At 65.6% G+C, this 54,267-nt stretch carries 57 protein-coding genes and 4 tRNA genes (1 of these 61 only partly in view); 12 read left to right on the top strand and 49 right to left on the bottom strand.

The genetic code is table 11. The features are described from left to right. Positions 1–2,918, top strand: the 3' portion of a protein-coding gene (locus ACUVYZ_RS06715; RefSeq protein WP_439933729.1) for an LPD3 domain-containing protein. It extends 10,717 nt beyond the left edge of the window; the window shows 2,918 of its 13,635 coding nt (coding positions 10,718–13,635); its start codon lies off the left edge, out of view; its stop codon occupies positions 2,916–2,918. Here the strand turns inward: ACUVYZ_RS06715 and ACUVYZ_RS06710 are convergent. Then, positions 2,902–3,132, bottom strand: coding sequence for a hypothetical protein (locus tag ACUVYZ_RS06710; protein WP_439933730.1), 231 nt, complete (start codon positions 3,130–3,132; stop codon positions 2,902–2,904). The genes ACUVYZ_RS06715 and ACUVYZ_RS06710 overlap by 17 nt on opposite strands. Positions 3,133–3,589: 457 nt before the next feature. Between ACUVYZ_RS06710 and ACUVYZ_RS06705 the strand changes: the two genes are divergently transcribed. Then, positions 3,590–3,675: transfer RNA gene (locus ACUVYZ_RS06705), tRNA-Leu, on the top strand. Between the two features lie 86 nt (positions 3,676–3,761). Then, entirely contained in the window at positions 3,762–4,196 is a 435-nt protein-coding gene (locus tag ACUVYZ_RS06700) for a DUF1178 family protein (protein ID WP_439933731.1), read from the top strand. Between the two features lie 11 nt (positions 4,197–4,207). Here ACUVYZ_RS06700 and ACUVYZ_RS06695 read toward each other — a convergent pair whose 3' ends face one another. The 15 genes from ACUVYZ_RS06695 to ACUVYZ_RS06625 form a co-directional block, all read right to left on the bottom strand. Then, positions 4,208–5,812 (bottom strand): diguanylate cyclase domain-containing protein, encoded by a 1,605-nt coding sequence (locus tag ACUVYZ_RS06695; protein WP_439933732.1) that lies wholly within the window; start codon positions 5,810–5,812, stop codon positions 4,208–4,210. A 310-nt stretch (positions 5,813–6,122) separates the two neighbouring features. Beyond that, the gene (locus ACUVYZ_RS06690) at positions 6,123–6,761 is read right to left on the bottom strand and encodes an ankyrin repeat domain-containing protein (RefSeq protein WP_439933733.1); all 639 of its coding nucleotides are present in this window, start codon (positions 6,759–6,761) and stop codon (positions 6,123–6,125) included. Then, complete coding sequence (locus ACUVYZ_RS06685) at positions 6,758–7,555, bottom strand: TatD family hydrolase (RefSeq protein WP_439933734.1); 798 nt, start codon at positions 7,553–7,555, stop codon at positions 6,758–6,760. The genes ACUVYZ_RS06690 and ACUVYZ_RS06685 overlap by 4 nt, the downstream gene beginning before the upstream one ends. Before the next feature lies 1 nt (position 7,556). Continuing rightward, complete coding sequence (holB, locus tag ACUVYZ_RS06680; RefSeq protein WP_439933735.1) at positions 7,557–8,585, bottom strand: DNA polymerase III subunit delta'; 1,029 nt, start codon at positions 8,583–8,585, stop codon at positions 7,557–7,559. After that, a complete protein-coding gene (gene tmk / locus ACUVYZ_RS06675; RefSeq protein WP_439933736.1) occupies positions 8,582–9,211 on the bottom strand; it encodes a dTMP kinase in 630 nt (209 codons plus the stop codon). The genes holB and tmk overlap by 4 nt, the downstream gene beginning before the upstream one ends. Positions 9,212–9,243: 32 nt before the next feature. Further along, entirely contained in the window at positions 9,244–10,251 is a 1,008-nt protein-coding gene (mltG, locus tag ACUVYZ_RS06670) for an endolytic transglycosylase MltG (protein ID WP_439933737.1), read from the bottom strand. Beyond that, on the bottom strand, positions 10,244–11,062 hold the full coding sequence (pabC, locus tag ACUVYZ_RS06665) for an aminodeoxychorismate lyase (protein ID WP_439933738.1): 819 nt from the start codon (positions 11,060–11,062) through the stop codon (positions 10,244–10,246). The genes mltG and pabC overlap by 8 nt, the downstream gene beginning before the upstream one ends. A 55-nt stretch (positions 11,063–11,117) precedes the next feature. After that, positions 11,118–12,356, bottom strand: coding sequence for a beta-ketoacyl-ACP synthase II (fabF, locus tag ACUVYZ_RS06660; protein ID WP_439933739.1), 1,239 nt, complete (start codon positions 12,354–12,356; stop codon positions 11,118–11,120). 42 nt (positions 12,357–12,398) lie between these two features. Continuing rightward, positions 12,399–12,635 carry an acyl carrier protein gene (acpP, locus tag ACUVYZ_RS06655; protein ID WP_333839287.1) on the bottom strand — a complete coding sequence of 79 codons (237 nt, stop codon included), beginning with the start codon at positions 12,633–12,635 and terminating at the stop codon, positions 12,399–12,401. Between the two features lie 151 nt (positions 12,636–12,786). Then, a complete protein-coding gene (gene fabG, locus ACUVYZ_RS06650; protein WP_439933740.1) occupies positions 12,787–13,539 on the bottom strand; it encodes a 3-oxoacyl-ACP reductase FabG in 753 nt (250 codons plus the stop codon). Positions 13,540–13,554: 15 nt separating this feature from the next. Continuing rightward, entirely contained in the window at positions 13,555–14,487 is a 933-nt protein-coding gene (gene fabD / locus ACUVYZ_RS06645) for an ACP S-malonyltransferase (protein WP_439933741.1), read from the bottom strand. A 16-nt stretch (positions 14,488–14,503) separates the two neighbouring features. Continuing rightward, on the bottom strand, positions 14,504–15,463 hold the full coding sequence (locus tag ACUVYZ_RS06640; protein WP_439933742.1) for a beta-ketoacyl-ACP synthase III: 960 nt from the start codon (positions 15,461–15,463) through the stop codon (positions 14,504–14,506). After that, entirely contained in the window at positions 15,463–16,494 is a 1,032-nt protein-coding gene (plsX, locus tag ACUVYZ_RS06635; protein WP_439933743.1) for a phosphate acyltransferase PlsX, read from the bottom strand. The genes ACUVYZ_RS06640 and plsX overlap by 1 nt, the downstream gene beginning before the upstream one ends. Before the next feature lie 112 nt (positions 16,495–16,606). After that, complete coding sequence (gene rpmF, locus ACUVYZ_RS06630) at positions 16,607–16,786, bottom strand: 50S ribosomal protein L32 (RefSeq protein ID WP_439933744.1); 180 nt, start codon at positions 16,784–16,786, stop codon at positions 16,607–16,609. A 12-nt stretch (positions 16,787–16,798) separates the two neighbouring features. Beyond that, positions 16,799–17,170, bottom strand: coding sequence for a YceD family protein (locus ACUVYZ_RS06625; protein WP_446033047.1), 372 nt, complete (start codon positions 17,168–17,170; stop codon positions 16,799–16,801). A gap of 259 nt (positions 17,171–17,429) precedes the next feature. Between ACUVYZ_RS06625 and ACUVYZ_RS06620 the strand changes: the two genes are divergently transcribed. After that, positions 17,430–18,020 (top strand): Maf family protein, encoded by a 591-nt coding sequence (locus ACUVYZ_RS06620; RefSeq protein WP_439933746.1) that lies wholly within the window; start codon positions 17,430–17,432, stop codon positions 18,018–18,020. After that, positions 18,007–18,735: an SAM-dependent methyltransferase gene (locus ACUVYZ_RS06615; protein WP_439933747.1), complete on the top strand. Its 729-nt coding sequence runs from the start codon at positions 18,007–18,009 to the stop codon at positions 18,733–18,735. Before ACUVYZ_RS06620 ends, ACUVYZ_RS06615 begins: the two co-directional genes overlap by 14 nt. A 12-nt stretch (positions 18,736–18,747) precedes the next feature. On the opposite strand, the gene ACUVYZ_RS06610 is transcribed toward ACUVYZ_RS06615, so the two are convergent. The 4 genes from ACUVYZ_RS06610 to ACUVYZ_RS06595 are packed head-to-tail and all read right to left on the bottom strand — an operon-like array spanning position 18,748 to position 21,654. Next, on the bottom strand, positions 18,748–19,695 hold the full coding sequence (locus tag ACUVYZ_RS06610) for a S49 family peptidase (RefSeq protein WP_439933748.1): 948 nt from the start codon (positions 19,693–19,695) through the stop codon (positions 18,748–18,750). A gap of 3 nt (positions 19,696–19,698) precedes the next feature. Continuing rightward, entirely contained in the window at positions 19,699–20,055 is a 357-nt protein-coding gene (locus ACUVYZ_RS06605; protein WP_439933749.1) for a Rieske (2Fe-2S) protein, read from the bottom strand. Next, positions 20,034–20,696 (bottom strand): HAD-IA family hydrolase, encoded by a 663-nt coding sequence (locus tag ACUVYZ_RS06600; protein ID WP_439933750.1) that lies wholly within the window; start codon positions 20,694–20,696, stop codon positions 20,034–20,036. Before ACUVYZ_RS06600 ends, ACUVYZ_RS06605 begins: the two co-directional genes overlap by 22 nt. Next, positions 20,689–21,654 (bottom strand): RluA family pseudouridine synthase, encoded by a 966-nt coding sequence (locus tag ACUVYZ_RS06595; protein ID WP_439933751.1) that lies wholly within the window; start codon positions 21,652–21,654, stop codon positions 20,689–20,691. Before ACUVYZ_RS06595 ends, ACUVYZ_RS06600 begins: the two co-directional genes overlap by 8 nt. Positions 21,655–22,083: 429 nt before the next feature. On the opposite strand from ACUVYZ_RS06595, the gene ACUVYZ_RS06590 reads away from it, so the two are divergent. Further along, on the top strand, positions 22,084–24,687 hold the full coding sequence (locus ACUVYZ_RS06590) for an Rne/Rng family ribonuclease (RefSeq protein WP_439933752.1): 2,604 nt from the start codon (positions 22,084–22,086) through the stop codon (positions 24,685–24,687). Here the strand turns inward: ACUVYZ_RS06590 and ACUVYZ_RS06585 are convergent, their stop codons facing one another. Beyond that, positions 24,688–25,197, bottom strand: coding sequence for a low molecular weight protein-tyrosine-phosphatase (locus tag ACUVYZ_RS06585; protein WP_439933753.1), 510 nt, complete (start codon positions 25,195–25,197; stop codon positions 24,688–24,690). 109 nt (positions 25,198–25,306) lie between these two features. Between ACUVYZ_RS06585 and mtnA the strand changes: the two genes are divergently transcribed. Further along, positions 25,307–26,356 carry an S-methyl-5-thioribose-1-phosphate isomerase gene (gene mtnA, locus ACUVYZ_RS06580; protein ID WP_439933754.1) on the top strand — a complete coding sequence of 350 codons (1,050 nt, stop codon included), beginning with the start codon at positions 25,307–25,309 and terminating at the stop codon, positions 26,354–26,356. A 6-nt stretch (positions 26,357–26,362) separates the two neighbouring features. On the opposite strand, the gene fabG (ACUVYZ_RS06575) is transcribed toward mtnA, so the two are convergent. From fabG (ACUVYZ_RS06575) to guaB, 7 genes are all read right to left on the bottom strand, one after another. Then, positions 26,363–27,103 carry a 3-oxoacyl-ACP reductase FabG gene (fabG, locus tag ACUVYZ_RS06575; protein WP_439933755.1) on the bottom strand — a complete coding sequence of 247 codons (741 nt, stop codon included), beginning with the start codon at positions 27,101–27,103 and terminating at the stop codon, positions 26,363–26,365. A gap of 229 nt (positions 27,104–27,332) precedes the next feature. After that, a complete protein-coding gene (locus ACUVYZ_RS06570) occupies positions 27,333–27,812 on the bottom strand; it encodes a L,D-transpeptidase family protein (protein ID WP_439933756.1) in 480 nt (159 codons plus the stop codon). Then, positions 27,793–28,266: a tRNA adenosine(34) deaminase TadA gene (gene tadA, locus ACUVYZ_RS06565; protein ID WP_439933757.1), complete on the bottom strand. Its 474-nt coding sequence runs from the start codon at positions 28,264–28,266 to the stop codon at positions 27,793–27,795. The genes ACUVYZ_RS06570 and tadA overlap by 20 nt, the downstream gene beginning before the upstream one ends. 96 nt (positions 28,267–28,362) lie before the next feature. Beyond that, positions 28,363–28,905, bottom strand: coding sequence for a J domain-containing protein (locus ACUVYZ_RS06560; protein WP_439933758.1), 543 nt, complete (start codon positions 28,903–28,905; stop codon positions 28,363–28,365). 248 nt (positions 28,906–29,153) lie between these two features. Further along, on the bottom strand, positions 29,154–29,453 hold the full coding sequence (locus ACUVYZ_RS06555) for a hypothetical protein (protein ID WP_439933759.1): 300 nt from the start codon (positions 29,451–29,453) through the stop codon (positions 29,154–29,156). Next, a complete protein-coding gene (gene guaA / locus ACUVYZ_RS06550) occupies positions 29,453–31,015 on the bottom strand; it encodes a glutamine-hydrolyzing GMP synthase (RefSeq protein ID WP_439933760.1) in 1,563 nt (520 codons plus the stop codon). The genes ACUVYZ_RS06555 and guaA overlap by 1 nt, the downstream gene beginning before the upstream one ends. 73 nt (positions 31,016–31,088) lie before the next feature. Next, complete coding sequence (gene guaB / locus ACUVYZ_RS06545; RefSeq protein ID WP_439933761.1) at positions 31,089–32,549, bottom strand: IMP dehydrogenase; 1,461 nt, start codon at positions 32,547–32,549, stop codon at positions 31,089–31,091. A gap of 172 nt (positions 32,550–32,721) precedes the next feature. Here guaB and ACUVYZ_RS06540 point away from each other — a divergent pair, with 172 nt between their 5' ends. After that, the gene (locus ACUVYZ_RS06540) at positions 32,722–33,186 is read left to right on the top strand and encodes a DUF4124 domain-containing protein (RefSeq protein ID WP_439933762.1); all 465 of its coding nucleotides are present in this window, start codon (positions 32,722–32,724) and stop codon (positions 33,184–33,186) included. Positions 33,187–33,219: 33 nt separating this feature from the next. On the opposite strand, the gene ACUVYZ_RS06535 is transcribed toward ACUVYZ_RS06540, so the two are convergent. Beyond that, complete coding sequence (locus tag ACUVYZ_RS06535; RefSeq protein WP_439933763.1) at positions 33,220–33,522, bottom strand: RnfH family protein; 303 nt, start codon at positions 33,520–33,522, stop codon at positions 33,220–33,222. Beyond that, positions 33,519–33,956, bottom strand: a complete 438-nt coding sequence (locus tag ACUVYZ_RS06530) for a type II toxin-antitoxin system RatA family toxin (protein ID WP_439933764.1) — start codon at positions 33,954–33,956, stop codon at positions 33,519–33,521. The genes ACUVYZ_RS06535 and ACUVYZ_RS06530 overlap by 4 nt, the downstream gene beginning before the upstream one ends. An 82-nt stretch (positions 33,957–34,038) precedes the next feature. Between ACUVYZ_RS06530 and smpB the strand changes: the two genes are divergently transcribed. Together smpB and ACUVYZ_RS06520 are read left to right on the top strand one after the other, a co-directional pair. After that, positions 34,039–34,482, top strand: a complete 444-nt coding sequence (smpB, locus tag ACUVYZ_RS06525; protein ID WP_439933765.1) for an SsrA-binding protein SmpB — start codon at positions 34,039–34,041, stop codon at positions 34,480–34,482. A 127-nt stretch (positions 34,483–34,609) separates the two neighbouring features. Continuing rightward, the gene (locus tag ACUVYZ_RS06520; RefSeq protein WP_439933766.1) at positions 34,610–35,650 is read left to right on the top strand and encodes a COX15/CtaA family protein; all 1,041 of its coding nucleotides are present in this window, start codon (positions 34,610–34,612) and stop codon (positions 35,648–35,650) included. A gap of 125 nt (positions 35,651–35,775) precedes the next feature. On the opposite strand, the gene ccmI is transcribed toward ACUVYZ_RS06520, so the two are convergent. Genes ccmI through ccmA form a run of 9 tightly spaced genes read right to left on the bottom strand, consistent with a single transcriptional unit; the run spans position 35,776 to position 42,679 of the window. Continuing rightward, the gene (gene ccmI / locus ACUVYZ_RS06515) at positions 35,776–37,008 is read right to left on the bottom strand and encodes a c-type cytochrome biogenesis protein CcmI (RefSeq protein WP_439933767.1); all 1,233 of its coding nucleotides are present in this window, start codon (positions 37,006–37,008) and stop codon (positions 35,776–35,778) included. Next, positions 37,005–37,475: a cytochrome c-type biogenesis protein gene (locus tag ACUVYZ_RS06510; RefSeq protein ID WP_439933768.1), complete on the bottom strand. Its 471-nt coding sequence runs from the start codon at positions 37,473–37,475 to the stop codon at positions 37,005–37,007. The genes ccmI and ACUVYZ_RS06510 overlap by 4 nt, the downstream gene beginning before the upstream one ends. Beyond that, positions 37,472–37,996, bottom strand: coding sequence for a DsbE family thiol:disulfide interchange protein (locus tag ACUVYZ_RS06505; protein WP_439933769.1), 525 nt, complete (start codon positions 37,994–37,996; stop codon positions 37,472–37,474). The genes ACUVYZ_RS06510 and ACUVYZ_RS06505 overlap by 4 nt, the downstream gene beginning before the upstream one ends. Continuing rightward, positions 37,993–40,002, bottom strand: a complete 2,010-nt coding sequence (locus ACUVYZ_RS06500) for a heme lyase CcmF/NrfE family subunit (protein WP_439933770.1) — start codon at positions 40,000–40,002, stop codon at positions 37,993–37,995. Before ACUVYZ_RS06500 ends, ACUVYZ_RS06505 begins: the two co-directional genes overlap by 4 nt. Before the next feature lie 10 nt (positions 40,003–40,012). Then, a complete protein-coding gene (gene ccmE, locus ACUVYZ_RS06495) occupies positions 40,013–40,468 on the bottom strand; it encodes a cytochrome c maturation protein CcmE (protein ID WP_439933771.1) in 456 nt (151 codons plus the stop codon). Next, the gene (gene ccmD / locus ACUVYZ_RS06490) at positions 40,452–40,637 is read right to left on the bottom strand and encodes a heme exporter protein CcmD (RefSeq protein WP_439933772.1); all 186 of its coding nucleotides are present in this window, start codon (positions 40,635–40,637) and stop codon (positions 40,452–40,454) included. The genes ccmE and ccmD overlap by 17 nt, the downstream gene beginning before the upstream one ends. After that, on the bottom strand, positions 40,634–41,383 hold the full coding sequence (locus ACUVYZ_RS06485; RefSeq protein ID WP_439933773.1) for a heme ABC transporter permease: 750 nt from the start codon (positions 41,381–41,383) through the stop codon (positions 40,634–40,636). The genes ccmD and ACUVYZ_RS06485 overlap by 4 nt, the downstream gene beginning before the upstream one ends. A 6-nt stretch (positions 41,384–41,389) precedes the next feature. Continuing rightward, positions 41,390–42,058 carry a heme exporter protein CcmB gene (gene ccmB / locus ACUVYZ_RS06480; protein WP_439933774.1) on the bottom strand — a complete coding sequence of 223 codons (669 nt, stop codon included), beginning with the start codon at positions 42,056–42,058 and terminating at the stop codon, positions 41,390–41,392. A gap of 3 nt (positions 42,059–42,061) precedes the next feature. Then, a complete protein-coding gene (gene ccmA, locus ACUVYZ_RS06475) occupies positions 42,062–42,679 on the bottom strand; it encodes a cytochrome c biogenesis heme-transporting ATPase CcmA (protein WP_439933775.1) in 618 nt (205 codons plus the stop codon). Positions 42,680–42,761: 82 nt separating this feature from the next. On the opposite strand from ccmA, the gene ACUVYZ_RS06470 reads away from it, so the two are divergent. Beyond that, positions 42,762–44,366, top strand: a complete 1,605-nt coding sequence (locus ACUVYZ_RS06470) for a glycine betaine ABC transporter substrate-binding protein (RefSeq protein ID WP_439933776.1) — start codon at positions 42,762–42,764, stop codon at positions 44,364–44,366. 76 nt (positions 44,367–44,442) lie between these two features. Here ACUVYZ_RS06470 and ACUVYZ_RS06465 read toward each other — a convergent pair. From ACUVYZ_RS06465 to ACUVYZ_RS06455, 3 genes are all read right to left on the bottom strand, one after another. Beyond that, positions 44,443–44,517 (bottom strand) — tRNA-His (locus ACUVYZ_RS06465). Between the two features lie 30 nt (positions 44,518–44,547). Beyond that, a tRNA-Arg gene (locus ACUVYZ_RS06460) sits at positions 44,548–44,621 on the bottom strand. A gap of 46 nt (positions 44,622–44,667) precedes the next feature. After that, positions 44,668–44,744: transfer RNA gene (locus tag ACUVYZ_RS06455), tRNA-Pro, on the bottom strand. 130 nt (positions 44,745–44,874) lie between these two features. On the opposite strand from ACUVYZ_RS06455, the gene dksA reads away from it, so the two are divergent. Continuing rightward, positions 44,875–45,297 (top strand): RNA polymerase-binding protein DksA, encoded by a 423-nt coding sequence (gene dksA, locus ACUVYZ_RS06450; protein WP_439933777.1) that lies wholly within the window; start codon positions 44,875–44,877, stop codon positions 45,295–45,297. A 113-nt stretch (positions 45,298–45,410) separates the two neighbouring features. Here the strand turns inward: dksA and pnp are convergent, their stop codons facing one another. From pnp to rimP, 7 genes are all read right to left on the bottom strand, one after another. Next, the gene (pnp, locus tag ACUVYZ_RS06445; protein ID WP_439933778.1) at positions 45,411–47,537 is read right to left on the bottom strand and encodes a polyribonucleotide nucleotidyltransferase; all 2,127 of its coding nucleotides are present in this window, start codon (positions 47,535–47,537) and stop codon (positions 45,411–45,413) included. Positions 47,538–47,679: 142 nt separating this feature from the next. Further along, the gene (rpsO, locus tag ACUVYZ_RS06440) at positions 47,680–47,949 is read right to left on the bottom strand and encodes a 30S ribosomal protein S15 (RefSeq protein ID WP_439933779.1); all 270 of its coding nucleotides are present in this window, start codon (positions 47,947–47,949) and stop codon (positions 47,680–47,682) included. A gap of 42 nt (positions 47,950–47,991) precedes the next feature. Next, positions 47,992–48,948 carry a tRNA pseudouridine(55) synthase TruB gene (gene truB / locus ACUVYZ_RS06435; RefSeq protein WP_439933780.1) on the bottom strand — a complete coding sequence of 319 codons (957 nt, stop codon included), beginning with the start codon at positions 48,946–48,948 and terminating at the stop codon, positions 47,992–47,994. 26 nt (positions 48,949–48,974) lie between these two features. Next, complete coding sequence (gene rbfA / locus ACUVYZ_RS06430; protein WP_439933781.1) at positions 48,975–49,358, bottom strand: 30S ribosome-binding factor RbfA; 384 nt, start codon at positions 49,356–49,358, stop codon at positions 48,975–48,977. Positions 49,359–49,418: 60 nt separating this feature from the next. Then, on the bottom strand, positions 49,419–52,022 hold the full coding sequence (gene infB, locus ACUVYZ_RS06425; protein WP_439933782.1) for a translation initiation factor IF-2: 2,604 nt from the start codon (positions 52,020–52,022) through the stop codon (positions 49,419–49,421). Further along, positions 52,022–53,512, bottom strand: a complete 1,491-nt coding sequence (gene nusA, locus ACUVYZ_RS06420) for a transcription termination factor NusA (protein ID WP_439933783.1) — start codon at positions 53,510–53,512, stop codon at positions 52,022–52,024. Before nusA ends, infB begins: the two co-directional genes overlap by 1 nt. A 58-nt stretch (positions 53,513–53,570) precedes the next feature. After that, the gene (gene rimP / locus ACUVYZ_RS06415; RefSeq protein WP_439933784.1) at positions 53,571–54,011 is read right to left on the bottom strand and encodes a ribosome maturation factor RimP; all 441 of its coding nucleotides are present in this window, start codon (positions 54,009–54,011) and stop codon (positions 53,571–53,573) included. Positions 54,012–54,267: the final 256 nt, after the last annotated feature.

Here is a 54,267-nt window from a genome sequence, read left to right as displayed (position 1 = left end):
ACAAGGCGAGCGGGAACTTCACCGAGCTCTGGAACATCGAGATCCGGCGCGCAGAGCGGGGCAAAGGCTGGGGCGAGAAGACGGTGGCGGCGATCCTTGCCACCAACGAGCCCGGGGCCGAGCTGAGGATCGTGGACATCACCGTGGGCGAAGGGGAGGAAGACGCGCGGCCCTTCTGGCGCAAGCTGGGCACCACGTTCCTCAACTACTCCAGCGACCCGGCCGTGCAGATGGACGGGGTGCTCAGCGCCGACCGGTACTTGGCTGCCCGCGGTGCTAGAATGGAAGCCGACCATGAAGAAGACACGCAAAGAGCGGCTCAAGGAGCGCAACGCCGAGCTGGAGCCGTCCCGCCCGGAGAAGGAGCTTTCGCCGGACGAGAAGCGGGATCTGAAAGCGCTGATCGACAGCTACCGGTTGTTGAGCCACGAGCAGAAGCCGGGCGAAAAGAGTCACTAGGCCCGCGCCTCTCGCGGGTCTCCCGCACCCAGGACGCCTCCGATCAGGCCCCCGGCTATCGTGCCCGGGTACGCCGCCTGATCGGCCGGCTCGACGCGGCCATGGACCCCTTGGGGAAGCTCCCGGATAAGCAGGCGTATCTGCGCAAGCGCTACGAGACGCTGGGCGTGATCGCCCGGGTGGACGAAATCGCCAAGAAGATCGGCCAGGTCTTCGGCTCGGCCTCGGAGGCCGACCGGCAGGCGGTTTACGACTACCTCACGACGCGGGACGCCAGCCCCACCGGCATCCAGGACGAGACCGTGCGGGCGCAGGCGGTGGCGACCAAGCGCTACATCGAGAGCGTGGGCGATGCCCTGGTCGCGCGGGGACTCCTCTCCGAGGAAGCCCGGGAGGCCCACCGGGGCTCGTACCTGCCCCGCGTCTATCTCAAGTATCTGCTCTCGGAGGCCGACTGGAAGGCGCTCGGCAGCGGCAAGAAGCCCTCCGACATGGGGTATCTGAAGCGGCGCAAGGACATCCCGGAGGAGATCCGCCGGGTGCTCCTCGGCGAGATCACGGACCCCGGGTTCCTCTCGGCCACCGCCGTCGCCAAGCCCATGCGCGACATGGCGCTGCTCGATTGGCTGGAGGAGATCTCGCAGAACCAGAACTGGGTCCTGCCGAAGTCGCTGGTCCAATGGCAGGGCCGCACGGTCTCCGCCTACTGGCTCAAGGTGGAGGCGGCGCGGCTGCGCAAGCAGGCGAACTACCAGGACGCGGAGACGGCGCAGAAGGCTAGGGCAGCTGCGGATCGCATGGATCAGGTCGCCGACGAGGCGCTGGGGGAGCTCGCCAGCGCCTACCAGGAGTACAAGCAGATCCCCAACACCGCCCGCTACGGGCGGCTGCGCGGCATGTGGGTGCGGCGCGAGATCTACGACGACATCCTGGGCATCCACGACCTGCTGCCCCAGGACGCGACCTGGTTCCAGAGCGTCTTCGGCTACGGGGGGATCGGCACCAAGCTCACGCAGCTCTGGAAGGCGTCCAAGGTCTCCCTCAACCCGCCGGCCCAGGTGCGCAACTTCGTCTCCAACATGGTGCTGCTCCAGCTCTCCGGGGTGCCGCTGCGGCGGATTCCGGGACTGCTGTTCCGGGTCGTGCGCCAGATCGCCGAAGGGGGGCAGTACTGGCAGATCGCCAAGAAGTACGGGGTGACCGAGAGCACGTTCTCGACCCAGGAGCTCTACCGCATCAAGCGCGACCTGCTCGACCTGGAGCGGCGCGCCAGGGGCTGGAACCCGATCCGGGTCATCCGCCACGCGGCGGCGGTGGTGCTCGATGCGGCGGGTGACGCCTACCAGATGATGGAAGCGCTGGGCAAGACCATGAAGATCATGGACGCCATGGAGCGCCAGGGCATGACCGAGTGGGAGGCGGCGCTGGAGGCCCAGAAGTGGCTGTTCGACTATTCCCTCGTGCCGCAGAGCGTGCGCTACGCCCGGAACGCGCCGATCGGGGTGCCGTTCTTCACCTTCCACTACAAGGTCCTCCCGCGGCTGGTGGAGGTGGCGCTGCTCCATCCCCAGCGCTTCCTGCCGTGGGTGGGGCTCTACTACGCCCTGGCCTACGCGGCGCTGGCGGCCTTCGACGACGATGACGACGACTTCTTGGAGCGGGCCCAGGAGGCGGCGAAGGCGTTGGTGCCGGGCAGGCTCAAGAAGGCATTGGGCATCGAATCGACGCTGCTGGACAAGCTCAAGAAGGCGCTGCCCGACTGGCTCCAGGAGCGGGGTCACGTGGCCGTGCTGCCGTTTCGCGACGATCAGGGGCGGCTCCAGGTGGTGGACCTGGGCTACTTCTTCCCGTGGACCCTGTGGACCGAGGCCCTCGGTCAGGCGTTCGGCGGGGAGTTTGGCAAGCTCCCGCAGACGGTGGGCCTCTTCGGCGGCCCGATCACCGACCTGGTGACCGCCGTGAAAACTGGCCTGGACCCGTTCACCGACCGGCCCATCATTGAGCCGGGCGACCCGCCGGCGCGGCAGGCGGTGGCGCTGGTGAATTACCTCTACGACATGATGATGCCGCCCATCGTGAGCTCGCGGGGCTTCGTCTCGCCCTCGGGGCTGGTGGACAAGCAGTATGGCGGCAAGCTCATCCAGGCGCTGACCGGCACCACCGACAAGTACGGGCAGCCCCGGGCGACCCTGGAGCAGGCGATCCTCGGCACCGTGGGGGTGAACCTCTACGCGCTCGAACCGGAGAAGACCCGGGCGCAGAACCTGCGGCGCATGGCCCACGAGTTGGAACAGGTGAGGATCCGCCTCAGGTTCAGGCTCCAGGACCGCAGCCTCGGCCAGGCGCAGCGGCAAGCGCTGATCGACGAGTACCGGGACGAGATGAAGCGCCGCTACGAGGAGATCGGGCGCTATCTGGAGGAGTCCCGGGTGCCCCGCCGGGTCAGCGGGGGTAACTAGACGGCGCGACCGTGCACTGGTAGTCGTCGGGCGGGCAGGAGATCGAGCGCGGGGCGCCGTTGAGGAAGAGGTTGGCGCCCGCGATCAGCAGAGCGGAGACGATCAGCACCGCGACGAAGTGCACGCCCAGCTTCTCCGCGATCCACAGGGACGCGACGATCCAGAGGGCCAAGATCAGGATCCCGACGAAGGGCGACATCAGCAGGCCGAGCATGCCGGCGACCCACACGGCGCCGGACCAGAGTTTGCGCACGCGGGAAGTATAACAGCGCAGAATAGGGTCATTTCCAGGGCCGGAATGGGCCGGATTCTGCCGAAAACCACTTTCTCAACCCGATTGGAAACCGCGGCAAAAGAATCACTTAGAAGCGCCAAAATCGCGGCAATTGAGAAAGTGAAAACGGCGCAAGCCCTTGAGACATAAGAAAACGTCCGATGCCTGCAAAGCCGTGGACGCCGGTTCGATTCCGACCCCCGCCTCCAAGAACACTCGATGCCCCGGCGCGCTGGCGAGCGAGCGATTGCTGCAGCCAGTGCGCATTCTCCTGCGGTTTTTTTGCATAACGTTTCCCCTCAATCCCTAAGTAGTTACGTTAAAATAAAAAACGCGTGAATCGACAGGGCGCCCATGAGCCTGGAGGTGCCGGTGCGATTCGGCAAGGCTTCCGGCTGCCCGGATGGCGAAACTGGTAGACGCAAGGGACTTAAAATCCCTCGGGCCTCGCCCGTGCCGGTTCGAGTCCGGCTCCGGGCACCAAATGGAAGCAATGGATGGCTGGGTCAAGGACCCCGCGACGCTTGCCGTCAAATTGATCAAGGGCATGTGACCGCAATTTTAAGATCATGATCGTCTACGATTTGGTCTGTGTGCTGGGGCACCGGTTCGAGGGATGGTTTCCCGGTGCGAAAGCCTTCGCTTCCCAGAAAGAAAAGGGATTGATTAGCTGTCCCGTTTGCGGTGACAGCAGCAACATCGAGCGCTTGCCTTCGACCCCCCACATCAACACGAAAACCGGCGACAAGGCGGGTGCGGCCTCGGGGCTTCCGGAAAAGCCGCTCTGTCCTGCGGAGGTTCTTAAGGCGGCGCTGAGCCGGATTCTTGATCAGTGCGAAGACGTAGGAAAACGATTTCCAGAAGAAGCGCGGCGTATTCATTACGGGGAAGCCCCGCCACGGAATATCCGCGGCACTGCACAGCGGGAGGAAGCCGAGGCGCTGGCGGAGGAGGGCATACCCGTTGTGCAGATCCCGATCCCCAGCCCTGGGGATTTGCATTGAGCCGCCCCCACCTATAACGCCAGGACGTAGTGGCGGCTGCCGCCGGCCTGTTTGGCCTTGTACATGGCGGAATCCGCCGTGCTGAACAGCTCGTCGAGGCTATTTCCGTGATCGGGGTAGAAACTGATCCCAATGCTCGGCGTCACTCGTAGCTGGATTCCCCGATAGGTGACAGGTTCGGAAAGCACCAGCACGATCTTGGCCGCCACGGCTTCGGCGTCTTCCACTTTCGACACTCCCGACAACGCCACCACGAATTCGTCCCCACCGTAGCGGGCGACGGTATCTTCCTGTCGCACCAGGCTCTTCAACCGCTCAGCCAGGCACTTGAGGACGTGATCTCCGGCCTCGTGGCCGTACTGGTCGTTGACCCGCTTGAAACCGTCCAGGTCGACGAACAGCACCGCCACCTTGAGGTTGCGCCGGCGCGCCTGAACCTGCTTGACTGCCAGCCGGTCGCAAAGCAGAACACGGTTGGGCAACCCGGTAAGCTGGTCGTGGTAGGCCTTATGGATGATTTCGGCCTCCCGCAAGCGCCGATCGGTCACGTCCTGCACCAGAGAAGCTATCCCTATCATCCGCCCGTCATGATCCATGAGGGGCGTGTTATACCACTCGCACAGGATCTGCCGCCCATCCTTGGTGATGTTTTCCTGCTCCACCCGATCACCGCCGGTCCGATAGACGAGGTTCTTCCACAGGGCGCCCATCCGCTGCTGGGCGTCGGGGGTGCCGATCACGAGTTCGTGCAAAGGGCGACCGAGCGCTTCGGGCTCGGTGTAGCCGAAAACCCTGGCGGCCGAAGGGTTCCAGGCGACCACGCGAAACCGCTCGTCCCACTCGACGACCGCCAGCGGGGAATTCAAGACGTGCAGCATGAGGCGTTGCTTGTCTTGGCGCTCCACCTCTTCGGCGCGTCGACGTTCGACGATTTCCCGTTGCAGTTGCCGATTCGCCTGCTCGGTCTGCCGGTGGGCCTCGGTGAGCTGGCGAACGAGCTCGTCACGCTGGTACTTGAGCCAGAGGCTTTCCACCAGCGTCCGATGGGATTGGTATCCGAACACCAGGAGCGCCGTCAGGTAGACCAGGGCGAGAAATCCCATGGGTGCGAACACTTCTCCGCCAAGCAGCAGTAAGGTGGTCGCCAAGGGTGCCACCGCGCCCGCCAGATAGACGGCATAGGCGGGATAGACCGGAGAAGCCGGGATCAAGGCGCCGGCGGACATGCCCGCGATCGTGCAGACTACGAGCACCTGATAAACCGGATTAGAAAACGGAAACAGCGCGCTCCCCAGGACACCCCAGCATAGCCCGATGATCCCCATCACGGCGATGATCCTGCGCTCCCATCGGCCGATTCTAGAGGGACCGGGTCGCACGCGGTTGAAGGCGATCATGAGGGACGCGCGGACGACGAAGGCCAGCGCCAAGGCGGCAAACCAGCCCAACAAGGCAATTTTCGGCAGACTGCCCCATAGCACATAAACGACCAGGGCCGCATTGCACAAGCTCACCAGCGCCGCCAAAGGGGTCGTGCGGAGCAACAATCCGACTCGATCGACGGAAACCCGATCGTAGATCAAGTTCTGCGCCGCTGTTGTGTTGTCAGCTGCCAATGTGGTTTATCCGCCGTAGGTGTTCTAATCGAGTGAAATTGCGTTCGGAGGAAGGTCCTTCTTGGCGAGGCAGTTTCTGTGCCAGTTGCCGTAAACCTTTTCCTTCAAGCCGCTGACGCCACCATAATGCGTATAATGTATATTACGTTAAATTATTTCGCCGCCGGGTGTTGGCCCGGGCACACCGTTTGCGGCGAGGCCTGACAGCAGGGCCGGGACGAACATCGGCTCAGGCGTAGAGGAGTCGGGACCGCCGGGTGTAGGCATGGCATACCGCTTGTGTAAGGCGTTGGGCTGCCCAAAAGGTTAACTAACGTTTAGCCCCGTGTGACCTGAGCAGATCGACGATCTTTCCGTGACCCCTTTCCAGCGCGATATCCAAAGCCGCGCGTCCGGAGTCATTACGCAGATTTGGATCGGCACCATGGGCGAGCAGCATTTGGACGACATCCGGATGGTTTTCCCGAGCCGCCATCATGAGCGCGGTCATCCCGTTTTCGGAAGACGAATTGACCTCTGCTCCCAGCGCGAGAAGCAATTTGACGAGCTCCGCGTGGCCTCCGGTAGCGGCGTAGATCAACGGGTTCCAGCCTCTGCGGTCGATACGAGCCCCCTGGGCGTAAAGCTGCTTGACCACGGCGGTATGACCATGGAGCGCCGCCAGCATGATGGGGGTATCGCCGAAACGATTGGGCAGGTCCACCTTCGCGCCCCGGGCAAGGAGCAGGCTCACCAGTTGCTCGTGTCCCGCCCGGGCCGCGATTCCAAGAAGCGAGGTTCCCAGCTCATCCACCGTGTCCACGGAAGCCCCCCGTTCCAGGAGGGAATTCACTTTGGCCACCTCGCCCGCTTGGGTGGCCGCCAGCAGCTCCTCGTAGACGCTAGCCGCTCCGGCGGGGTCCGTGCCGAGCAGCCATGCAGCCAGCAGCAGTTTCCAGGCGGCTTTCATGATCGCTCCGGCGCCTGTCCAGCCGGGAATGGAGAGATACGGAACAGGCGAAAGAAGTTTTCCGTCGTCGCTTCCTCGATTCGGGGAACGGGTACATTCTTCAGGCGGGCGATTTCTTCTGCCACGTGGACCACGTAGGCCGGCTCGTTGTTTTTACCCCGGTGGGGAACCGGGGCCAGGTAGGGAGAATCCGTCTCGATCAGCAGGCGCTTTAGGGGGACGCGCCGGGCCACTTCCTTGAGCGCGCCCGCGTTCTTGAACGTGACGATTCCCGAGAAGGAGATGTAGAAGTCCAGCCTTAGCGCCGCCTGCGCCACCTCCCAGCTTTCGGTAAAGCAGTGCATGACGCCGCCGACCTTCTCCGCGCCCTCCTCCTTCATGATCCGCAGGGTGTCCGCCGCGGCGTTGCGGGTATGGATCACGAGGGGTCGGCCGCACTGGCGCGCAGCCCGGATGTGGATACGGAAGCGCTCCCGCTGCCATTCCAGATCGCCCTGCAGGCGGTAATAATCCAGACCCGTTTCGCCGATCCCCACCACTTTGGGATGTCCCGCCATTTCCGCGAGCTCGGAAACGGACGGTGTACGGGCGTCCTGCTCGTCCGGGTGCACGCCCACGGTGGCATACAGGTTTGAAAACCGCTCGGCGAGATCCAGCACTTGGGGAAACCGCTCCAGGGTAACGCTGATGCACAGGGCGTAGCCGACCCCGTTCTCCCGCATGCGGGCCAACACCTCGTCGATGCGGGAGGAGAGCTCAGGAAAATCCAGGTGGCAGTGGGAATCGACGTACACGTTAGCTTTGCGGTTTCAGGGCATCCCGGTCGAACAGACCGCGATAGGTGAGCAGAAGATCCTCAATGAAGGAGCGGGCGTTGAGGGGGTGCCACGCCAGCCGGCGGGCGGCGCACAGGGTCGATACCATCTCGGCGGCCTTGAGCCGATCCGCCGCCGGGGCCAGGCGCCGGATCCCAGCCACGGCGTCCTGATTGTAGCGGACCGTGCCCGCGGCCTCCCATGTCATCAGGTCGTAGACCCACTTATGCACCCATTCCACCAGTTGGGGCGGATCGATCCGGTCCAGGCGCTCCGCGTCCAGCGCCGGCCGGATGGCGGTGGGGGAGGACAGGATCCGGATGACTTCAGCGCGTTGGGAGCAGTAGCTCTCGTCGATTGCTCGGGCGGCCCGTAGCGGCGCTCCCCCCGCCTCCGCCAGCCAGACCTCCGGCTCGGCCACCCCTTGGTCCCGCAGCCAGCCGGCGGCAGCGGCCGTTTCCGGGACCGGCAGGTGGACTGGTATGCAGCGGCTGAGCACCGTCGCAGGTAGTTGCCTTGGGCGATGCGATATTAGAAAAAACAGGGCGTTGGGCGGTGGTTCTTCGAGAGTTTTCAACAAAGCGTTGGCGGCGCTCGCGTTCAGCGCTTCCGCCGGATGGATGAGCACAAGCTTGTAGCCCTGGCGGTGGGCAGAGACCTCCAGGAATCCCTCCAGGCTGCGGACCTGGTCGATGGTGACGTGCCGCTTGGGTCGGCGGGAGCCGCCGCCCGGGCGCGGCTCCTCGCTCTCCCCGGCGAGCGGCTCTGCCTCGGGCTCAAGCACGCGAAAATCTGGATGGCTGCCCTGGTCGAACCAATGGCAACCCGGACAGGCGCCGCAAGCCTTTTGCCCGGAACGGTTCTCGCAAAGAAGGTAGCGTGCCAACGCGCGGGCAAAGTGGAGCTTGCCGATCCCCTCCCGGCCCTTGAAAAGGAGTCCATGGGGCCAGCGGTCCTGGTACCGGTCCAGAAACTCCTTCCAGAAGCTCTCCTGCCAAGGAAAAATCAATTTTTCACAAGACTTGAAAGAATGACTTCGAGTTCTTTCTGTATACTCTCGATCGGCCGCGTGGCATCGATGACCCGAATGCGGTCCGGGTAACGTCGCGCCCGGGCCAGGTATTTCTCCCGAACACGGGCGAAGAAAGCCTCCTCCTCCCCCTCGAAACGGTCCCTCTTCCGCCCTTCGCCTCGTCTTTGCCGTGCGAGGGCTTCCGGCGCATCGAAAAGCAGGGTGAGGTCCGGTTGAAAGTCCGGGTGAACCCAGGCTTCCAGCGCCGCTAGCTTCTCGTCGGCCACCCCCCTGCCTCCGCCCTGATAGGCGAAAGTGGCATCGGTGAACCGATCGGAGACCACCCAACGGCCTGTCGCCAGGGCCGGGCGGATGACCCGGACGAGGTGCTCCCATCGGGCGGCGAAGACGAGCAGGGTTTCGGTTTCCGCTGCCATGGGCTGGTGCAGGATCACCTCCCGCAACGCCTCGCCCAGGGGTGTGCCCCCCGGCTCCCGGGTCATGACCACCGGCACCCCCCGGCCCTGGAGGAAATCCCGGATCCAATCCATGTGGGTGCTCTTCCCCGCTCCGTCGATTCCTTCCAGGGTGATGAATTTCCCCCACGCGCTCACTATACCCATTCCCTTTCCCAATAACGCCGAGCGCTGGCGCTTCATCGTGGTTTCTGATACCGGTTGACAGCCCGGTTGTGGTCGGCCAGGGTCTCGGAGAATTCCGAGGTGCCGTCGCCCCGGGAGACGAAATAGAGCGCCCGGGTCTGAGCCGGCCGGACGGCAGCCTCCAGCGAAGCGAGGCCGGGAAGCGCGATGGGCGTCGGTGGAAGCCCCGGCCGGGTGTAGGTGTTGTAATCGTGATCGCTGGAAAGATCCCTCTTGCGCAGGTTCCCGTCGAAGGCCTCACCCATGCCGTAGATCACGGTCGGATCGCTCTGGAGCCGCATGCCCAGCCGCAGGCGATTGTGGAAAACCCCCGAGACCATGGACCGGTCGGCTTCCGCCCCCGTTTCCTTTTCGATGATGGAAGCGAGAATGAGGGCCTCGTAAGGGCTGGAGACGGCCAGGCCTGGTGCCCGGGAGGCCCAGACCCGTTCCAGGTGCCGCTGCATGGTGTGATAGGCCCGCTTGAGGATCTGGACGTCGCTCGAACCCTTGGAGAAGTAGTACGTGTCGGGAAAAAACAGCCCTTCGGCAGAAGCCTCCGTTGCGCCCACCGCCGCCAGTATTTCCGCTTCGGAACGGCCTGCGGTATCGTGGCGCAGCCCGGGATGCTCGTCCAGCGCCTTCCTGAGCTGCTTGAAGCTCCAGCCCTCGATGATGGTGATCTCCGCCAGGGCAACATCGCCGCGGGTGAGCCGTTGCAGCACCTCCCACGCCGAGACGGGGGAGCTGAACTCGTAGCTTCCGGCCTTGATGCTGCCCTCCCGGCCGAGCAGGCGCGCCAGCGTAACGAAGCTTAGAGCGTCCGGCACAAGCCCCGCCGCGGCCAATTCCCTGGCAACGGTGCGCAAGCTTGCCCCAGGGCGCACTTCGAACTCCTGGGGGGGGCGGGCCAGCTCGGCCGGCAGGAACAGGCGTGCCCCCATCCAGGCCGTTGCGGCGCAGAGGATCAGGAGGACACCCCCGAGGAGCCATGCGCCGAGCCGCAGACCACGCCTACCCATCGCTGAACACCTCCGCCTGGATGCGCCGGGTAAGCGCTCCGGGCTTCCATGTCCGATTCTCCAGGGTCGCGATGGGCCACAGCCGGATGACGCTGTTTACGAGAAAAGCTTCCTCCGCGGTGAGCAGTTCGTCCAGGGTCAGATCCCGCACTTCGAGGGGGATGCCCGCGGCACGGGCAAACGCCATGATCCGCTCCCGTTGCACTCCTTCGACCCCGCAACGGCTGAGATCGGGGGTCACCAGGCGACCATGGAGCACGCAGAACAGGTTGCTCATGGTGCCTTCCACCACCCGTCCCCCATCGTCCAGGAGCAGCCCTTCCGCCACGGCGGAATCCCGCCATTCCCCCCGGGCGAGGACGTTTTCCAGTCGGTTAAGATGCTTGATTCCCGCCAGGCGGGGTTGGCAGGCCAGGCGCAATGCGCACACCCGCACTTGCACCCCCTCCTCCCTGTAGGAAGCGGGATAGACCGGCGAGGGGCCGACGCTGACGATCCGGGTGGGGGAGCCCGCCGGGTAAGGCCCATACCCTCGCGCCCCGGGCCCTCGGGTGACCACGATCTTGCCCACCCCGTCCGGGAAGCGGAGGGCGAGACGGCGCAATTCCTCCAGCAACACCTTTTCCCCCGGACATTCGATGCCCAGCGCAGCGCAGTCCCGGGCAAGCCGGCAGTGCTGCCAAGACCACTCGAGGGGCATGCCGTTCCGTAAGCGCAGGGTGCGGAACACCCCATCGCCGTAGGCTAGCCCTCGATCCGAGGGATCGACGCCCCCGGCTTCGTGACCGTTTACCAGGTAGAAGCCCTGCATCGCTTTCCCCCGGTCAGGGAATCGGGGATCCCGGCGGGCTCGAGCCCGGGTCCGGTCAGACCCGGGAGAAGACCAGGGTACCGTTGGTGCCGCCGAAGCCGAAGGAGTTGGAGAGGGCCACCCGGATGCGCATCTCCCGGGCCACGTTCGGCACATAGTCCAGGTCGCACTCGGGGTCCACCTGGTGCAGGTTGATAGTCGGGGGAGCGACCTGGTGGTACACCGCCAAGGCCGAAAATACCGCCTCGACGCCGCCGGCGGCGCCGAGCAGGTGTCCCGTCATGGACTTGGTGGAGCTCACCGCGACGCGCTTCGCCTCTTCGCCCAGGGCCCGCTTGATCGCCACGGTCTCCGCGATGTCTCCGAGGGGCGTCGAGGTCCCGTGGGCGTTGATGTAGTCCACGTCCTGGGGGCCTACCCGGGCGTTGCGCATGGCGTTCAGCATGCATCGTGCTGCCCCCTCTCCATCTTCGCACGGGGCGGTCATATGGTGGGCGTCGGCGCTCATTCCGAAACCCGAAAGCTCCGCATAGATGCGCGCTCCGCGGGCTTTCGCGTGCTCCATTTCCTCCAGCACCAGGACGCCTGCGCCCTCGCCCAGGACGAAGCCGTCCCGTTCCTTGTCCCACGGACGGCTGGCACCGGCCGGGTCGTCGTTGCGCGTGCTCAAGGCGCGCGCGGCGGCGAAGCCGCCGACCCCCAGCGGACAAATCGTGGATTCGGAACCGCCCGCGATCATCACGTCCGCGTCCCCGTACTCGATCAGCCGGGCCGAGTCCCCGATGCAGTGAGTGGCGGTGGTGCAAGCCGTCACCATGGCCAAGTTCGGGCCCTTGAATCCGTACATGATGGACAGGTTGCCCGCCACCATGTTGATGATGGCCGCCGGGATGAAGAACGGAGAGATCTTCCGCGGCCCCGAGGCGAGCATCTCGGTGTGGGTGGATTCGATGAGGGGCAGCCCCCCGATGCCGGAACCGATGTTGACGCCAACGCGCTCCGCGTTCTCCTCGGTGACCTCTATCCCCGCGTCCTGGATCGCCTGGATGGCGGCGGCCATGCCGTAATGGATGAACAGATCCATGCGCCGCGCCTCCTTGGGCGAGAGGTACTTGGTCACGTCGAGGCCCCTGACCTCCCCAGCGATCTGGCTGGCGAAGGGAGAAGCGTCGAAGCGCGTGATCCGGGTAATGCCGGAGCGGCCGGCGACGATGTTGCCCCAGGCTTCGTCCACGGTGTTTCCCACCGGGGAAACGATCCCGAGGCCGGTGATGGCGACCCTGCGGTTACGCACAGCGGCTCCTGGACGGTGGTGAGTCTGAGAGAAACGGGAAAATCAGCTCAGGCGGGACTTGATGTATTCGATGGCCTGTTGAACCGTGGTGATCTTTTCCGCCTCCTCGTCGGGGATTTCGCACTCGAACTCCTCCTCGAGCGCCATGACCAGCTCCACGGTGTCTAGGGAATCGGCGCCGAGATCATCGACGAAGGAGGACTCCATCTTGATATCCGCCTCGTTGACGCCGAGCTGTTCGGCGACGATCTTTTTGACGCGCTGCTCTACGTTTTCCATATGGGTTCTTCCCTTCCCTTCTGCGGACACTCGATGTTGCGCAGGATGAGCAACCGGGTCTAACCCGCGCACGTATAAAAGCTTTTGAAGTTTACCAAATTTGTCTTTAGGGCGAAACGAATTCGCCCCTGCGCCGGGGGGGCGGCGCCCTTCAATCCATGTACATTCCGCCGTTGACATGCAGGGTGCAGCCGGTGATGTACGCCCCACCTGGCCCGGCCAGGAAGGCCACGGCGGCGGCCACGTCCTCGGGCCGGCCCAACCGGCCCAGGGGAACGTGCTGGAGCAAGGTCGCCCGCTGAGCTTCAGGAAGGCCGCGGGTCATGTCGGTTTCGATGAAACCCGGCGCCACGCAGTTGACCGTGATGTGGCGGCTCGCCACTTCCCGGGCGAGGGACTTGCTGAAGCCCACCATGCCGGCCTTGGCGGCCGCGTAGTTGGTCTGGCCGGCGTTACCCGTGGCGCCGACCACGGATGAGATGTTGATGATGCGCCCGAAGCGGGCCTTCATCATGGGGCGCAGCACCAGCCGGCAGAGGCGGAACACCGAGCTCAGGTTCGTTTCCAGGATCTCGTTCCACTCCTCGTCTTTCATGCGCAGGAGAAGATTATCCCGAGTGATGCCTGCATTGTTGACCAAGATGGTGGGAGCGCCGAAACGCCGCTCCGTTTTTTCCACCACTGCCTCCGCATCGGCCGCGCTGCGGACGTCAAGCTTCAATCCCGCGCCGCCCACGCCGGCCTCCGCCAGTCGCCGGCTAATGGCCTCTGCCCCGCTTTCGCTGGTCGCGGTGCCGACGACGGTGGCACCGAGACGTCCGAGCTCCAGGGCGATGGCCTGGCCGATTCCCCGACTCGCCCCCGTCACCAGCGCGACTTGTCCTTGCAGCGGATGCTCCGCCATTCTTCCCCTCCCGTCCTACGGAGCGAGCGCCTTGAGCGCGTCCCTCAGCACTGCCTCGTCGGTCAACGCCAGCGTCTGCTGGGAGGGCTCGATGCGCTTGTTGAGCCCGGCCAGCACCTTGCCCGGACCGCATTCCACGACATGGGTCACCCCTTCCTGCGCCAGCCGGCGGACGATCTCGACCCAGCGCACCGGACTATAGACCTGGCGCACCAAGGCCTCCCGGATGGTGTCGGCATCGTGCCGCTCGCCCGCATCCACGTTGTGCAAGACCGGGATCTGAGGCGACTGGATCGGGATGCTCGCCAGCGCCCGGGCCAGGCGCTCGGCGGCGGGCCTCATCAGGCTGCAATGGGAAGGGGCGCTCATGGGCAGCATCATCGCCCGCTTGGCGCCCCGGGTCTTGGCCAGGGCCATGGCCCGCTCCACCGCGCCACGGTGCCCGGCGACGACCACCTGGGCGGGCGAGTTGTAATTAGCCGGCTCCACCACCTCCCCTTGAGCCGCTTCCCGGCACACTGCCTCCACCGCCTCGTCCTCGAGGCCCAGGATCGCGGCGATGCCGCCGGTGCCTTCCGGCACCGCTTCCTGCATGGCCTGAGCCCGGAGTCTCACGATCCGCAGCGCATCGGCGAACCCGATGGCGCCCGAGGCGACCAGGGCGCTGTACTCCCCCAGGCTGTGGCCCGCCATGACCGCGGGCTCCGGCCCATGGAGATCTTCCCAGGCGCGATAGACCGCGACGCCCGCCGTGAGCATCACGGGCTGAGTGTTGACGGTCTGGTTCAGGGCCGAGTCCGGCCCCTGGGCCACTAGGCTCCACAGGTCCTGTCCCAGCGCTTCGGAGGCTTCGGCGAAGGTCTGCCTCACCACCGGAAGGGCGGCGAAGCCGTTCATCATCCCAATCGACTGGGAACCCTGCCCGGGGAACACGAAGGCGAATTTCATCCGGCGCCTCGACCTCTCACCAGCGAATCAGGACCGCGCCCCAGGTGAACCCGCCGCCGATGCCCTCGAGCACCACGTGCTGGCCCCGGCGCACTCGGCCGTCGCGCACGGCGATGTCCAGGGCGAGGGGTATCGACGCCGCGGAGGTGTTGCCGTGCTTGTCCACCGTCACCACCACACGCTCCATGGGGAGCCCCAGCCTTTTCGCGGTCGCCTGGATGATGCGGATGTTGGCCTGGTGGGGAATCAGCCAGTCCACCTCTTCGGGTTTCATGGCGACTTCCGCTAGGGTCTCCTCCACAATGTCCCCCAAGGCCTTGACCGCGAACTTGAACACCGCGCCGCCTTCCATGACCACGTAGGGCCGTCCCGAGACTCGACCGCCGCAGACCTGCCCCGGCACCATGAGGCTGCCGCTGTGGCGACCGTCTGCATGGAGGCGGTGGGTCAGGATGCCGGGCGTCTGGTCGGCGGCGAGCACCACCGCGCCCGCCCCGTCGCCGAAAAGGACGCAGGTGGAACGGTCGGTCCAATCGAGGATGCGCGAATAGATTTCGCTACCGACGACCAGCGCGTGGCGGCATTTGCCAGCCCGCAGGTACAGGTCCGCCAGCGCCAGGGCGTACACAAAGCCGCCGCACACGGCCTGCACGTCGAAGGCTGGGCATGCGTTTTCGACTCCAAGCTTCGCCTGCAGTACGCAAGCGGTGCTCGGGAAAATCTGGTCCGGCGTGGTGGTGGCGACGACGATGAGGCCGAGATCGTTCGGCCGGATGCCGGAGGCGTCGAGGGCTGCGCGGCTCGCTTCCAGCGCCAGGTCGCTCGCCTTTTGATCCTCGTCCGCGATGCGGCGTTCTTCGATGCCGGTCCGGGTCACGATCCATTCGTGGCTGGTATCCACCAGTTTTTCCAGATCCCGGTTGGTGAGGACCTTGCTCGGAAGATAGCTTCCGGTGCCGACGATGCGGGAATACATCAGGCGACGCCTTCTCCCGCGGCTTGCGGGAACAGCTCGCTCAACCGCTTGGCCGTGTATTTGGCGGTTCCGCCCCGCACCTCGTCCACGGCGCGGCGAATGGCGTACTGGAAGGCCAGGACGTCCGCCGATCCGTGGCTCTTCACCACGATGCCTCTCAGGCCAAGGAAGCTTGCACCGTTGTACTGGCGATGGTCCACCCGCCGCTTGAAGGCGTTGATCACCGGCAGGGCGATGAGCCCGATCAAGCGACGAAACGGGTTGCGGGTAAACTCCTCGCGCAAGAAGGTGGCGAGCATCTGGGCGAGTCCCTCGGAAGTCTTGAGCGCCACGTTGCCTACGAACCCGTCGCACACCACGATGTCCGTCGTTCCCTTGTAGAGATCGTCGCCTTCCACGTTGCCGTAGAAATTGAGACCGCTCAAGCGCAGGAGCTCGGCGGCCTTTTTCACCACCTCGTTGCCCTTGATCGCCTCGTGCCCGATGTTGAGCAATCCCACTGACGGCCGGGGCTTGTCCTCCACCGTGGACACCAGCACCGAGCCCATGATGGCGAACTGCAGCAGGTGTTCCGCGGTGCAATCCACGTTGGCTCCTAGGTCCAGCACGCAGGTGTGGCCCTTGAGCGTGGGCAGCACCGAGGCTATCGCGGGACGCTCGATCCCCGGCAGGGTCTTCAGCACGAACCGGGCGATGGCCATCAAGGCCCCGGTGTTTCCGGCGCTCACGCAGGCATCGGCCTCGCCGGTTTTCACCAGGTTGATGGCCAGGCGCATGGACGAGTTCTTTTTGTTCCTGAGGGCGAGGGCCGGGGGCTCGTCCATGGCCACCACTTCGGCGGCGTGCTGGATGCGGCAGCGCCCATCGGCGGGCCGGCCCAGCTTCGCCAGTTCGGCGGCGAGCGCTTCCTGCAGGCCCACCAGCACCACGCTCAATTCCGGGTCCCGGCGCAGGCACTCGACGGCGGCCGGCACCGTTACATGGGGTCCGTGATCGCCCCCCATGCAATCGATGGCCACGGTTACTTTCATTCGGTCATGTCCCTCCCGCCTCGGGACTCGGCGTCACCGCGGAAACGCCGGGCCTTTCGCTCGGGCGATCCGCTCAAGCAAGCCACGGCGCGGCCGTTGGACGCGGCTGCGGCTACTCGCCTTTGGACTTGACCACCTTGCGGCCTCGGTAATGGCCGCTGGGGCTGATGTGATGTCGCAGGTGCACCTCTCCCGTCGTCGGCTCGATGGCGAGCGGCGGGTTGCTGAGGGCATCGTGGGAGCGGCGCATTCCCCGGCGCGAGGGCGACTTCTTGTTCTGCTGAACGGCCATGATTGCGAACTCCTATGGTTCAACGCTCTTTCTGTCCTTGAGGAGGGCCAGCACGGCGAAAGGCCCTCCGTCGGCGGCTTCGAGATCCTGGGATGCCAGCTTGGGGTCGCAAGCCGGATCGGCATGGACCGGCGCGAAGGGCACAGCTAGCAGCAACTCGTCTTCCACCAGCGCCTCCACGTCCAGATTCGGGTCCGCCACCCATGCGGTCCACTCCTCCGGCTCCTCCTCCACCGGGCCCAGGTCCCGCTCGGAGGCCACCAGTCGGAATCCGCTCTGGAGACCGACTGGCAGCTCCATCGCCTCCAGGCAGCGCTGGCACTGCACCACCAACATTCCGGATATGGAGAGGCGCAAAATGGGGTGGCCGTCTTGGTCGACCATCCCCTCGAGGCGATAGGAAATTTCGCCTTCCCGGGAAGCCAGGTAGTCCGCGAGCCGGAGCAGGCTCGAAACGCGAATTGTACCCTTTAGATTTCCTCCCTCGCGTGCAAAGCGGAGGGAATCAACCGTCGCCTGAATAGACATAAATAGTTAATGATATTATTTCATTGAATTTGCGTCAAACTTAGGAAAGAAGCGCCGGTCAGACGAAACGGTCCGGGCGCCCCCAATCCGGCGCGACGGCTCGAGCTGCCATGTGATGTCGCCATCGCCACCCATCGTACTCGCTTCCACCTCCCGCTACCGGCGCGAGCTCCTCGCCCGGTTGCGCCTCCCCTTCGACGTCTTCGCTCCCCACGTGGATGAATCCGCGCTTCCCGGCGAAGCGCCCCCGGCGCTGGCGCTGCGCCTGTCCAGGCTCAAGGCGGAGGCCGCCCGGCAGGCCCATCCCCGGGCTCTGATCATCGGATCGGACCAGGTGGCGGTACTGGACGGGCAGGTGCTGGGAAAACCGGGCGACTACGCCAACGCCTTCCGGCAACTTGAGCGCATGAGCGCCCGTCAGGTGGAGTTCCATACCGCGGTGAGCCTGCTCAACAGCGCCACAGGAGCGCTCCAGAGCGAGGTCGCGGTGGTCCGGGTGCGCTTCCGCCCCCTGAGCGAGGAAGATATCCGCGGCTATCTGACCAAGGAACCGGCTTTCGACTGCGCCGGAGCCGCACGGGTGGAGTCCCTGGGCATCGCCTTGTGCGAGCGGATCGAAAGCGACGATCCGACCGCCCTGATCGGGCTGCCGCTCATCGCGCTGGTGTCCATGCTGCAGCGGGAGGGGGTCAGTGTGCTCCGCTGAGCGGCGCGGCCGCGGCGTGCTCTATCTGGTTCCTTCGCCCCTCGGCGACACCGACCTGGGCCGGGTCCTGCCCGCCGACGTGCGGCAGCTCGCCGCTCGCCTGGAGCATTGGATCGCCGAAGGACCCAAGGCGCTGCGGCGCTTTCTCAAGCAGAACGGCACGCGGCTGCCCTTGCAGCGGCTCAAGATAGAGGTCCTAGACGAGCACACGCCACTCGAGGAGCTGGAGCGCCTGCTCTCCCCCCTGGAGGCGGGACACGACGTGGGCCTCGCTTCCGAGGCCGGGTGCCCGGCGGTGGCGGACCCGGGCGCCGTCCTGGTGCGCCTGGCCCATCGGCGGGGCATCCGCGTGGTGCCCCTGGTGGGGCCCTCCTCCCTTCTCTTGGCGTTGATGGCCTCGGGCCTCCACAGCCAGCAGTTCGCCTTCCATGGCTATCTGCCGGTGAAGCCCGCCGAGCGCCGCGCCCGGATCGAAACCCTCGAGCGGGAGTCCCGAGGGCGCCGCTGCACCCAGATCGTGATGGAAACACCCTACCGCAACGCCCAGCTCTTCGCCGCGCTGCTGGAGGCGTGCCACGACTTCACGGACTTGTGCATCGCCGAGAACCTGACCGCCGCCGACGAGCGGATCGAGACCCGATCCATCGCCGAGTGGAGGAAGAACCCGGCGCCCCCGGGCGAAAATCCCTGTCTCTTTCTATTCCTGGCATCCTAACCGGTCTTTTCCCTAGCGCGGAAGGCCGGCCCCCCAAGTCATCAAGGCAGCGCCCGCCGCGGCGCCGAAACGCCGGGCCAGCCGCTCGGTCAGGCCTTCCTGAGGAGTAAAATCGACAATTTCTTCCGCCTTGATCACTTCCCGGGCCACCTCGGCGGCGCTGGCGAAGTCGTCGGCCAGACCCAGCTCAATGCTCCGGGCGCCGGTCCATACCAGGCCGCTGAAGAGCTCGGGCGTCTCCTTGAGCCGCTCTCCCCTGCCCTCGCGCACCACCTCGATGAACTGGCGATGGATCTCCTCCAGCATCTTCATCGCGTGGGCCCGCTGCTTGGGATCCATGGGCGAGAAGGGATCGAGGAAGCCCTTGTTCTCTCCGGCGGCGAGCAGCCGCCGCTCGATGCCGAGCTTGTTCAGCGCTTCGCTGAAGCCGAAACCGTCGATCAACACCCCGATGGACCCGACGATGCTCGCCCGATTGACGAAGATCTTGTCGGCCGCCACGGCGGCGTAGTAGCCGCCCGATGCACAGACGTCCTCCACCACAGCGTACAGCGGTATGTGGGGATGCGCTTTTCTCAAGCGTTTGATCTCGTTGTTGATGTAGGCCGCCTGGACCGGGCTTCCGCCCGGGCTGTTGATGCGCAGGATGACCCCGGCCGTGTTCTTGTCCTTAAACGCCCGCCGCAGCCCGGACACCACGACATCGGCGCTCGCCCGCTCGTCGGCGGCGATAATCCCCCGCAGCTCCACCAGGGCGCTGTGCTTGCCCGGAATCGCCATGTCGGTCTTGCCGATCCAGCCGAGGACCAGGAAGAGCAGGAGGAACAGGTAGAGGAAGGCGAGCAGCTTGAAAAAGATCCCCCAGCGCCGGGCCCGCCGCTGCTCCTCGATCGCCGCCAGGGCGACCTTTTCCAGCACCTGGCGCTCCCAGCCGGGGCTTGTGTCAGTGCTTTCGACCATCGTTCATCGCTTTCGAATTTCCCGGCACATCACCATGTTATCCGCCTCTTCAACGGCCACCGGCGTAAGGAAAGCCCCGCTGCACGGCCCGGCGACGCACTGGCCCGTCTCCGGCGCATAGAGCGCACCGTGCATCGAGCAGATCAAGTATACCCCGGAGTCATCGAAAAACCGGCCCTCCTGCCAGTCCAGCTCGATGCCCAGATGGGCGCAGCGGTTGAGGTAGGCGTAAACGCGGCCGCCGTGACGGATCGCGAAAGCGGTGACCCGCACTCCATACCGCTCGACCCAGAAGCGCGCTCCCGGCCCCCCGTCCTGCAGGTCGGCGGAGGCGCAGATCAGGCGTTCGTCGCCAGCCATCGGTTCAGCTCGGCCATGCTCTGCACGCATGCCACGGGCTCGAGGGCCAGGAGCGCGTGCTTGGGGTGGGCGCCGTAGGCGACTGCCAGGGCCGGCACGCCCGCGTAGCGGGCCATCTGCAGGTCATGGACGGTGTCCCCGATCATCAGGGCCCGTTCCGGTGCCAGACCGAATTCTTCCAGAAGCTCGTGGAGCATCGCGGGATGGGGCTTGGAAAAACATTCGTCGGCGCAGCGGGAGGCGTGGAAATAAGGCCCGAGCCCGGTGGCTACGAGGGCCCGGGCGAGGCCTCGCCGGCTCTTGCCGGTCGCCAGGGCCAGCCGATAGCCCCGGGCATGCAAACCCTCCACCGTCTCCCGCGCTCCCGGGAACAGGGGAATCTCGGGGTCCCGGGCAAGGAAATGGAAGCGGTAGCGCTCCACCAGCTCCCCGTGACGCGAGGCGGGCAACTGGGGCACCAAGGCGGCCAGCGCCTCGCTCAGTCCTAGGCCGATGATGTAGCGGGCGGCCTCCTCGGTCGGCTCGGGCAGGCCCAGGTCGCGGCAGGCGGCCTGCACCGAGGCGACGATGGCCGCCGCCGAGTCCACCAGGGTCCCGTCCCAGTCGAAAACCAGCAGATCGAAGCGGCGGGCGTCAGCCATGGGCAGGCTCCAGGTCGCGCTGCTCCAGTAGGGCGATAAAATCCCTGAGCTCCTCGGGCAGCGGCGCATCGATGACCAAGTATGCCCCCGAGGCCGGATGGCGGAAACCCACGCGGGCCGCGTGCAGGAACATGCGTTTCAGGCCTAAGCGGGCGAGCTGCCGGTTCCAGGCGAAATCTCCGTACTTGTCGTCGCCGGCGATGGGATGCCCTAAGTGGGCTAGATGGACCCGGATCTGGTGGGTGCGGCCGGTCATGAGTCGGGCCCGGAGGAGGCTCGCCCCTTCCCATGCCCGCTCTAGGGTGAACCGGGTTTCGGACGCCTGCCCCCCTTCCTTCACGCTCACCCGCCGCTCCCCGGCGGCGGTCACGTATTTGTTCAAAGGCAGCAGAACGCGCCGCTCCGGCCAGCGCCAGCGCCCCTTGGCCAGGGCCAGGTAGACTTTTTCCACTTCTCCCGAGCGCAGTTGCTCGTGGAGCGCGGTCAAGGCACTGCGCTTTTTCGCCAGAAGCAACACCCCTGAAGTTTCCTTGTCCAGCCGGTGGACCAGCTCTAGGAACCGGGGACCTGGCCGCTGCAGCCGCAGGGCCTCGATAGCTCCCAGGCTGACCCCGCTGCCTCCGTGGACCGCAAGGCCGGCCGGTTTATCGATGGCGACCAGCAGCTCATCCTCGTACAAGGTCCGCTGCCAGAGATCCGGTCCTCTCCGGGGCGAGCGAGGCTGCGGGCGCTCCCCCTGGCGGACCGGCGGGATGCGCACCTGATCCCCAGCCTGGAGGCGGTAGCCGGGTTCCACCCGCCGGCTGTTAACCCGCACTTCACCGGTGCGTAACATCCTGTAAATCAGACTCTTCGGGATCCCCTTCAAACGCTTGGCCAGGTAGTTGTCGATGCGCTGCTCGTGGCCCGCCTCGCCCACTTCGTCCCGAAACGCCGGTCTTTTGCTTAAACCATTCATTCTGCTTATACTTATAAACTGCACGCCGCGTCTGTCACGGGCGCCGATGCAGCAGGCTGGCCGCCTGATCGCGGTCGGCCCGGCGCGAAAATGCCCTCGATCACCGGCTGCGAAGGATATTGGTTAATGTCGCTCACCACGAAGACAAGTAGCGGCAGGCTAAAGCACGATTACGCGCTTAACCCACTCGGAAGCATTCGGCAAATTCCGCAGGCCTCCCGATGTCCAGCATCCCAGCCCGGCGTTACGGCAACGCCTACGGCCCTCCCGGATCCCGAGCGACAAGCACGAGAGCTGGCACGCCCATGGACGGGGACCCTCGATTCTCTCGGCCAGAGTTCGAGACGAGCAAGGTGATGCTTCGCCCGCGCCCCACCCGGGGACGCCCGGTCTTGTGCTTCCCGTGTGGCGAGCGCGGGAGACCACACAATGAAACGCATGCTATTCAACGCGACCCAACCAGAAGAACTCCGGGTCGCCATCGTCGATGGACAAAAACTCGTTGACCTCGATATCGAAACGGCGGGCAAGGAGCAGCGCAAGGGGAACATTTACAAGGGTATTATCACCCGCATCGAGCCCAGCTTAGAAGCCGCCTTTGTCGACTACGGTGGCGAACGGCACGGCTTCCTCCCCTTTAAGGAGATCGCCCGCTCCACCCTCTCTACCGAGGGGGAGGCCCGGGGCCGAATCCAGGACCTACTGAAAGAAGGCCAGGAGCTGATCGTCCAGGTGGACAAGGATGAGCGGGGCAGTAAAGGCGCCGCACTGACCACCTACATCAGTCTGGCGGGCCGCTACCTGGTCCTCATGCCCAATAACCCCCGGGCCGGGGGAATCTCCCGCCGCATCGAAGGAGAGGACCGCAATGAGTTGCGGGAGATCCTGGCCCAACTCGAGATCCCGGAGGGCATGAGCGTCATCGCCCGGACGGCCGGCATCGGCCGCACGGCGGACGAGCTCAAGTGGGATCTTAACTATCTCCTGCAACTATGGAAAGCCATTGAGAACGCCGCCCAGAGCCAGAGCGGCCCTTTCCTTATCTATCAAGAGAGCAGTCTGGTCATCCGAGCCATCCGGGACTATTACCATCAGGACATTGGGGAAATCCTGATCGACACCGAGGAGATCTACGAGCAGGCCCGGCAGTTCATGGGGCACGTGATGCCAAGCCACGTGAACCGGATCAAACTCTACCGGGACGATATTCCCCTCTTTTCCCGCTTTCAGATCGAGCACCAGATCGAGACGGCCTACGCCCGGCAGGTGGCCCTGCCCTCCGGGGGCTCCCTGGTGTTCGACCACACGGAGGCGCTGGTGGCCATCGACGTCAACTCCGCCCGGGCCACCAAAGGGCAGGATATCGAGCAGACGGCCCTCATGACCAACCTGGAGGCGGCCGACGAAGCGGCCCGGCAGTTGCGGCTGCGGGACGTGGGCGGCCTGGTAGTCATCGACTTCATCGACATGGAAAACCCCCGCAATCAGCGAGAGGTGGAAAACCGCTTGCGGGAAGCTCTCAAGTACGATCGCGCCCGGGTCCAGATGGGAAAGATTTCCCGCTTCGGCCTGCTGGAGCTGTCGCGCCAGCGCCTCCATCCTTCCATCGGGGACACGAGCTACATGCCCTGCCCTCGCTGCAACGGGATCGGCCATATCCGCAGCGTGGAGTCCTCGGCCTTGCACATCTTGCGCATCCTCCAGGAAGAAGCCATGAAGGAGAACACAGCCGTCATCCACGCCCAGGTGCCGGTCGACGTGGCCACCTTCCTGCTCAACGAAAAACGCGCCGATATCCATTCGATCGAAGCGCGCCTCAAGGTGGAAGTGATCCTGGTGCCGAATCCCCATCTGGAGACGCCCAAGTATTCCATCAAGCGCTTGCGCCATGACGAACTCAATCGGGGAGAGCCCTTGCCGCCCAGCTTCGAGCTGGTGGAAAAGCCCGCCGAGGAGGAGGAAATCCCGGCCTGGCAGGAGCCCAAGCCCGTCCGGCCGGAGGCGATGGTCAAGGGATTCACCCCCTCCCAGCCGCCGCCCCCTGCCGTTAGGGAAGAGGTGCCCGTCCCGCCGCAACCTGCCGCCGTCACCGAGGCAAAGGGAGAACGGCCGTCTTTGCTGGCCAAGGTCTTCAGGTGGTTCAGGGCGATCGGCGAGCACAAGGAGGCGGTAGCTCCCGCACCGACGGCAATGACCACCCCGGTGCCGGTGAGAAGTACGGCGGAAGGCGGAACGGGACGGCGCCGGCGCCGGCGCGGAGGAGAAGGTCGCCGCTCGCCCCGGGAAGAAGCTTCCATGGCCAAAGCCAAGCCCCTTCAGCCCGAACCGCGGGAGCGGATCGCGGAAGCGCCGCTGGCCAAGCGGGAAGAGCGTCCCGCCGTCGAGGTGCCCGCTGCGTCCCTGGAAAGCGCAGGGCCTGTTCGAGAGGGCCGCGGGCCGGAGGGGGCCGAAGAGGGAGGCGGCAGGCGCCGGCGGCGGCGCCATCGGGGTGAACGCCGAGAGGACTATCCCGCCCGGGAGTCTGTGGCCCAGCCTTCCGTCCCCGCCGGTGGGGCCAGGCCCACCGCCCCACTGGTCGCCGGCACCGGCGAGGCCCAGGCGGCCGAGGCGGTGCTGACCGGGTCTCCGGCACCTGCCCAGGCTGCGGCGGTCCAGCCCGCCCCACCGGAAGGGGTAGCCGTCACATTCGAGGCAGCGGTCGAGCCTACCCAGTCCGAGGTGATCGCCCCGCCCCCGGCTCCCGCCAAGGTGCAGGAGGAAGTAGTCTCCCCAGAGGCGGCCGCCCCGGAGCCGCAAGCAGTCCAAGCGGCACCCAGCCTGGCGGTCTTGAAAGATCTGGGGATTGCCCTGGACGCCGACCCCCTGGCGGGGAGCGGGCTGGTGCAGATCGAGACCGATCCGGGGAAAGCCGGGGCTCCCGCAGCATTAGAGCCGGAGATCGGCGAGCCTCGCCGGCCTCGCCGAGCCCGTCCCGCGGCCCCTGCCCTGGACGAAGGGCCCCTGGTCCAGGTGGAGACCCGCCGGGACGCCTGATCACTCTTCGAGGCTTGCCTGCCCGCCGTTACGTAGGGCGGCAAGCAAGCCCTCGGTGGCCTCCTCGATCATATCCAGGACCCGCTCGAAACCTTCGGGTCCTCCATAGTACGGATCCGGTACGTCTTTGCCGGTCCAGCGCTGGCTGTATTCCAGCAGCAGGCCCAGCTTGTGCTGGTACTCCTCCGGGCAAAGCCGCCGGAGATGGGCCAGGTTGTGGTGGTCCATGGCCAGAATCAGATCGAAGGTCACGAAGTCCTCCGCCCGGACTTTTCGCGCCACCAATCCTTCCAGAGAGTAGCCCCGTCCGGCACCGGCCCTTCGCGCACGCGGATCCGCGGGTTCCCCCGCGTGATAGTCTCCATGGGTTCCCGCTGCCTCCACGTAAATCCTCTCGCCATCTTCCGATTCGGCCAGGCGCCGGCGCATTACCGCCACTGCCATGGGCGAGCGGCAGATGTTGCCCATGCAGATGAAGAGGATTTTTAGCTTGCCGTTTTTTTGATCCATCTCATGGCTGCTCCGTCACCGCCCTGAAGAGCGGGCCTCATCCCTCCTTTCCTCGGGTAGAACGACTCCTATAATGCTCGGACCACGGATGACCTGTAAGGTAAGAGTAATGCCCATTTCGAGCAAAGTGGAGACCCTGCGCTGGCGCGACGCTCGGCTGGAGCTCCTCGACCAGCGACGGCTGCCCGGGGGCGTCGAGTACGTGACCTGCGCGAGCGCCGAGGAGGTCGCCCAGGCGATCCGCGCCATGGCGGTGCGGGGCGCTCCGGCCATCGGCTGCGCCGCCGCCTTCGGAATTGCCCTGGAAGGATTGCGCCTGGCGGGCCAGGGGCGCCCAGCATTCGATGCCGCCCTGGCGCAGGCGTTCGATGTTCTGGCCCAAAGCCGACCGACGGCGGTCAACCTGTTCTGGGCACTTGAGCGCATGCGCCGCGTCTGGAAGCAGGCTGGGGAGCGGCCGTCCGAGGCAATCGCGGCCGCCCTGCTGGAGGAAGCCCAGCGGATCTTCGCCGAAGACCTGCAAATCAACCTGGCGATCGGGGAGCGGGGCGCAGCCCTGGTGCCCCATGGGGCCCGGATCCTCACCCATTGCAACGCGGGTGCCCTCGCCACCGCGGGCCACGGCACGGCGCTGGGCGTCATTCGTTCCGCCCGGGCCCAGGGCAAGGAAGTGTCTGTGATCGCTACCGAAACACGCCCTTTTCTTCAGGGGGCGCGCCTCACGGCCTGGGAGATGGTCCAGGAAGGCATCCCGGTGACCCTGGTGACCGATAGCGCGGTCGGACACCTGATGAGCCGGGGCGAAGTGGATCTGGTGGTGGTGGGCGCCGATCGGGTGGCGGCCAATGGGGACGTAGCCAACAAGATCGGCACCTATACGGTCGCCGTGCTCGCCCGGCGACATGGCATCCCCTTTTATGTGGCCTGCCCCTTATCCACCATCGATCGATCCCTGGCGGAGGGATCGGCCATCCCCATCGAGGAACGCCCAGCGGAGGAAGTTCTGGGTTACGGCGAGTGCCGCTGGGCGTCCCAGGGCGTGGAGGCGCGCAACCCCGCCTTCGACGTGACCCCCGCCGACCTGGTCACGGGCCTGATCACCGAGAAAGGGGTCATCGCCCCGCCCGATCAGCGGAAAATCGAGGCGCTGTTCGAATGATCCCCCCTAGAGGGACATGCCCCCGCTCACCTCGATCACCGCGCCGTTGATGTAGCTCGCCTCGTCCGAAGCGAGGAAGGCAAACGTGGCGGCGATCTCTTCCGGCTTGCCCAGGCGCCCCAGGGGGACCTTCTGTTCCATGGCGGCGAGTACCCGGTCGGGCATGGAGTTGAGGATGGGCGTCTGGATGAAGCCCGGACAGATGGCGTTCGCCCGGATGCCGTTTCGGCCCAGTTCCCGGGCCCAGGTCTTTGTCATGCCGATGACGGCGGACTTGCTGGCGGCGTAGTTGGTCTGGCCGAAGTTGCCGTACAGGCCCACTACGGAGGAGGTGCTAAGGATGACACCGGAGCGTTGCGAGAGCATGACGTCCACCACCGCCTTGGCGCAGTTGTAGACGCCCTTCAGGTTGATCTCGATCACCTGATCGAACTGCTCGTCGGTCATGTTCTTGAGCTGGGCGTCTTGGACGATGCCGGCGTTGTTGACCAGGCAATCGATGCGGCCGTACGTCGCCACCATTTTTTTCACCATGCGCTCGATGCTGGCGCGATCCCGGACGTCCACGATGAACCCCACCGCTTCCCCGTCCCCCTGGCGGATTTGCCGGACCGTTTCATCGACCCACTCCGGCGTCACGTCGCAGACCGCTACCTTGGCGCCTTCCTGCGCGAACTTGATCGCCGTCGCCTTGCCGATGCCCCGGCCGGCCCCCGTGACGATGCACACCTTCCCAGCAAGCCTCATGCGCTTTCCTCCTGCAGTTACCCGGCCTCATGCTGCGCAGCATTTCCGACGGCGAATTTTTATGCTGCGCAGCAATCCTCCCGGCTTGGCGGGGCACTTTACTCCAAAATTCCGCGCTGCACAATACGAGAGAAACGTCAAATTTTTCCTGGAAATCCGGGATTCCGGACAGACTTGAAGGCCTTTGGCGGGCGCGAGAGCCTTATGCTGCGGTGCAAGCGCCCAGGACTTACTCTAGGATCTCTACGGGGGTGCCAACCGGCACCCGATCGAACAGATCCATCACATCGACGTTGCGCATGCGGATGCATCCATGGGAAGCGGGAACCCCCATGGGAACCGTATCCGGCGCGCCGTGGATGTAGATGTAGCGCCGCATGCTGTCCACCTTCCCGAGCCGGTTGAAGCCGGGCTCGCAGCCTGACAGCCACAGGATGCGGGTCAGGATCCAGTCCCGATCGGGATGCCGGGCGGCCAGCTCGGGGGTAAAGATTTCTCCGGTGGGACGCCGGCCGACGAAGACGGTATTGACAGGCTGGCCCGCGCCGATTTTTGCCCGGATCCGGTGGCGGCCCCGGGGTGTTTTGAAGCTGCCCATCCGCTCCCCGGCTCCCGCAGCGGCCGTGGACACCGGGTAGCGTCGAAGGAGGCGATCGTCCTCAATCAGATCAAGCTGTTGATCGCTTATTCTAACAACGATCCTCAACATTTTCCGCCCGCCGCCGCTGCACGAAGAATTCCGTCAACAGCCGAGCGCATTCCTCCGCCAGCACCCCCCCCTCCACTCGGGCGTGATGGTTGAGGCGCGGCTCCCCCGCCAGATCCACCACGCTCCCGCAGGCGCCGGTCTTGGGATCCCGCGCGCCATAGACCAGCCGGGGGATACGGGCGTGGAAAATCGCCCCCAGGCACATAGGGCACGGCTCCACGGTCACGAAAAGCTCGCACTCGGGCAGCCGATAGTTGCCGAGCCTGAGGGCCGCGTCCCGCAGGGCCAGCACCTCCGCATGGGCGGTGGGATCCCGCAGGGCGATCGGACTGTTGCGTCCCCGGCCTACGATGCAGCCTTCCCGCACCACGACGGCCCCGACGGGGACCTCGCCCGCCGCCCAGGCCTCCCGGGCCAGGGCGATCGCCTCCCGCATGAAATCCGCGTCGGTCATGGGGACTGTAGCTTACCGCTCCCTTCCCGCCTTGTGCCAGGCTTTTTGTACCGGCCAGAGCAGGTACTCCATGTAACTGATTTTCACAAAATCGGCTCAGGGCCGCCGGGTCTTTCTCTTGCGCCTCCGGGGCTCAGCCGACGCAAAGGCTGCCGCGAGCAGCATAGCCTCGATCGGATCGACCCGCTCGTCATCCGCTAGGGCGCCGTCGATGATCGCGGCTCGCCGCATCGGGTTGCGCAACGCTTCCATATCGCTGCGCAGGCTATCGAGGGTTTCGCGCAGCGACCTAGCGCCCTGGTCGAGCAACGTATCGAGCATCGCCGGCCGGAGGCCGAGGCCGACACCTAACGCGGCGCGAAACGGTTCCTGGATCGTGGCCAGTTCGTCTTGCAGCGCCCGCTGCTGTTCGCGCAAGACGGAGCAGCAGTGACCGAGACGCTCTCCGGAAGCTTGCGCAAGATGATTGGAATCGATCTGCTCGATCTCGATCTGCACCGTGAGCAGTTCCAGCAGGTCGTTGCGCTCGTAGGCCCGGTTCACGCGTTGTATCAACGCGGTCTTGCGTTCGCGCTCGGCGGCGTCCGGCTCGCGATCGGGATGCAGCGCAGCCGCCAGGCGGCGGAAGACCTCGCGCACCGACTGACTCGCCCGCGTGTTCGATCAGCTCTTCGGCGTTTTTCGCTTCGTGGCCGGCAACAATGTCTTCGCCGAGCATCCGGCCGAACATGGCTTCGGCCAGGTCCACCTCGGCTTGTAGCAAGTCCCGATGTCGCAAACCGCTGTGGCGGCCGAAAACGGCTTCGACTTCGTCATCGGGTCCGGCCTGCAGCACGGTTTCGGCCAAAGCGACGACGGTATTGCGCAGCCTGGCCCGCGGCTACGCGTCAGCCGGTCACCTTTCGCCGCCGTGCTGGCGAGGAGCCCATCCATGAACAACACGGCCGCCCGTTGCTTGGCCAGCAACTCGCGCTGCAGCGGTTCGATTTCCGCAGCGGCGCGACTCCGGACCGGTCCAGTGCATGCTGCCAGGAAGTCAGCTCGGCGCGCAGCGCCCGCAGCCGTTCCGCAAGCTGGTTAAACAAGCGCTGGTTCTTGCTCAGCGCCTTGTCAGCGGATTCGATGCGGATCGAGAGCGCCGCGCCGGGTTCGTCGAACAGGTCGCGTTGTGCGACAGGCGTCGCCATCACTCCCACTCGATGGTAGCCGGCGGCTTGCCAGAGATGTCGTAGACCACGCGGTTGATGCCGCGCACCTCGTTGATGATGCGGTTGGAGACTCGGGAGAGGAGGCTATGGGGAAGTTCCGCCCAGCGGGCGGTCATGAAGTCCTGGGTTTCCACCGCGCGCAGCGCCACCACGTACTCGTAGGTGCGGCCGTCTCCCATGACCCCCACCGATTTCACCGGCAGGAACACGGCGAAGGCCTGGCTCACCTTCTCGTACCAGCCGGAAGCCCGCAGCTCGTCGATGAAGATGGCGTCCGCCTGGCGCAGAATGTCGGCGTATTCCCGCCTGACTTCCCCCAAGATTCTTACTCCCAGACCCGGACCGGGAAACGGATGGCGGAACACGATCTCCGGCGCAAGCCCTAGGGCGAGGCCTAGCTCGCGCACCTCGTCCTTGAACAGCTCCCGCAGGGGCTCCAGGAGCTTGAGATGGAGCGTCTCAGGCAGCCCGCCCACGTTGTGGTGGGATTTGATGGTGCGGGCCTTCTTGGTCTTCGCTCCCGCCGATTCGATGACATCGGGATAGATGGTGCCTTGGGCCAGCCAGCGGGCGTCGCCCAGTTTTTCCGCCTGCTCCTGGAACACGTGCACGAACTCACGCCCGATGATCCTGCGCTTCTCCTCCGGATCGGCCACCCCTTCCAGCGCCCGCATGAAGCGCTCGGAAGCGTCCACCATCAGCACCTTCACCCCCAGATGGCGGGCGAAGGTGTCCATGACCTGCTCGGCCTCGTTCAAGCGCAGCAGCCCGGTGTCCACGAAGATGCAGGTGAGCTGCTCGCCGATCGCCCGGTGGATGAGGGCCGCGGCGACCGAGGAGTCGACGCCGCCGGAGAGCCCCAGGATCACTTCGTCTCCGCCCACTTCGGAGCGGATGCGGCCCACCGCCTCCTCCACGTAGTCGGGCATGTTCCAGTCGGTCCGGCAGCCGCAGATGGTGTGTACGAAGCGCTCCAGGATGGCCTTGCCCTGGAGCGTGTGGGTCACTTCCGGGTGGAACTGCAGGCCATAGAATCCGCGCGTTTCGTCGGCCATGCCGGCGATGGGCGAAGCGGCGTTGCTGGCGATCACCTTGAAGCCCGGCGGCAGGTCGATCACCTTGTCGCCGTGGCTCATCCACACGTCCAGGAGGCCATGCCCTTCCGGCGTCACCCGGTCCTGGAGGTCGCGAAGCAGGCGCGAGTGGCCCCGCGCCCGGACCTCGGCGTAACCGAATTCCCGCATCTTGGAGTTTTCCACCGTGCCCCCGAGCTGGGCCGCCATGGTCTGCATGCCGTAGCAGATGCCCAGCACGGGTACGCCCAGACGGAACACGATCTCCGGCGCCCGGGGCGTCGCTTCCTCGTACACCGACGCCGGCCCGCCGGACAGGATGATGCCCTTAGGAGAGAAGGCGCGGATGAATTCCTCGGGAGCGTCGCAAGGATGGATCTCGCAGTACACGTGGCACTCCCGCACCCGGCGGGCGATGAGCTGCGTGTACTGGGAACCGAAATCAAGAATCAGGATGCGGTCGTGCACGGGATCGAGGCGTCGGGGTTCAACGGAGGATAACCCTGCCGGTCTGGGACGGGCACCGGCCATCCTTCACGATTCACTCGACGTGGTAATTCGGCGCTTCCTTGGTGATCTGCACGTCGTGCACGTGGGACTCGCGCACGCCGGCGGAAGTGATCTCGACGAACGCCGCCTTGGCCCGCAGCTCGTCGATGGTGGCGCAACCGCAGTAGCCCATGGCCGAACGCACGCCGCCGATCAACTGGTTGATCACGTTGACCACCGGCCCCTTGTAGGGCACGCGGCCCTCCACACCTTCGGGCACCAACTTGTCGGAGCTCATCTCGGCGTCCTGGAAGTAGCGATCGCTGGAGCCCTGCTGCATGGCGCCCAGGGAGCCCATGCCCCGATAGGTCTTGTAGGAGCGGCCCTGGAACAGCTCGATCTTGCCCGGCGATTCTTCAGTGCCCGCAAACAGCCCCCCCAGCATGACCGAGTAGGCGCCGGCGGCCAGCGCCTTGGCCACGTCGCCGCTGTAGCGAATGCCCCCGTCGGCGATCAGGGGCACCCCGGTACCTTCGAGGGCCTTGGCCACGTTGGCGATGGCCGTGATCTGGGGCACGCCCACGCCGGCCACGACTCGGGTGGTGCAGATCGATCCCGGGCCGATGCCCACCTTGACCCCATCCGCGCCGCAGTCCACGAGGGCTTGGGCGGCGGCTGCGGTGGCGATGTTGCCGCCGATCACCTGCACCTGGGGAAACGTGCGCTTGACCCAGCGTACCCGGTCCAGGACCGCTTGGGAATGGCCGTGGGCCGTGTCCACCACGATCACGTCCACGCCCGCTTCCACCAAGGCTGCGGCCCGCTCTTCGCTGCCTTCGCCCACCCCGATGGCCGCCCCCACCCGTAGCCGTCCCAGGGCGTCCTTGCACGCGTTGGGGTGCTCGCTGGACTTGAGGATGTCCTTCACCGTAATCAGCCCCCGGAGCTCGAAGCTGCTGTTCACCACCAGCACCCGCTCCAGGCGATGCTTGTGCATCAGGGCCATCGCTTCTTCCAAAGGCGCGCCTTCCCGCACCGTGACCAGCCGCTCCCGGGGGGTCATGATGTTCTTGACCGGCTGGTCCAGCCGGGTCTCGAAGCGCAGGTCCCGGTTGGTGACGATGCCCACCACCCGGAGCCCCTCCACCACCGGCAACCCGGAAATCTTGTGCTCCCGCTGCAGCTCCAGCACCTTGCGCACCGTCATGTCGGGGGGGACGGTGATCGGGTCTTTGACCACTCCGCTTTCGAAGCGCTTGACCTTGAACACCTCTTGGGCTTGCGCCCGATCGGTCATGTTCTTGTGGATGATGCCCAAGCCCCCTTCCTGGGCGATAGCGATGGCGAGGTTCGCCTCTGTGACCGTGTCCATCGCGGCGGACACCAGGGGGATGTTCAGCTTGATTTCCCGGGTCAACCAAGTCTCCAGGCTCACTTCGCGGGGCAGAACAGTGGAGTGGGCGGGAACGAGGAGAACGTCGTCGAACGTGAGAGCCTTTTCGATGAGGCGCATTTTTTCCTACCTGCCACAAAACATCATTATACCGACCCTGTAGCCAGAGGGTAAATGTCGATTCGACATTAGCTTTTAAATGCAATGCATTGACAAAAAAGTAGAAGTGTGTAGGCTGTAGGGCATTTGCATCATCCTCTTTCCCCGGCGGTTAAAGCAAGGAGCGGATCGAATGAACATCATGACCAGAGGGCTCGCGGCGGCGACCCTGGCCCTTTTCACGCTGCCGGCCCTTGCGGATCTTTACAAGTGCAGCGACGCCCAAGGCCGGGCGTATTACACGGACCAGCCGTCGGCCCGCTGCCTCCAGGCAGGAACGGCCATCAAGGCACCTTCCTCTGCCCAGCCGGCGGCGGAAAATGTCGCGCCCCCGGCGCCCAAGAGTCTCCAGGAGCAGGAGCTCGAGTTCAGGAAGCGGCGGGCAGAGCGGGCGGAGGAGGAGCTCAAAGCGCAAAAAGAGGCCCAGCTCAAGGCCCAGAACTGCGATGCAGCCCGGGCCAACCTGGCGAGCTATACCCAGGCCGGACGGGTATTGCGCTACACGCCCCAGGGGGAGCGGGAGTACCTGAGCGACGAGCAGCGGGCCGAGGAGACCGAGAAGTGGCGCAGGGAAGTGGCCAGGTGGTGCGGCCCTTGAGGCCTCCGCCGCTGGCGGCCCGCAGCCGCCCGGTCAGCCTTCCGGCTTGCGTCGGGAGCCCGCCTCCACCCGCCGGCGCCGCACCTCCTTGGGGTCGGCGATGAGCGGGCGGTAGATTTCCACCCGGTCCCGGTCTTTCAGGGGCGCGTCCAGCCGGGTGAGCTTGCCGAACACCCCCACCTTGTTTTTCGTCAGGTCGATCTCGGGAAAGTCCTGGAGGATTCCGGAGCGCTCGATGGCCTGCTGCACGGTGGTGCCCGGCGGCACGGCGATCCGCTTGAGCCGCTGGACGGCCGGCAGCGCGTAAATCACCTCCACCGTCAGCTCGCCGCTCATCGTTCGCCGTAGATCTGCTCGGCCCGCCGGGCGAAGGCCTCGACGAAGCTGTTGGCGATCCGGTGAAACACGGGCCCCACCAGCTTTTCCAGCAGCTTGTGGGAAAACTCGTAGTGGAGCCGAAACTCCACCTTGCAAGCCTTGTCTCCCAGGGGAACGAAGCGCCAGTGGCCGTCCAGGCGCCTGAAGGGGCCGTGCCTGAGCTCCATCTCGATCAGCTCAGGGGGCTGCTTGGTGTTCTCCGTGGTGAAGCTCTGGCGGATATGGTGGTAATCGATGACGATGGTAGCGTGGCTGCGGTTGCCGTCGATCGGCGTCTCGGAAGCGCCGCCGCACCAGGGCATGAACTCGGGGTAGCGCTTCACCTGATCCACGAGCTGATACATCTCCTGGGCCGAATACGGCACGATGACGGAACGCTGGACTTCGGCCATGGGTCGTACGAGGGCCTCGGACACCGCCAGAAGCGAAAGCAAAAATTGTTAAAATATCGCATTTTCGCCTTGATCTCACTCAATGAGCATCGCCCAGAACAAAAAAGCGTTCCACGACTACTTCATCGAAGAGCGCTACGAGGCCGGCATCGCCCTGGAGGGCTGGGAGGCGAAGGCGATCCGGGCGGGGCGGGTCCAGCTCAAGGAAGCCTACGTGGTGGTGAGCAAGGGGGAGGTGTTCCTGGTGGGCTGCCACGTGAGCCCGCTCCCCACCGCATCCACCCACGTGCACCCGGACCCCACCCGCACCCGCAAGCTGCTGCTCCATGCCGAGGAGATCAAGCGGCTCATCGGCAAGGTGGAGCAGCGAGGCTACACCCTGGTGCCCCTGGACATGCATTACCGTAACGGCCGGATCAAGCTGGAAATCGGCCTCGCCCGGGGCAAGAAGCAGCACGACAAGCGGGAGGCGGAGCGCCAGCGGGAATGGGAACGGGAGCGCCAGCGGCTGCTGCGGGTGAGGTGAGCCGGCCCGGGGAGCAGTTATTGCCTGGGCTGGCTCGAGACCGTATCATGGGCGCCGCCTCCGGCCGGCCGGTGCCCTCCCCGTTCCCGCGGCACGAATTTTCCCATCGGTGAGACCCGCGAACGCCATGCCTTCTTCGGCCCCGCCCAGGGCGGTCATCGCCTGGCTCTTCGCCTGCTGTGCCCTGGTGTTCGCCATGGTGGTGGTGGGCGGCGTCACCCGGCTCACCCATTCGGGGCTTTCCATTGTGGAGTGGCAGCCCATCGTGGGCACCGTCCCGCCCTTGTCTCAGGAGGACTGGGACGCCCTGTTCCACAAGTACCAGCAGACGCCCGAATACCAGCAGGTCAACAAGGGCATGTCCCTGGACGAGTTCAAGGGTATTTTCTGGTGGGAGTACTTCCACCGCCTGCTCGGTCGCGCCATCGGCGTCGTCTTTCTCGTGCCCCTCGTCTACTTCGCGATCAAGCGCTGCATCGACCGGCCGCTTGCTTACAAGCTCGGCGCGATCTTCGTGCTAGGGGGGCTTCAGGGCGCGTTGGGCTGGTACATGGTCCAGAGCGGCCTGGTGGAAGATCCCCGGGTGAGCCCCCTGCGCCTGACTGCCCACCTGGGGCTTGCGTTCCTGATCTACGGCGCCCTGTTCTGGATCGCCCTCGACCTGATGCGGGCGAAAAAACCGCGGCCGCCGGGGGATTCCCGTCTGCAGGGGCTCAAGCGCTTCGCCTATGCCCTGACCGCCCTGGTTTTCCTGATGGTGCTCTCGGGAGGCTTGGTGGCGGGACTGCGGGCGGGCTTCGCCTACAACACGTTTCCCCTGATGAACGGACGGCTCGTCCCGCCCGAGCTGTTCATGCTGGAGCCGTGGCACGCTAACTTCTACAGCAACATGGCCACCGTCCAGTTCAACCACCGCTTGATCGCCTGGCTGCTGGCGTTCCTCGTGCCGGTCTTTTGGTTCCGGGCGCAGCGCTTTTCCCTGCCTCCCCGCGCCCGGCTGGCTGCCCATGCCCTGCTCGGCATGGTAGCGCTGCAGATCGCCCTGGGCATCGCCACCCTGCTCCTGGTGGTTCCCCTGCCCCTCGCCGCCGCCCACCAGGCGGGCGCGGTCGGTGTGTTCACCTTTGCCCTGTGGATGGCCCACGAGTTGCGCCGGGCCTGTGCCTGAGACCTGAGGGCCTTTCAGCGACCCTCTGCCCTGAGCCCGGCCAGCGAAAGCACAGCCGGTCCCAGCCCCCAGGCAACCACCAAAGTGAGAAAAAAACCTAAACCCAGCGCGGGCTTCTGGAAGCCTCAGGGGACGACCTGGTCGATCACGATGCGCACGTCCCGGGCGCCCGGGGTCACCGGACCTGCCCTGCCCACCAGGTCGCCGCTCCGCAGCTCGGCGCTCCCGGACTTAGAGATCCGGGCGATCACCACCACCTTCGGGACGCCGGAAAGGGAGACACCGGGCACCATGGCCATGCTGTCATCCAGGGTGAAGCTCAGGGGAAGGTCGTAGGCTTTCGCCCGCAGGATGGCGAGGGGCATGGGCGGGCCCTCCGCCGCGCGGGCATAGATGAACAGAGTATCGTCGGGCTTGACCCGTCCCGCCAAGGCCGGGCTCAGGGTGGCAATCCCGGCCAGCCGCCCGTTCCCCTCCGCGGCGACCGGAGCGCCGCTTCCCTGGCGGCTCACATTTCCTTTCGAGAGCCGATCGCGGGCCTCGGAAAGGCTCTCCGCCACCCGCTGGGCCAGCTCGGAGCCCGGCTCGAGCTGAGCCGCCAGCCGCTCCCAGTAGTCGACGGCGGCGGCGTACTCGCCCCGCTCGAAGGCTGCCGCCCCCGCCAGGGCCAGGGACTTGGGATGGCGAGGATCGATTTCCAGCGCACGGGTGAGCAGCTCCGTGGGCCGCCCCAGAAGGGATCGTCCCTGACCCATGGCCAGCGCGTCGGCCAAGTCGGCCAGGACCGCCGCGTCGTCGGGACTCAGAGCCCTCGCCCGCTCGAGAGCCGCCACCGCCTGGTCGAACCGTCCCAGCGCCGAATAGGACCGGCCGAGCAAGGCCCAACCTCGGGCATCTTCCGGGTGCTCTTCGAGCCGTTGCGCCAGACGGGCCACCAGGGTTTCCACATCTGCAGGGGACGGGGCCGCCGGTCCGGTGGCGGCCAGGCGCAGGGCATCGGGGCTGCCGATCTGGAGATAGAGCAGGATCGAAGCGATCGGCACCGCCAGCGCCAGAAGGACGGGAAGGGCAAACCGCCATCTGCCGCGAACGGGCGTCTTGCCGGCAGACGAGGCGGTGTCCAGATCTCGGAGCATGCGGCGCTTGAGCTCGTCCAAGGCTTCCTGGTACTGGCCGTCGGTCAGCAGCCCGTTTTCCCGTTCCCGGGCAAGTTCCTCACGCTGATCCTGGTAGACGGCTCGGTTGACACCCAGGGGATTGGCGCCTCCGGCCCGGCGGGAACCCCGCAGCAGGGGCACGAGGATGAAAGCCAGGGCGAGGGCGAGGAGCGTCCCGCTCGCCACTAAGAAAGCGGTCATTGTCCTTCCCGTTCTCCCTCTGCGGCGAGCAAGGCCTCGGCTTGACGGGCTTCCTCCTCGCTCAAGGGCGGCTCATGGGCTTGGCGCCGGCGCACCACCACGAGGAGGACCCCGAGCCCGATCGCCAGCAGCACGAAGGGTCCGGCCCACAGGGGAAGGGTGGTGGATTTGACTGGCGGGCGGTAGAGCACGAAGTCCCCGTAGCGGGCGACCAGGAAGTCCACCACCTCCCGATCGCTGCGGCCTTCTCGCATCATCTCCCGGATCTCCCGGCGCAGGTCCCGGGCGAGATCGGCGTTGGAGTCCGCCAGGGACTCGTTCTGGCACACGAGGCAGCGCAGCTCCTTGGCGAGGGCCTGAAGGCGCGCCTCCAGGCGGGGGTCCTCGGCCCGGGGCGCCGCCTCTTTCGCCGCGACCGGCCCCGCCACGAGGGCGAAGAGCAGCCACAGCCCCAACGCCCGCCTCATCCCTGAAGCTCCCGGATCAGGGGCAGCAGCCGCTCGCGCCAGCGCTCCGGGGTAAGGGGCCCGATGTGCTTGTAGCGGATCACCCCTTCCGCGTCGATCACGAAGGTCTCCGGCACCCCGTAGACCCCGTAGTCGATCCCCACCCGGCCCTCCCGGTCCATGACGCTGAAGCGGTAGGGGTCGCCGAAGCGCTCGAGCCAGGCGAGCGCCTCATCCCGGTGGTCTTTGTAGTTGAGCCCCACGAGGGGCACCACCCCCGAGCGGGCCACCTCCAGGAGCAGGGGATGCTCCTCCCGGCAGGCGACGCACCAGGAGGCCCAGACGTTCAACAGCCAGACCTGGCCCTGGAGATCGGCCGTGCGGAAGCTCTTTTGCGGGTCGCGCAGGAGGGCGAGCCCGATCTCGGGGGCGGGCTTGCCCACGAGGGGCGAGGGCACCTCCCGCGGGTTGCGGCCAAGCCCGACGAACAGGAAGGCGGCCACCGCCGCAAAAAGCCCCAGGGGGAGGAGGGAGCGGATCATGGCCGCGCGGTCTGCGGTGCGAGCTCCTGGGTCGCAGAGGCTGCCTTTGCCTCCGCTTCCTTCCCCCGCCGGCCGGCGAGCCGGTAGCGCCGGTCGGCGAGGGCAAGCAGCCCCCCGAGGGCCATGAGGAGCCCCCCGCCCCAGATCCAGCCGACGAAGGGCTTGTGGTAGAGGCGCACGCTCCAGGCCCCCTCGGGCAAGGGCTCGCCCAGGGAGACGTAGAGGTGGCGGGTGAAGCCGTAATCGATGGCCGCCTCGGTCATGGTCTGGCCGGAAGCCGGGTAGAAACGCTTTTCCGGATGGAGGGTACTTATGGGGCGACCGGCCCGGGTGACCGTCACCGTGCCCCGCAGCGCCGAATAGTTGGGACCGGATCGCTCGGTGACGCCCTCGAAACGAAAGGCATAGCCGCCCACGGCGACCGTGTCCCCGACCCCCATGCGCACGTCGGTCTCCGTCTCGTAGCCCTTGACCAGCGTCACGCCGAAGACGAACACCGCCACCCCCAGGTGGGCGAGGTGCATGCCGTAGTAGCTCCAGGACTGACGCTTGAGCCGCGCCCCCAGGCTTCCGCCGCCGGAAGCCTCCCGCAGCCGCCCCCAGAGCGCCACCACCACGCTCGCCACGATCCAGGCGCTAAGCAGCAGCCCCAGGGCGATCAAGGGGGTCCACGCGCCCAGGAGGAAGGGCAGGACAAGGGCGGTGGCCATCCCGGTCGCAAGAGCCCAGCGCAGGCGCCGGGCCAGCTCCGCCAGACTCGCCTCTTTCCATCGGGCAAGCGGCCCCACACCGATCAGGAAGAGGAGCGGCGCCATCAAGGGCACGAACACGGCGTTGAAATAGGGCGGGCCCACCGAGAGCTTGCCCAGGCCGAGGGCGTCCACGATCAGCGGATAGAGGGTGCCAAGCAGCACCGTGCCGCAGGCCACCACCAGCAGCACGTTGTTCGCGAGCAGCAAAGACTCCCGAGAGAGGAGCTCGAAGCGCCCGCCCAGGCCTACCCGCGGCGCCCGTAGCGCATAGAGCAGGAGCGAGCCCCCCACCACCAGGGTGAGAAGGCCCAGGATGAACACGCCGCGCTTGGGATCCGTGGCGAAGGCGTGCACCGAGGTGAGGACGCCGGAGCGCACCAGGAAGGTGCCCAGCAGGCTCAAGGAGAAGGCGGCGATCGCCAGCAGCACGGTCCAGCTCTTGAAGGCCCCGCGCTTCTCGGTGACCGCCAGGGAGTGGATGAGCGCCGTGCCCACGAGCCACGGCATGAAGGAGGCATTCTCCACCGGGTCCCAGAACCACCAGCCGCCCCAGCCCAGCTCGTAGTAGGCCCAGAAGCTCCCCAGCAGGATGCCGAGGGTGAGGAACATCCAGGCGCAAGTGGTCCAAGGGCGGGACCAGCGCGCCCAGGAGGCGTCTAGGCGCCCGGAGAGCAGCGCCGAGACGGCGAAAGCGAAGGCGACCGAAAAGCCCACGTAGCCCATGTACAGCAACGGGGGATGGATCACCATGCCCGGGTCCTGCAGCAGGGGGTTTAAGTCGCGCCCTTCGGGCGCGGGAGGAAGAAGGCGCTCGAAGGGGTTGGAGGTGAGCAACAAAAACAGGAGAAAGCCCACGCTCACCAACCCCATGACGCCCAGCACTCGGGCCACCATCTCCTCGGGCAGCCGGCGGCTGAAGAGCGTCACCGCCACCGTCCAGAGAGCGAGCGTCAGCGCCCAGAGCAGCATCGAGCCTTCGTGGGAACCCCAGGTGGCAGCGATGCGGTAGTGCAGGGGCAGGAGCGAATTGGAGTTGGTGGCGACGTTGAGAACCGAAAAGTCGTTGTGCGCGAACGACCAGGCGAGACAGCCGAAGGCAATGGCCACGAAGACGAATTGCCCGTGGGCCAGAGGTCGGGCCGCCGCCATCCAGCCGCGCACTCCCAGCGCTGCGCCGATTATCGGAACGGTTCCCTGGACCAAAGCCAGCAGAAGGGCCAGGATCAGGGCGAACTGGCCGAGCTCGGGAATCATGGCCGGATCCTCATTTCCCCCCCTCCACCACCGTCCGCTGGGCCTTGCTTGCTTGCTCCAGTGCGTGGGCGGCTTCGGGCGGCATGTAGTTTTCGTCGTGCTTGGCGAGCACCTCGGTAGCGACGAAAACGCCGTCTTCCCGCAACCGTCCCTGGGTCACCACGCCCTTGCCTTCGCGGAACAGATCGGGAAGGATCCCGCGGTAGACGACCGGGATGGTCTTGGCGGTGTCGGTCACGTTGAAGCGCACCGTCAGCCCGTCCGGCTCCCGCCGCACGCTGCCCTCCTCCACCAGGCCGCCGATGCGGAAGGCCTTGTCGAGGGGCGCCTCCTGAGCCGCCACCTGGGAAGGCGTGAAGAAAAACACGAGACTCGTGCGAAACGCGTTCAGCACCAGCCCGGTGGCAAGCGCGAGCAAGGCCAGGGCGGCGGCCACCAGGGCCAGGCGCTTATGCCGAGCCTTCATGTCTCAACCTCTCCTCTTTATCCATCGTGGCCATGCGCAGCGCCCGGCGCCGGTGCACCACCGCCGCCACCTCGATCGCCAGGGTGAGCAGGGAAATCGCGTAGGCGCCCCAGACATAGAAGCCGTAGCCCCCCATGGCCAGGAAATTCTCTAGGCTGCCCCAGCTCATACGCTCCGTCCCGAAAGTTCGGCCGCCCACGCGACGCGCCGCTCCCGCTCCAGGATGATGCAGCGCACCCGCGCCAGGATCACGGCAACGGAATAGGTCCAACAGGCGCCCGCCATGACCAGCATCGCCTGCAGCATGAGGGCGGCCATCTTGGGGGCGGCGGTCAAGCTGACCGAGGCCCCCTGGTGCAGGGTGTTCCACCACTCGACCGAGTAGTAGATGATGGGCACGTTCACCACCCCCACCAGGGCGAGGACCGCCCCGGCCCGGTCGCCGCGGCGCGGGTCTTCGATCGCCGCCTGCAGCGCGAGATAGCCGAGATAGAGAAAGAGCAAGATCAGCTCGGAGGTGAGCCGCGCGTCCCACACCCAGTAGGTGCCCCAGGTGGGCCGCCCCCACAGCGCCCCGGTCCACAAGGCGATGAAGGTGAACAGCGCCCCGGTCGGGGCGATGGCCCGCGCCATCATGAAGGAGAGCCGGGTGTTGAAGACGAGCCCCAGGGCGCAGTAGGCGGCCATCACCACGTAGAGGAACATGGACATCCAGGCGGCCGGCACGTGCAGAAAGATGATACGGTAGACCTCCCCCTGCTGGAAATCGGTGGGGGCGACGAAAAAGCCAAGATAAAGGCCCACGGCGAAGAGTAGCGCGGAGGCCGCGCCGAACCAGGGGATCAGGCGCCCCGCCAGGCCATAGAAAGTGGACGGAGAAGCGTACTTGAACCAGTTGATGTTTGCGCGCCCCATGCTTCCTCACTCCATCGAGACCCGCAACGCCAGGGCGGCAGCCCAGGGCGAGAGCGCCAGGGACGCCAGCAGGAAGGCCCCCAGGAGGGAAAGATGGCCCTCGATCCCGATCCCCGAGGCCGCCGCGTCCACCGCACCCGCGCCGAAAATCAGCACCGGGACGTACAAGGGAAGAACCAGCAGGGCCACCAGGACGCTGGCGCCGCGCAAGCCCAGGGTGAGGGCGGCGCCCACCGCTCCGATGGCCGACAAGACCGGCGTGCCGAGCAGCAGGGACAGGACCAGCACCGCGAGGGGACCTCCCCACAAGTCGTACTGCAACCCGAGGAGCGGCGCCATGACCACCAGCGGGACGCCGGAGACGATCCAGTGGGCGATAATCTTCCCCAGCACCAGCAGAGAAAGGGGTTGGGGAGAAATCAACAACTGCTCCAAGGTGCCGTCCGTATAGTCATGGGCGAACACTCGCCCCAGGGAGAGCATGGAGGCGAGCAGCGCCGCGACCCATACCACCCCGGCCGCCAGCGGCCGTAGCTTGTCCAGTTCCGGCCCCACTCCCAGAGGAAAGAGGCTCACCACGATGACAAAAAAAAACAAGGTCGTCATCACATCCGAGCGCTGGCGCAAGGCCAGCGTCAGATCCCGCACCACCACCCAGCGCAAGGCGGCCAGCATCCCTCACCCGGCCAGCAGGAGCCGCTGCACCCGGGCGCCCCGGATCTGCATCTCCTGGTGCGTAGTCACCACCGCCAGCCCCCCCTGCTCCAGGTGCCTTTCCACGAGCCCCTGCACCAGGGCGATCGCCTCCTGGTCCAGGCCGGCGAAAGGCTCGTCCAGCACCCACAAGGGGCGGTTCATGAGGGTCAAGCGGGCGAGGGCCACGCGCCGCTTCTGCCCTTGGGACAACCATTTCACCGGAAAATCCTCTCGCCCGCCCAAGCCCAGCCGGCGCAAGGCATCGAGCGCCCAGCCCTCGCCGATCGGCTGTCCCGCCAGCCCGGCAAAGACCTTCAGGTTTTCCCGGGCGCTCAGCTCGTCCTTGATCCCGTTCAGGTGCCCCACATAATGGAACTGCGCGAAATATTCGTCGCCCAGACTGCGAATCGGTTCCCCGCCCCAGCGGATCTCCCCCGATTCGGGGGCGAGGAGGCCGCACAGCATGCGAAGCAGGCTGGTTTTGCCGCTGCCGTTGGGTCCCGCGACGTGGAGCAGGCCCCCCGAGGTTAGCTCGAAGCCCACCTCGCGGAAGACTTCCCGCTCCCCTCGGACGCAATGGAGGTTGTTGGCGGTCAACACGAGAAAAATAAAAGTGCGGATTATAAGGCTTTTTGAAAAATCCTGGGCAGTGTCCCGGACAAGTGCCCCTGCCTCCTCACCGATGGCCGAAAGATCCCCCCGCTGGCCGGATCGCCCCTCTTTCCGTCCGGCCCGGGTCGGGCTTTGCCTTCGGCGCGGCGGGCTTCCCCTGGCGCTCGTGGCGGTCCTGGCCGCTGCCCTCGCCCCGCCCCCCAGGAGCGCGACCGCCGAAACGCTCATCGTCGGTTCGAAGCGCTTTACCGAGTCCTACATCCTGGGGGAGATCGTGCGCCAAACGGTTCTGCGGGTGGGTGAGATCGCGATACACCGGCCCGGGCTGGGCAATACCGCCATCGTGTTCGAGGCGATCAAGTCGGGCGCCATCGACATCTATCCCGAATATACGGGGACCTTGGACCGAGAAATCCTGGGCAATTCCCAGCCCTCCAGCCTCGCTAAGCTCAATCTCCAGCTCGCCCCCTATGGCCTCGCCGTCGGCATTCCCCTGGGATTCAACAATACCTACGCCCTGGCGGTGCGGGAGGATGTGGCCGAGCGGCGGAGGCTCAACCGGATTTCCGATCTTGTGGACCACCCGGACCTACGGCTGGGATTGTCCCAGGAATTCCTGGGCCGGCGCGACGGCTGGCCGGGCCTGAAGGAGGCGTACGGCTTACCGTTTTCCAACCCGCGCGGGCTCGACCACGGGCTCGCTTATGCGGCGCTGGCGGCGGGCCAAGTGGACGTGATCGATGTCTATACGACCGACGCCAAGCTCACCCGCTACCGGCTCCGGGTATTGGAGGACGACCGGAAATATTTTCCTTCCTACGAGGCCGTGCTGGTCTACCGCACCGACGCGCCCAGCCGCTTCCCGAAAGCGTGGCGAGCCCTCGAAGCCCTGGCCGGGACGATACCCGCGTCCACCATGGTGCGCCTCAATGCCGAAGCGGAACTCGGGGGCAAGAGCTTCGCCGACGTGGCGGCCGGCTTTCTCGGCGGCCGGAGCGCCGCAGGCTCACCACCGAGAGAACAAAGCTTGCTGGAGGTCTTGACCGGGCCGGATCTCGCGCGCTTGACCCTGGAGCACGTGCTGCTGGTCTTCGGTTCTCTGGTCCTGAGCGCGGCCATCGGCATCCCCCTCGGCATCGCCGCCCAGCGCGCTCCCAGGGTCGGTGCGGTGATGCTCGGAGCGGTGGGCGTCATCCAGACGATCCCCGCTTTGGCGCTGCTCGCCTTCCTGATCGCCGCCCTGCAGCGGATCGGGGTGGTGCCCGCTTTGGTGGCTCTGGTGCTCTACGGGCTCCTGCCCATCGTGCGCAACACCCACGCCGGCCTGCAGGAGGTTCCGCTGGGGGTCAGGCAATCCGCCGTCGCTCTGGGGCTATCGGCGGCCCAGCGCCTGGGGCTGATCGAGCTGCCCCTCGCCGGCCGCGCCATCCTGGCGGGAATTAAGACCTCGGCGGTCATCAACGTGGGCACCGCCACCATTGCCGCTTTCATCGGCGCGGGCGGCTACGGGGAGCGCATCGTGGCGGGTCTCGCCCTCAACGATCAGAAGATGCTTCTCGCCGGGGCGATTCCGGCGGCCGTCTTCGCCCTCCTGGTCCAGGGACTCTTCGATCTCCTAGAGCGCCGCTGGTATGCTTGGGCGCCCGGCGGGCGGGGCGAATCGAACCGATCCTGAGCTGCGCCGCAGCGAGAAAGGCTGGACGATCCCGCGGAGAAAAACACGGCCGCCGGCGGAAGCGCCCGGAGGGAAATGGGGTGGCGGATGGGATTCGAACCCACAACAACCGGAATCACAATCCGGGACTCTACCGTTGAGCTACCGCCACCACGGACGGCACCCATTCGCGCTGGTAGGGCGTGCCCGACAGGAATCGAACCTGTAACCCCCAGCTTAGAAGGCTGGTGCTCTATCCGGTTGAGCTACGGGCACGAGGCGCTCCACAGGCTCGCCCGCCTTTCCGAATGGGTACCCGATCTGGTCGGGGTGGAGAGATTTGAACTCCCGACATCCTGGTCCCAAACCAGGAGCGCTACCAGGCTGCGCTACACCCCGGAAAAGAAAAAATATACCGCCCTCCCTGGAAAAAATCAATGAAATTGCTGCCTTGTAAGGCTGTTTTCACTTGCGGTGTAGCCGCGATTTTGCTATTAAAGCGCTTTTTTGTGCACAGAGGCCGACCCCTATGCCGAGCCAAGGCAGCAAGACGCTTCCTCCCTACAAGCCCAAAAAGGGAGAGCCTTACATGAATCCGCGGCAGCTCGCCTATTTCCGGAAAGTGCTGGAGACGCTGAAGCTCGAACTCAGCCAGGACATCGACCGCACCGTTCACGCCATGCAGGACGAGGCGACGGTGTTCGCCGATCCGAACGACCGGGCCAGCCAGGAATCGGACATGGCGCTCGAGCTACGCAACCGGGATCGGGAACGCAAGCTTATCAAGAAGATCGATGAAACCATCGCCCGGATCGATGCGGGAGAATACGGATATTGCGAAAGCTGTGGAGCGGAAATCGGGCTCAAACGCCTGGAAGCGCGTCCGACCGCATCGCTATGCATCGACTGCAAGACGCTGGATGAGTTGAGGGAGCGGCAGGTAGCGAAATAGGTCCTCTTCTTTCCCCGCGGCCGCCGGGGAAGCTTGCCGCGGGACGAGACGGCGCGAAGAGGAAAAACACCCTAGGGCAAAAAGGCGCCTTCCCGTAAACCGCCCTGGGGTCTTTACGGCACCGGGGTAGTGCTGGAAGGGGACTGCGCCTCTTCGGCCAGCGCCGCTTTCATGCTCAGCCGCAGCCGTCCCTTGTCGTCGGCCTCCAGCACCTTGACCCGGATCAGTTGGCCCTCCTTGAGATAGTCGGCCACGTTGTTGACCCGCTCGTTGGCGATTTGGGAAATGTGCAGGAGCCCGTCTTTGCCGGGCAGGACGCTTACGATGGCGCCGAAGTCGAGCAGCCTCAGCACGGTACCCTCGTAAATCTTGCCCACTTCGACTTCGGCCGTGATCTCCTCGATGCGCTTCTTGGCGAGCATGCCCCCCTCGGCGCTCACGCAGGCGATGGTCACGGTGCCGTCGTCCTCGATATCGATGGTGGTCCCCGTCTCTTCAGTCAATGCTCGGATCACCGCGCCGCCCTTGCCGATGACGTCGCGAATCTTCTCCGGGTTGATCTTCATCTTGATGATGCGCGGCGCATGGATGGAGATTTCGGGTTTGGTCGCCGGCATGGCCTGCTTCATCAGTTCCAGGATGTGCATGCGCCCTTCCCGCGCCTGGTTGAGCGCGACCTGCATGATCTCCTTGGTGATGCCGGTGATCTTGATGTCCATCTGCAGCGCGGTGACCCCCCGTTCCGTCCCGGCCACCTTGAAATCCATGTCGCCCAGATGATCTTCGTCGCCCAGGATGTCCGACAGCACGGCGAAGCGGTTGCCTTCCTTGATCAACCCCATGGCGATGCCGGCGACGTGCCCCTTCATCGGCACCCCGGCGTCCATCAACGCCAGGCAACCGGCGCAGACGGTGGCCATGGAGCTAGAGCCGTTCGACTCGGTGATCTCCGAGACCACCCGCAGGGAATAGCCGAATTCCTCCTGGGGCGGGATCACGGCCGCCAGCGCCCGCTTGGCGAGCCTGCCGTGGCCGATCTCCCGCCGCTTGGGCGGGCCGACGCGGCCCGTTTCCCCCGTGGCGTACGGGGGCATGTTGTAGTGAAGCATGAAGCGCTCGGTATACTCGCCGGTGAGCGCGTCGATGATCTGCTCGTCCCGCTGGGTGCCGAGGGTCACCACCGCCAGCGCCTGGGTCTCCCCGCGGGTAAAGAGGGCGGAGCCGTGGGTGCGCGGAAGGACGCCGGTGCGGATGGTGATCGGCCGGATGGTTCGCGTGTCGCGCCCGTCGATGCGGGGCTCCCCCGCGAGGATGCGTTCGCGCACCACCTTGTATTCGAGGTCGAAGAGTAGGTTCTTGATCTCGTTTTCCCTCGCCGGTCCCACCTTGTCCCCCGTATTGAGGGCCTCAAGGAGGCGTTTCTGGATCTGCTTGAGCCGCTCCGAGCGGGTCTGCTTGGTTTTGATCGAATAGGCTTCCTTCACATCCGCTTCGGCCAGCTCGGCGACCCGGGCGACGAGCTCCGGGTCCTTGGCGGGGGGAGTCCACTCCCATTCCGGTTTGCCAGCCGCCTCCACCATCTCGTGGATCGCCTGGATCACCGGCTGCATTTGCTGGTGGCCGAAAACCACGGCGCCAAGCATGACTTCTTCCGGCAACTCCATGGCCTCCGACTCCACCATCAGCACGCCTTGCTCGGTCCCCGCCACCACCAGATTCAGCGCCGAGCGCTTGAGCTCGGAGACGGTGGGATTGAGCACGTATTGCCCTTCAAGGTAGCCGACGCGGGCCGCCCCGATGGGGCCGTTGAAAGGAATTCCCGCCAGAGCCAGCGCAGCCGAGGCGCCGATCATGGCCGGGATATCGGAATCAACCTCGTTGTTGGAGGAAACGACGGTGGCAACGATTTGGACTTCGTTGTAGAAGCCTTCAGGGAACAGGGGACGCAGCGGACGGTCGATCAGGCGGGAGGTCAGGGTTTCCTTCTCCGACGGGCGCCCTTCCCGCTTGAAAAAGCCCCCGGGGATCCGGCCGGCGGCGTAGGTGCGCTCCAGGTAGTCGACAGTGAGAGGAAAGAAGTCCTGACCCTCCTTGGCCTCTTTCGCCGCGACCACGGTCACCAGGACCACCGTATCGTCCAAGTTGACGAGGACCGCGCCATCCGCTTGCCGCGCGATCTCTCCCGTTTCCAGCGTGAGCTGGTGCCTACCGTAGGTTAAGGTTTTCTTGAAGTACGCCAAGACGTTTACCTCGCTGGAATAGGCGGTTCGCTAGAAAAGAAAAAGGCGCGACGCGAAGGCGCAGGCAGCGCGCAGGGACGGCTCCGGTCATTCGATAAATCAGATTCCCCATCGTTCCGAAGCCAATCGCTCTGCCGAGCCCCTATTTGCGCAGGCCCAGCCGATCGACGAGCTTGCGGTAGGCCTCTGGGTCGCGGGTGCGCAAGTAGTCGAGGAGCTTCCGCCGGCGACTGACCAGGCGCAACAGGCCGCGCCGGGAATGATGATCCTTCGCGTGCGTTTTGAAGTGCTCGGTGAGGTAGTTGATGCGCGCGGTCAGCAGGGCGATCTGAACTTCAGGCGAGCCTGTGTCCCCCTTGGCTCGCTGAAAGTCCTGCATGATTTTGGATTTTTCTGCTGTCGTGATAGCCATTTATCGCTCCACTAAAGACTATCATTATATCCTGTATAAACGCTAACGCTCAAGTAACCCCTTGGCGCTTCTAAGAATGCGCGCCCCCTCCCCGCCCTGGATCCGGCGCTCTGGGCGGATCAGCCTTCGGGGCCGCACCCAGCCGTCGCCAGTGCTCTCGCCTACCCCCAAAAATCGCCCCTGGTCGGCATAGAGCCGGACCGGCCCGGCTGCGCCGCCGGGAGCGGCGACGGGCTGCCCTAGGAACAGGGCCCGCTCGGCCGCCGGCGCCACGTCGAGCCTGGGCAAGGAAGCCAGCGGGGCATCCACGGGGAGAAGCAGGGCCCTGCACCCGTCCTCGGTCAACGCCTCCAGCCGGTTCGGGGTAACGGCCTGCTCGACCGAGAACGGCCCGATTCCTGTGCGCCGCAGCGCTTCCAGATGGGCCCCGCAGCCGAGGGCCGCGCCCAGATCTTCCGCCAGAGTGCGGACATAGGTACCCTTGCTGCATTCCACCAGCAAAGTCGCCCCTTCGCCGTGAAACGCCTCGATCACCAGCCGGTAGATCTCCACCTCGCGCGCTTGCCGCTCCACTTCGACGCCTTGCCGGGCGTAACGGTAGAGCGGGCGCCCGTTGCGCTTGAGGGCGCTGTACATGGGCGGAATCTGCCGGACTTTCCCGGTGAAGGAGGTCACCGCCGTCTCCAATTGGGCGGGCGTCACCGAGACCGGACGGCGCTCGACCACCGTCCCTTCCGCGTCACCTGTCGTAGTGCGCACGCCGAAGCGCACCGTGGCCTTGTAGGTCTTGCGGGCCTCGAGCAGACTCCCGAGGAACTTGGTGGCTTCTCCCATGGCGACCGGGAGCAGGCCGGTCGCCATGGGATCCAGGGTTCCGCCGTGGCCGGCCTTGGCCGCTCCGAACAGGCGCTTGACGCCCTGCAGGGCGGCGTTGGACGTGATGCCCGCCGGCTTGTCCAACAGGAGCACGCCGTCGATGTCGATACGGTGGCGGGCCATGCGTCGCGGTCGAGGAGGAGCGGCGCTCAATCCGGGTCGGGCTTGTCGCCCCCTTTGAGGCGATCGGCGGCGACCGCTTCGTCGATCAGGCGCGAAAGCCGCATACCCCCTTCGACGGATGGATCGAAAACGAAGCGAAGCTCGGGCACGGTCCGAAGCCGCAGGCGCTGCCCTAGCATTCCTCGCAGGAAGGGCGCGGCGCGGCGCAGCCCTTCCGCGGTCTCCTTGTCGTCCCGCCCGCCCAGGCTGGTGTAATAGACCTTGGCGAAGGACAAATCGGGGCTCAACTCGACCTCGGTCAGCGTCACCATGCCCACGCGGGGATCCTTGACTTCGTCGCGGATCAGGCAGGCCAGCTCCCGCTGAATCTCGCGCGCCACCCGCTGTGCTCGCGCTCCGGGCCTCGTCATGACCGTTCTCCTCGCCCCCGGAGGTCCACGCCTTGGCCCCAAGCCAAGCGGGCCCGCCGGTCACAGGGTGCGAGCCACCTCAACGACTTCGAACACCTCGAACTGGTCCCCGACCCTGATGTCTTCAAAACCCTTGAGGGCGATACCGCACTCGAACCCGGCCTTTACCTCGCGGACGTCTTCCTTGAAGCGCTTCAAGGACTCCAGTTCCCCGGTATGGATGACCACGTTGTCCCGGATCACCCGGACCTGGGAATTGCGCCTCACCACCCCTTCGGTCACGTAGCAGCCGGCCACCGCGCCCACCTTCGAGATCTTGAACACGTTGCGGACCTCCACCAGGCCGATGACGTTCTCCTTTTTCTCCGGCGCCAGCATGCCGGACAGCGCCGCCTTGACCTCGTCTACCGCTTCGTAAATGACGTTGTAGTAGCGGACGTCGACGCCGGTGGAGGCGATCAGCTTGCGTGCCGTCGCGTCTGGGCGGCTGTTGAAGCCGATGATCACCGCCTTGGAGGCGAGCGCCAGGTTGACGTCCGACTCGGTGATGCCGCCCACGCCCGTATGAACGATGTTGACCTTGACCTCGTCCGTCGAGAGCTTCTGTAGGGCGTGCGCCAGCGCCTCGTACGAACCCTGGACATCGGCCTTGATGATGAGAGAAAGGCTCTTCGTCTGGCCTTCGCCCATCTGCTCGAACACGTTCTCCAGCTTGGCCGCCTGCTGCTTCGCGAGCTTGACGTCCCGGAACCTCCCCTGGCGGAAGAGAGCGATCTCCCGCGCCTTGCGCTCGTCGCCGAGGACCACCAGCTCGTCGCCCGCCTGCGGCACGTCGGAGAGGCCCTGGATCTCCACCGGGATCGAAGGGCCGGCCGCCTCCACCGGCTTGCCGTTCTCGTCCTGCATCGCCCGGATGCGCCCATACACCGCGCCGACGAGAGCCACGTCGCCGCGCCGCAGGGTGCCGCTCTGCACCAGGATGGTGGCGACCGGGCCTCGACCGCGGTCCAGCCGCGATTCGATGACGATGCCCTTGGCAGGCGCCTCCCGCGGCGCCTTGAGCTCCAGAACCTCGGCCTGCAACAGGATGCTCTCCAGCAAATTGTCTATGCCCTGCCCGGTCTTGGCCGAGACTTCGACGAACATGGTGTCGCCGCCCCACTCCTCGGGCACGACCCCGTGGCTCACCAGCTCCTGCTTGACCCGTTCCGGGTTCGCTTCTGGCTTGTCGATCTTGTTGACCGCCACTACGATCGGCACCTTGGCGGCCTTGGCGTGATTGATCGCCTCGACGGTTTGCGGCATCACGCCGTCGTCCGCCGCAACGACCAGCACCACCAGGTCGGTCACCCTGGCGCCCCGCGCCCGCATCGCGGTGAACGCTTCGTGCCCGGGCGTATCCAGGAAGGTGATCTCTCCGCGCGGGGTTTTGACGTGATACGCGCCGATGTGCTGCGTGATGCCCCCGGCTTCTCCGCTCGCCACGCGGGTGCGGCGAATGAAATCGAGCAGCGAGGTCTTGCCGTGGTCCACGTGCCCCATGACCGTCACGACCGGGGCACGTGGCTCGAGCGGCGCGCTGACCGCCGCCTGCGCCTCACTCAACAAGGCTTCCGGATCGTCCAGCTTGGCCCGCTTCGCGACATGCCCCATCTCCTCCACCACGATCATGGCGGTGTCCTGATCGAGGACCTGGTTGATGGTGGCCATGGTGCCCAGTCTCATGAGGGTCTTGATGACCTCGGCAGCCTTGACGGACATCCTGTGGGCCAGCTCGCCGACGGTGATGGTCTCGGGAACCAGGATTTCCTTGACCACCGGCTCGCTGGGCGGGGCGAAGGCGGCGGGCTGCTCGCCGCCCCCCTTGTGCCGCGCACCGGCCTTGCGTTCCTTCCAGCCTTGGGCGAGCGCCGTGTCGCCCCGGGTCTTGATGGTGCGCCGCCTGGCGACCTCCTCCTTCCAGGCCACCGTGTCCTTCGCCGGTTTCTTGACCCCCTTCTTTTCCGCCTTTTCCCCGCCTTCCGGCGCTTTGGCCGCGGGGCGATGGAGAGTGCCTTCCGAAATCGGCGCCGCAGCCGCCGGGGCCGCTTTAGCGGCTTCCTTGACGGGTTCCTCCACGCCTGGGGCGGAAGCACTGGCGGCTTCGACCGCCGCCGTCAGTGCCTGTGTTTCCTCCCCGGCCGCGGTCTCGGGCTCCTGCTTCTTGCGCTGGCGGCGGGCCCGTTTCTCCTCGGCTTCGGCCGCCTGGCGGGCCGCCAGCTCGGCCTGCTTGCGGGCCTCCTCCTCCCGCAGCGTCTGCTGCGCCTGATCCAGCACTAGCGCCGGAGAGGGGGGGGGCTCCTGCGCCGGGACTTCCTGCGCGGTGACGTCGCGGCGCACCAGCACCCGTTTCTTCCGCACCTCTACCTGGATGGTGCGGGCCTTGCCGGTGCTGTCGGCTTTCTTGATTTCCGAAGTCTGCCGCCGCGTCAGCGTGATCTTCTGCTTGGGCTCCTTGGCCCCGTGGACCTTGCGCAGGTACTCGAGGAGTTGGGTTTTGTCCTGCTCCGTGAGCGGGTCGTCCACCATGGTCTTGGCCACCCCGGCGGCGTTGAGCTGCTCCAGCAACAACGTCGCGGGCAGGCCTAGCTCGCGGGCGAATTGGGCGACGTTCATCTGTGCCATTACTCTGCCTTACCCTCTTGTTCGAACCATGGAGCGCGAGCTGCCATGATGAGCTTCTTGGCCAGCTCGGCGTCGATCCCGGTCATTTCCACTACGTCGTCCACCGCCAGGTCAGCCAGCGCCTCCTTGGTGGAAACGCCCTGCGCCACCAGTTTCCGGGCAACACCGGCCTCCATCCCTTCCAGGGTCATGAGATCGCCGATGTCCGCCTCCAGTTGCTCCTCGCTCGCGATCGCCTCGTTCAGCAAGGCACCGCGGGCCCGGCTGCGCAGCTCGTTGACCGTTTCCTCGTCGAACGCTTCGATCTCCAGCATCTCGTTGATCGGAACGTAGGCGATTTCCTCCAGGGTTGAAAAGCCTTCCTGGATCAGGATGTTCGCCACCTCCTCGTCCACATCGAGGCGCTCCATGAAAAGCTTGCGGATAGCAGCGGCCTCTTCTTCGCCTTTCTTCTTCGATTCCTCGACGGTCATAATGTTGAGCTCCCAGCCGGTGAGCTCGGAAGCGAGCCGCACATTCTGACCGTTGCGGCCGATTGCCTGGGCCAGTTGATCTTCCTCGACGACGATGTCCATGCTGTGCTTTTCTTCATCGACGACGATACTGCTCACTTCGGCCGGCGCGAGGGCGTTGATCACGAAAGTGGCGGGGTCCGGGGACCAAAGCACGATGTCCACCCTTTCTCCGGCCAGCTCGCCGGTCACCGCCTGGACGCGGGTGCCGCGCATGCCCACGCAGGTGCCGATGGGATCCAGCCGGGGATCGTTCGACTTGACCGCGATCTTGGCGCGGGAACCCGGGTCCCGGGCGGCTCCCTTGATTTCGATCAGCCCCTCTTCGATCTCCGGCACCTCCAGCTCGAACAATTTGACCAGGAACTCGTTGGCCACTCGGGAGAGGATCAGTTGCGGCCCACGGCTCTGGCGATCCACCCGCAGCAGGTAGGCGCGCACCCGGTCTCCTACCCGCAGGCTTTCTTTCGGGATCATCTGATCCCTTGGCAGCAGCGCTTCCAGCCGACCGGATTCGATGATGGCGTTGCCTCGGTCCATGCGCTTGATCACGCCCGTCACCAGGTGCTCGTTGCGCTCCAGGAAGTCGTTCAGGATCTGCTCGCGCTCGGCATCCCGGATCTTCTGGAGGATAACCTGCTTGGCGGTCTGGGCACCGATACGGCCGAACTCCACCGGCTCGAGCGGTTCCTCGATGTAATCGCCAACCTGGACATCGGGGTTGCGCTTGCGAGCCTCGCTCAGGCCGATCTGCTGGTCCGGAAACTCCACCTCCTCGTCGTTGACGACAAGCCAGCGCCGATAGGATCGGTAATCGCCCGTGCTTCGATCTATGGACACGCGCACGTCCATGTCGTCACGGAACCGCTTTTTGGTCGCCGAGGCGAGCGCCATTTCCAAGGCACCGAAGACCACGTCCTTGTTGACGCTCTTCTCCCTGGCCAGCGCGTCCACCAGCATTAGAACTTCCCGACTCATGGTTCGCCCTGTCTCTATATGCAAAGCCTGTCCTGCCAAGCGATTCCCCTGTAACCGTTTAAAACCGCGGCACGAGCCGCGCTTTGTCCAAATCGTCGATATCGAACTCCAGTTCCGTGCTCTCCAGGCTTGCCCGTATTTTTGTTCCCTCGACGGCTTTCAAGGTGACGACGAAATTGGAGCGGCCTTCTCGGGGATGGCGCAGCCTGATGCGAACTCGTTCCCCGACGAACCTCTGGAAATCCGATACTTTTCTTAACGGGCGGTCCAGACCTGGAGACGAGACCTCAAGCCGGTCATAATCCACCGCCTCCACGGCGAAGAGGCGCGTGAGGTGGTTGCTCACCGAGGCGCAATCTTCCACGCTCACCCCTCCCGGTTGATCGATAAACACGCGGATGAGCTTGCTGTGAGACACCCGTTCGAAGTCGACGAGCTCGTAGCCCAGGTTTTGAAGTACCTGCTCCACCAACGCCTCAAGGGCCAAGGTTCGTTTCATCAACACAAACAAAAAATGGGCGCCCGGCCCATCTTCTCTTTATGTAACTGTAACTTTGGAAGTTTAACAGAATAGCGAAAGGGGTGGAAGAAAAAAACCGGATTCCCCAAAGCCTTCCAGCCACTGCACGCCCCGGCTCAAAATGCCGAAGGCCCCGTGAGGGGCCTTCGGCGCTTTGTGGGGGTGCCTGGCGGTGACCTACTTTCGCGGGGGATAGCCCCCCACTATCATCGGCGCGGCGCCGTTTCACGGCCCT

The organism is Pelomicrobium sp. P1 (genome assembly GCF_052805615.1).
The sequence above is the reverse complement of the archived record's forward strand: the minus strand, read 5'-3'. Positions and strand labels throughout refer to the sequence as shown.

Bases quoted from the DNA above. Each gene is read 5' to 3' on its own strand.
- ACUVYZ_RS06505 (WP_439933769.1), bottom strand. From the start codon at position 37,996: ATGATCCGCTCCCTCCTCCCCCTGGGGCTTTTTGCGGCGGTGGCCGCC.
- ACUVYZ_RS06590 (WP_439933752.1), top strand. From the start codon at position 22,084: ATGAAACGCATGCTATTCAACGCGACCCAACCAGAAGAACTCCGGGTC.
- tmk (WP_439933736.1), bottom strand. From the start codon at position 9,211: ATGGGTATAGTGAGCGCGTGGGGGAAATTCATCACCCTGGAAGGAATC.
- ACUVYZ_RS06500 (WP_439933770.1), bottom strand. From the start codon at position 40,002: ATGATTCCCGAGCTCGGCCAGTTCGCCCTGATCCTGGCCCTTCTGCTG.
- ccmI (WP_439933767.1), bottom strand. From the start codon at position 37,008: ATGACCGCTTTCTTAGTGGCGAGCGGGACGCTCCTCGCCCTCGCCCTG.
- ACUVYZ_RS06585 (WP_439933753.1), bottom strand. From the start codon at position 25,197: ATGGATCAAAAAAACGGCAAGCTAAAAATCCTCTTCATCTGCATGGGC.
- mltG (WP_439933737.1), bottom strand. From the start codon at position 10,251: ATGGGTAGGCGTGGTCTGCGGCTCGGCGCATGGCTCCTCGGGGGTGTC.
- nusA (WP_439933783.1), bottom strand. From the start codon at position 53,512: ATGAGTCGGGAAGTTCTAATGCTGGTGGACGCGCTGGCCAGGGAGAAG.
- ACUVYZ_RS06530 (WP_439933764.1), bottom strand. From the start codon at position 33,956: ATGGCCGAAGTCCAGCGTTCCGTCATCGTGCCGTATTCGGCCCAGGAG.
- rpsO (WP_439933779.1), bottom strand. From the start codon at position 47,949: ATGGCTATCACGACAGCAGAAAAATCCAAAATCATGCAGGACTTTCAG.
- ACUVYZ_RS06710 (WP_439933730.1), bottom strand. From the start codon at position 3,132: ATGCTCGGCCTGCTGATGTCGCCCTTCGTCGGGATCCTGATCTTGGCC.
- guaB (WP_439933761.1), bottom strand. From the start codon at position 32,549: ATGCGCCTCATCGAAAAGGCTCTCACGTTCGACGACGTTCTCCTCGTT.
- ACUVYZ_RS06535 (WP_439933763.1), bottom strand. From the start codon at position 33,522: ATGAGCGGCGAGCTGACGGTGGAGGTGATTTACGCGCTGCCGGCCGTC.
- ACUVYZ_RS06570 (WP_439933756.1), bottom strand. From the start codon at position 27,812: ATGTTGAGGATCGTTGTTAGAATAAGCGATCAACAGCTTGATCTGATT.
- ccmE (WP_439933771.1), bottom strand. From the start codon at position 40,468: ATGAAGGCTCGGCATAAGCGCCTGGCCCTGGTGGCCGCCGCCCTGGCC.
- acpP (WP_333839287.1), bottom strand. From the start codon at position 12,635: ATGGAAAACGTAGAGCAGCGCGTCAAAAAGATCGTCGCCGAACAGCTC.
- ACUVYZ_RS06485 (WP_439933773.1), bottom strand. From the start codon at position 41,383: ATGGGGCGCGCAAACATCAACTGGTTCAAGTACGCTTCTCCGTCCACT.
- ACUVYZ_RS06600 (WP_439933750.1), bottom strand. From the start codon at position 20,696: ATGGCTGACGCCCGCCGCTTCGATCTGCTGGTTTTCGACTGGGACGGG.
- ccmD (WP_439933772.1), bottom strand. From the start codon at position 40,637: ATGAGCTGGGGCAGCCTAGAGAATTTCCTGGCCATGGGGGGCTACGGC.
- ACUVYZ_RS06520 (WP_439933766.1), top strand. From the start codon at position 34,610: ATGCCTTCTTCGGCCCCGCCCAGGGCGGTCATCGCCTGGCTCTTCGCC.
- smpB (WP_439933765.1), top strand. From the start codon at position 34,039: ATGAGCATCGCCCAGAACAAAAAAGCGTTCCACGACTACTTCATCGAA.
- rimP (WP_439933784.1), bottom strand. From the start codon at position 54,011: ATGAAACGAACCTTGGCCCTTGAGGCGTTGGTGGAGCAGGTACTTCAA.
- fabD (WP_439933741.1), bottom strand. From the start codon at position 14,487: ATGAAATTCGCCTTCGTGTTCCCCGGGCAGGGTTCCCAGTCGATTGGG.
- fabG (WP_439933740.1), bottom strand. From the start codon at position 13,539: ATGGCGGAGCATCCGCTGCAAGGACAAGTCGCGCTGGTGACGGGGGCG.
- truB (WP_439933780.1), bottom strand. From the start codon at position 48,948: ATGGCCCGCCACCGTATCGACATCGACGGCGTGCTCCTGTTGGACAAG.
- ACUVYZ_RS06595 (WP_439933751.1), bottom strand. From the start codon at position 21,654: ATGAATGGTTTAAGCAAAAGACCGGCGTTTCGGGACGAAGTGGGCGAG.
- rpmF (WP_439933744.1), bottom strand. From the start codon at position 16,786: ATGGCCGTTCAGCAGAACAAGAAGTCGCCCTCGCGCCGGGGAATGCGC.
- pabC (WP_439933738.1), bottom strand. From the start codon at position 11,062: ATGCAGGGCTTCTACCTGGTAAACGGTCACGAAGCCGGGGGCGTCGAT.
- ACUVYZ_RS06690 (WP_439933733.1), bottom strand. From the start codon at position 6,761: ATGAAAGCCGCCTGGAAACTGCTGCTGGCTGCATGGCTGCTCGGCACG.
- ccmB (WP_439933774.1), bottom strand. From the start codon at position 42,058: ATGCTGGCCGCCTTGCGCTGGGTGGTGGTGCGGGATCTGACGCTGGCC.
- ACUVYZ_RS06640 (WP_439933742.1), bottom strand. From the start codon at position 15,463: ATGTATTCCCGCATCGTCGGCACCGGAAGCTATCTTCCGAGCAAGGTC.
- mtnA (WP_439933754.1), top strand. From the start codon at position 25,307: ATGCCCATTTCGAGCAAAGTGGAGACCCTGCGCTGGCGCGACGCTCGG.
- dksA (WP_439933777.1), top strand. From the start codon at position 44,875: ATGCCGAGCCAAGGCAGCAAGACGCTTCCTCCCTACAAGCCCAAAAAG.
- ACUVYZ_RS06470 (WP_439933776.1), top strand. From the start codon at position 42,762: ATGGCCGAAAGATCCCCCCGCTGGCCGGATCGCCCCTCTTTCCGTCCG.
- ACUVYZ_RS06555 (WP_439933759.1), bottom strand. From the start codon at position 29,453: ATGGCGACGCCTGTCGCACAACGCGACCTGTTCGACGAACCCGGCGCG.
- ACUVYZ_RS06610 (WP_439933748.1), bottom strand. From the start codon at position 19,695: ATGGTCGAAAGCACTGACACAAGCCCCGGCTGGGAGCGCCAGGTGCTG.
- ACUVYZ_RS06625 (WP_446033047.1), bottom strand. From the start codon at position 17,170: ATGGTCGACCAAGACGGCCACCCCATTTTGCGCCTCTCCATATCCGGA.
- plsX (WP_439933743.1), bottom strand. From the start codon at position 16,494: ATGAAAGTAACCGTGGCCATCGATTGCATGGGGGGCGATCACGGACCC.
- tadA (WP_439933757.1), bottom strand. From the start codon at position 28,266: ATGACCGACGCGGATTTCATGCGGGAGGCGATCGCCCTGGCCCGGGAG.
- ACUVYZ_RS06700 (WP_439933731.1), top strand. From the start codon at position 3,762: ATGATCGTCTACGATTTGGTCTGTGTGCTGGGGCACCGGTTCGAGGGA.
- ACUVYZ_RS06620 (WP_439933746.1), top strand. From the start codon at position 17,430: ATGTCGCCATCGCCACCCATCGTACTCGCTTCCACCTCCCGCTACCGG.
- fabG (WP_439933755.1), bottom strand. From the start codon at position 27,103: ATGAGGCTTGCTGGGAAGGTGTGCATCGTCACGGGGGCCGGCCGGGGC.
- infB (WP_439933782.1), bottom strand. From the start codon at position 52,022: ATGGCACAGATGAACGTCGCCCAATTCGCCCGCGAGCTAGGCCTGCCC.
- ACUVYZ_RS06510 (WP_439933768.1), bottom strand. From the start codon at position 37,475: ATGAGGCGGGCGTTGGGGCTGTGGCTGCTCTTCGCCCTCGTGGCGGGG.
- ACUVYZ_RS06540 (WP_439933762.1), top strand. From the start codon at position 32,722: ATGAACATCATGACCAGAGGGCTCGCGGCGGCGACCCTGGCCCTTTTC.
- rbfA (WP_439933781.1), bottom strand. From the start codon at position 49,358: ATGACGAGGCCCGGAGCGCGAGCACAGCGGGTGGCGCGCGAGATTCAG.
- ACUVYZ_RS06605 (WP_439933749.1), bottom strand. From the start codon at position 20,055: ATGGCTGGCGACGAACGCCTGATCTGCGCCTCCGCCGACCTGCAGGAC.